The following is a 46,986-nucleotide window of genomic DNA, read 5'->3' as shown; positions in this document are numbered from 1 at the left end:
GCCGGGCCGCCCGCCGGGGGGGGGGGGGGGGGGGGGGGGGGGGGGCCGCGCCCCCCCCCCCCCCCCCCCCCCCCTGCGCCATCCTCTTTCTTCAGAGGTTCGTGTGCGGCGGAGAGGTCTGCAGGATTACTGTAGCGCAATCATTGCAATGCCCGCGGCAATCAGTGCTGCCCAGCCCAGTCGGCTGAGGCCGCGCGGCTCTTTCAGAACCAGTGCCGCCAGGATCACCGAGACCGGGATCGACACCTGTCGCACTGCGCTGACCGCAGCGGCCTCGGCGCCCAATTGGAACACCCGCAGGATCAGCAGATACGACAGGTAGGAAGACAATCCTGCAAACAGGATGCGCCAGGGGTGCTGCGTCCAGCCCCGCACCACGCCCAGCAAAGGTGCTGATTGCCCCCTGTCCTCCCAGGCCCGCAAGGCCCCCATGGCCAGCGTCACCAGAAAATAGCTCCAGAACAGGAACGGCGCGCTGCTGGTGCCTTGCATCGCAGTCGCATCTGAAATCGAATAGGCCGCCGATCCCAGCATCGCCATCCCGGCCATGGCAAAGGCGCGCGGGTCATCCAGCAGTCGCCCCTTGCCCTTTTGGATCATCAGCCCGGCCCAGATGATCAGCCCCATGCCCAAGAGGGATGCGACTGAATAACTCTGCCCCAACATCAGCCAGCTGAAGCCCGCAATGGCCAAAGGCGAAGAGCGTACAATCGGATAATAGGCCGAGACATTGCCCCGCCGCAGCGCCGACAGCGTGCCGTAGTAATACACCGTCAGCCCCAGAGCCGAGGCCAGAACCAGCGGCCAGACGTCGGCAGGAAGGGCCGGGTTCTGCCCTGTCAGCGCCATATGAAAGGAGGCAAACACGACCCAGCTGAGGCACACCCCGGTGTAACAGGACACCGGATGCGCCACGCCCTTTAGCGTCAGGTCTCGCAGCGGATGGGTGGCCGCCGACAGAAGGACCAGCAGGATCCAGGAAAACTCCACTTAACGGCCCGCGTCCCGGCCAGGGCGGTCCAGATAGGCGTCGAAATGAACAGTGAGCTGATCATCGCCCACCTGCACCACGCCATAGGCCATGGGTTCAATGCTGTATTCCGACCCAGCCCGTTCCGGCACCAGTGGGATCTGGTGGTTGGTGCTGGGCAGCGAGGTGAAACTGTAACCGCGCCAGTTCACATAGGTCATCCGGTGGATGTGGCCAAAGAAGATGTGGCGGATGTTCCGCCCCTTCCTGAGCGCCGTGTGAAACGCCTCTGGATTGCGCAGTTTGATGTCGTCCACATAGGGCAGGTCGATGTCAAACGGCGGATGATGCAGGAACAGGAACACCGGCGCATTCCCTGCGGCCTCCAGCTCCGTCTCCAGCCAGGCCAGCCGTTCTGTGCACAGTTCTCCATCATGCACATCCGGCCCGCCGGTCAGCGTATCCAGGAACAGGAACTTCGCGCCGCCCGCCGCATGACTGTGCTGCACATAGCCGCCGCTGCTGCGCGGATGATCCGAAAAGACCTGCAGGAAATTCTCCCGCACGTCGTGATTGCCCAACATCAGGAAGGTCGGCAGCGGAAAGGCTGCCAATTGCTCCTGCAGCCAGCCATAGGCTGCCGGATCGCCCTCATCTGCCAGATCGCCGGAAATCACGCAGAATTCCGCATCTTGGTGCCATGCGGCAATATCGGCCAGCACCCGCGTCAGGTTCGCCGCCGGATCGCTGCCGTTTAGTGGCACGCCCGGCGCCATCAGGTGAATATCTGTAAGGTGGATGAATTTCATGTCGCGGCCCCGCAAATCACTGCTGTTTTTGTCGGTAATCAAACCAGCAGAAGCCGCCGAGCGATAGCAGGAAAACGTCAGCCTCCGGGTCCTTGCACGGCAATTTGCAGCGCCGAAACAAGAAACGGCGGCGCCCAGGGAGGAGGAGGGGCGCCGCCGTTCTGTCAAACACCGGGACTAAGGGAGGAGGAGACCCGGTGAGTCAAACCCGGCTTTTGGCCGGTATAGGGTGCGGCGGCATCAGGGAGGAGGAGGATGCCGCCGCAGAAGACAGGCTCTTCTAAGGGAGGAGGAGAAGGAGCCTGATCTCTATTCAGTTGTTCTCATATGCCGCCTGATAGGCGACGCGCTTGATTTCGGACCGGTTCAGGCCCAGGTCGGCCAGGTCGCGGGCGGTCAGTGCAGACAGCTCGTTGACGGTCTGGCGGTACAGCCGGTAGCGGACGAATTTGACCAGCAGCGCATCCAGAAAGCCCACGGGGGATGCAATGTTCACCGCGGAGATCTGTTGTGCTGCAGCCATTTGTCTATTCCTTCGTCTTGCCGTCTCGTCCTGCGCCGCTTTGGCGCTTGCTTGAGGAGTAATTTAGGCGAATGCCGCAGCTGCACAATCCCGGTCTTTGTCATTGCCGCTATGCAGCATTTGCATGGGTGCGCATCTTGTATCTGATTGGAAAGGAGCGATATTTTCGGCGTTCTCTTAAGTATCTGTAAACCTGTTGCGGGTGCCGCTACGTCAAGTGCGCGGCGTGAGGCTTCAGGGTTGGGCGCCGGGCAAACGGTCTGACCCGCGCACCATGCGCAGCAATCGCGCTTGGCGGGTTCCAAGCCGGCGGAATGACACATATATATCGGCCGGAATTCACGCAGGAGAGCAGCCATGGGTGTCACCCCGGAACAGATACATACAGTGCTGGAGCGGCTGGCGCTGCCGGATGGCGGCACTCTGGTGTCGCGCGACATGCTGCGGGCGCTGCGCATCGAAGGCAGCAAGGTGAGCTTTGTGATCGAAGCGCCAAGCCCTGAAATTGCCAAGCTGATGGAGCCGCTGCGCAAAACCGCCGAAGCCGCCGTCCTGTCGCTGGAGGGCGTTGAAACTGTCTCTGCTGCGCTGACTGCCCATGCCGCCCAGCAGCCGGCCCCCAGCCTCAAGGTGGGCGGCCATCCGAAACCGCAGGCGGAGCCGCTGAAACCTGCAGGCGTCAAGCGCATTCTGGCCGTTGGTTCGGGCAAGGGCGGGGTGGGCAAGTCCACTGTGTCGTCAAACCTCGCAGTGGCGCTGGCGAAACAGGGGCGCAAGGTCGGCCTGCTGGACGCCGACATCTACGGCCCGTCCCAGCCTCGCATGATGGGCGCCAAGGGCCGCCCCGCCAGCCCGGACGGCAAGATCATCGAACCGCTGCATGCCCATGGTGTTACCCTGATGTCGATCGGCTTTATGGTCGATGATGCCAAGGCCGTGGTCTGGCGCGGCCCGATGCTGATGGGGGCGCTGCAGCAGATGTTGGGGCAGGTGAACTGGGGGGAGCTGGATGTGCTGATCGTCGACCTGCCGCCCGGCACCGGTGACGTGCAATTGACGCTCTGCACCAAGGCGGAGCTTTCCGGCGCTATCGTCGTCTCCACTCCGCAGGATGTGGCGCTGCTGGATGCCCGCAAGGCGCTGGACATGTTCAACACGCTGAAAACCCCGGTGCTGGGATTGATCGAGAACATGTCCTTCTTCACCTGCCCGGACTGCGGCGGGGAGCATCACATTTTCGGCCATGGCGGCGTCGCGGCTGAGGCTGAAACATTGGGCCTGCCGCTATTGGGGGCGCTGCCGATTGATCTGGACACCCGGCTGGCCGGCGACAGCGGCACACCCATTGCGGCGGGGGAGGGGCCGATGGCCCGGGCCTATGCCCGTATCGCAGAGGGGCTGATTGGCGGCGGCATGGCCTGAGGCAGTCAGCTGCCCGCCAGCCCGGATGTTTGAAAAGGCCCGCTGCCACGGCGGGCCTTTTGTTTTCGGTTTGGGCGCAGAGGGGATTGCCCGGCCGGAATGGGAACACATGGCACATGCTATGCCATATGGGAATTGGCGGGACGGCTGGGACTGCATGGGTCGGCTGGGAATTCGCGGGACCGGTGGGAAATCATGGGCGCCATGGGATTTTATGGCCTGCCTCCCGAAATTCACCCCTTGCAGTTGCGAATCGCAGTGTGCTGAAACGCTGAAGTGCGAGGTTTTTCGCATTGCCGGATGCAGTCGCGGGGGAACGTAAGGGGAACTTGGTTAAGATCTGCTGTCAGGCAGATGGAATCGCGGGAAAATATGGGAAAAAAATCTCCCCTGCAACCTGTGTCTATATCTGGTGTGTAGCTGCAGTTTCTCCGCTAATTGTTCTGATTTTGCCTTCTTTCGGTCACGAATCTCAGGCCGATCTGTGGAATCTCTGTCAAGGATTCGACTGTGTCTCGCAGAAAACTGTTGCGTGCCCATCAATTCCCATAGTATCCCTTCTACATCGAATGAGACGAGGGACGGGGCGCCAAACGACCCCAAGCCAAACTAAACGAGCAGGTTTCATACAGGCCTTCGCTTTCATCGAACAAAGAGATCCGGCGCGCGGGCGAGCAGACATCCCCCCAGGTGGCGCGCGCAGTCGGACATCCCGCAAAGCGGGTCAAGGTGGCGGGTTGATCAGTGGCAGCAGATCAGCCCGCCCCTTTACATTCTGGGGGACGGTTTAACGCGAGGGACGCGCGGAAAAGGGACGGTAACTTGGGCCGCAGGTTCAGAGGTGAAAGCCACCACAAGGTGGACAGCAAGGGGCGGGTGTCGATACCGGCCTCCTTTCGCCGTGTGCTGGAGGCCGCTGATCCCAACTGGCAGTCCGGTCAGAACCCCGAACTGGTGATCGTCTATGGCGACCAGCGCCGCAATTTCCTGGAATGCTATACGATCGAGGCGATCGAAGAGGTCGACGCCAAGATCGACCAGCTCCCGCGCGGCTCGATGCAGCGCAAGATGCTGCAGCGGATGTTCCACGGTCAGTCCTTTCCGACCAATGTCGACGAGACCGGCCGTCTGGTGCTGCCCGCCAAGCTGCGCCAGAAAATCGACCTCGATGCCGAAGCCTTCTTTATTGCCGCGGGCGACACCTTCCAGATATGGAAGCCGGAAACCTACGAGGAAGAGGAGCTGGCCAAGGCCGAAGAGTGGCTGGACGACCTGCCCGACGACTTCGATCCAATGGAATTCCTAGACGGCGCCGGGGGCGCTTAAGACATGACCCAGGACCAAACAGCTGCCAATGGTCCCCATATTCCCGTTCTTCTCCGTCCGTTGCTTGCGGCCGTGGCCCCGGTCACGGGGTGCTGGCTGGATGGCACTTTCGGCGCCGGTGGTTACACCCGCGGCTTGCTGGAAGCGGGCGCAGATCAGGTCACCGGCGTTGACCGCGATCCGCTGGCCTTTGAGCTCGCCAAACCCTGGGCAGGGGCGTTCGGCGACCGCCTGATCCTGCAGCCTGGTGTGTTTTCTCGCATGGATGAATATGCGCAAGACCTCGATGGCGTGGTTCTGGACCTTGGCGTTTCCTCGATGCAGCTGGATCTGGCCGAACGCGGCTTTTCCTTCATGAGGGATGGCCCGCTGGACATGCGGATGTCCCAGTCCGGCCCGTCGGCTGCCGACCTGATTGCTGAACTGACAGAAGCGCAGATCGCCGACATTCTGTTCCACTACGGCGAAGAACGCGCCAGCCGCCGCATTGCCAAGGCAATCGTCAAGGAACGCGCGCTGGAGCCGATCACCAGCACCCTGCGCTTGGCCAAAATCATTGAAAGCTGTCTGCCACGTCCCAAGCCCGGTCAGTCGCACCCGGCGACCCGCAGCTTTCAGGGGCTGCGCATTGCCGTAAATGCCGAATATGATGAATTGTTCGAGGGGCTCTTGGCTGCCGAGCGCGCGCTGAAACCGGGCGGTCTGCTGGCTGTTGTGACCTTCCATTCGGTCGAGGACCGCATGGTCAAACGCTTCTTCCAGCACCGTGCGGGCAAGACTGGTCGCGCCAACCGCTATGCGCCCGAACAGGTTGAAACCCCGTCGCAATTCGAACTGGTCACCCGCAAGGCTGTTGGCCCGGATGATCAGGAACTGGCTGAAAACCCGCGCTCCCGCTCCGCCCGTCTGCGGGTCGGGCGCCGCACCGATGCGGAGCCGGGGCCGATTTCAGCCAAGGACCTTGGAATGCCGCAGCTGCAAGAGGCGCGCAAGTGAAGACACTGCTGTATATCGCAACATGCCTTGCCGTCTTTGGTCTGGCGTTCTGGGCCTACCGTGAAAACTATGCCACCCAGCAGGTGCTGAAGGAAACCCGCCAGCTGCAGCGCGAAATCGGTGCTGCGCAGGTGCGACTTAGCGTGCTGCGCGCCGAATGGGCCTATCTTAACCGCCCGCAGCGCCTGCGCGAACTGGCCGAGATCAACTTTGACAGCCTGGGTCTCCTGCCGCTGCGCCCGGATCAGTTCGGGCGGGTGGATGAGGTCTCTTATCCCGCCCCCCCCGAACTGGAAATTACCAACGACGTTGAGGTTTCTGGACTGAACGTGAGGACACAGCCATGATCCGCACGCCGCTTCGCCCGCTGGCCCGTATCCTGCATGCCCGTGCTACCGGTGAAAATCCGGATGTGATCGAAGAGGAAAACATCAGCCTGCGCCATCAGGAAATGCAGGTGCAGGCCCGTCAACGCTCCGAGGGGCGGCTTTTGGTGCTGGGTGTGTTCTTTGTCTGCGCTTTTGGTGCGATTACCGCCCGAATGGGCATGACGGCGGTTTCCGAGCCTGCCGAACCCGTGGCCAGCGCTGCGGGCAGCATCATCGCCGCACAGCGTGCCGATATCGTCGACCGCAACGGCAGCCTGCTGGCAACCAACTTTGAAACCCACTCCCTTTATGCCCAGCCGCCGCAGATGATCGACCCCGTAGGGGCCGCCGGGAAGCTGGTGGAGATTTTTCCGGACCTGGAGCTTGAACAGCTCGTCAAGGATTTCACCGGCAAGCGCAAGTTTCTGTGGGTAAAGAAGAAAATCAGTCCCGAGCAGCTCCAGGCCGTGCATGACATCGGCGATCCCGGACTGTTGTTCGGCCCCCGTGAAATGCGTCTTTATCCCAATGGCAGCCTTGCGGCGCATGTGCTGGGTGGTGCCGGTTTCGGCAAAGAGGGCGTGAACGCAGCCGAAGTGATCGGCGTTGCCGGCGTTGAGCGCCAGTTCGACGATTACCTGCGCGACCCGGCCAACGCAGGCAAACCGCTGCAGTTGTCGCTGGACCTGACCGTGCAGGCCGCCGCCGAGCAGGTGCTTTACGGCGGCATGAAGCTGATGAACGCCAAGGGTGCCACCTCGATCCTGATGGATGCCCACACGGGCGAGGTGATCTCGGTGGTGTCCTTCCCGGACTTCGATCCCAACGACCGGCCGCGCCCGCCGACCTCGGGCTTTGATCCGTCGGCCAGCCCGCTGTTCAACCGCGCGGTGCAGGGGGTCTATGAGCTCGGCTCCACCTTCAAGATCTTTACCGCGGCGCAGGCCATGGATCTGGGGCTGGTCACCGCCGATACCGTGATCGACACCCGCGGGCCGTTGCGCTGGGGCCGCTTTGCGATCCGCGATTTCCGCAACTACGGCAACGAAATGTCGGTAACTAAAATTATCGTCAAATCTTCCAACATCGGCACCGCGCGGCTGGCGCAGCAGATCGGGGTGGAACGGCAGAAAAGCTTCCTGGACACCATGGGCATGCTGGAGCCGACACCGTTTGAAATCTCCGAAGCTGCGGGCGGCAAGCCGCTGCTGCCGCCGAACTGGTCAGAGTTGTCAGCGATGACCATCTCTTATGGTCACGGTATTTCCACCACGCCGATGCATCTGGCGGCAGGCTATGCTGCGGTTGCAAATGGCGGTCGCTACGTGGCGCCGACGATTCTGAAACAGAAAGGCCCGCAGCTGGGCGAGCGGGTGATGAGCGAGGCCTCTGCCGCCGCCGCGCGCACCATGCTGCGCAAGGTGGTCAGCGAAGGCACCGCGTCCTTTGCTGAGGTCGAGGGCTATCAGGTGGGCGGCAAGACCGGCACCGCAGATAAACCCAAACCCCGTGGCGGCTACTATGATGACAAGGTGATCGCCACTTTTGCCTCTATTTTCCCGGCACATGACCCGAAATACGTGCTGATTGTGACGCTGGATGAACCTTCCATCATCGCCCACGGCGAGGAACGCCGGACCGCAGGCTGGACAGCCACTCCGGTGGCGGCTGAAATGATCGGGCGCGTGGCCCCATTGCTGGGGCTGCGGCCGCAAGTTGAACCCGCAGAGGTGACTGGTATAACCCTCACCTCGAACTGACACAGGTAAAGGGCCGCCATGAGCAGCAGCAGATCAGACCAGCCCCAGAACCAATTGAGACTGGGCCAATTGGGGCTGACGGCCCGTGGCGGTGCCGACCCGCAGATCAGCGGTCTGGCGGTGGACAGCCGCGAGGTGCGCGAGGGCTTCCTGTTTGCCGCCTTGCCGGGCAGCCAGGTCCATGGCGCCAAATTCGTTCCCGGTGCGTTGGAGAAAGGCGCCTCTGCCATTCTGACAGATGCTGCCGGGGCGGACATCGCTGCAACGGTTCTTGGCGAAAGCCATGCGGCGCTGGTGGTGGTCGAGGACCCGCGCCAGGCGCTGGCCTATGCCGCTGCGCTGTGGTTTGGCGGCCAGCCGCAGACCATGGTGGCGGTCACCGGCACCAACGGCAAGACCTCGGTTGCGACCTTCGTGCGCCAGATCTGGGCTGAGCTGGGCCATGAGGCCGTGAACATGGGCACAACCGGCATCGAAGGCGCGTGGGCCTATCCGCTGGCGCATACCACGCCGGAACCCATCACCCTGCATCGCGCCCTGGCTGCTGCGGCACATGCGGGTGTCACCCATGCGGCGATGGAGGCTTCCTCGCATGGGCTGGACCAGCGCCGTCTGGACGGGGTGCAGCTGGCGGCGGCAGGCTTCACCAATTTCACTCAGGATCATCTGGATTACCACGAAACGTTTGAGGCCTATTTCGCGGCCAAGGCAGGTCTGTTCCGCCGGGTGCTGCCGGATGAAGGCGTCGCTGTCATCAACATGAACGACCCGCGCGGTGCCGAGATGCGGGCGGTCGCCGCTGCCCGCGGGCAGGAGGTGATTTCCGTGGGCCGGGGTCTTGGCGACCTGAACCTTCAGGGGATGCGTTATGATGGTACCGGTCAGGATGTGCGGTTCTCCTGGCATGACAAGCCATATCAGCTGCGTCTCAATCTGATCGGCGGCTTTCAGGCGGAAAATGTTCTGCTGGCCTGTGGGCTGGTGATTGCCGGCGGAGAGGATCCGGAACGGGTGTTTGAAACCCTGCCGCATCTGACCACCGTGCGCGGCCGGATGCAGCTGGCGGCGTCGCGTGACAATGGGTCTGCCGTATTTGTCGACTACGCGCACACCCCCGACGCCGTGGCCAGCGCCATCAAGGCACTGCGCCCGCATGTGCTGGGGCGGCTGATTGCCATTGTCGGTGCGGGCGGCGACCGCGACACTACCAAGCGGCCTCTGATGGGGCAGGCGGCGCATGACAATGCCGATGTGGTGATCGTCACCGACGACAACCCCCGTAGTGAAGACCCTGCCATCATCCGCGCGGCGGTCAAGGGTGGCGCGCCGGATTGTATCGAGATTGGCGACCGCGCCGAGGCGATCCTGCGCGGGGCTGACATGCTGCAGGCGGGCGATGCGCTGATTGTCTGCGGCAAGGGGCATGAAACCGGCCAGACCGTGGGTGATCAGATTTTGCCCTTTGATGATGTGGAACAGGCCAGCATCGCCGTGGCAGCATTGGACGGGAGGCTCGCATGACCCTTTGGACTGCGGCAGAGGCCGCCGCCGCAACTGGCGGCAGGGTGCAGGGAAACTGGGCTGTCACCGGCATGTCCATCGACACCCGCACGATTGAAACGGGTGACATGTTTGTGGCGCTGAAGGCTGCCCGCGACGGTCATGACTTTGTGGCGCAGGCCTTGGAGAAGGGCGCAGGCGCGGCGCTGGTCTCCCGCATTCCGGATGGGGTGCCTGCGGATGCGCCGCTTTTGGTCGTCGATGATGTGCAGGCGGGGCTGGAGGCTTTGGCCTGGGAATCGCGGGCACGCAGCCAGGCCAGAGTCGTTGCGGTAACCGGCTCGGTCGGCAAGACCTCGACCAAGGAAATGCTGGCGCGGATGTTGTCGGACCAGGGCCGCACCCATGCAGCTGTTGCCAGCTACAACAACCATTGGGGTGTGCCGCTGACATTGGCGCGGATGCCGCGCGATGCGGAATTTGCGGTGATCGAGATCGGCATGAACCACCCTGGCGAAATCGCCCCGCTGGCAAAACAGGCACGCCCGCATGTGGCGATGGTGACGACGGTTGCCGCGGTTCACCTGGAGGCGTTTGACAACGTCGAAGGCATTGCCCGAGAAAAAGCCGCGATCATGGAGGGGCTGGAGCCGGGCGGCGTCGCGGTGCTGAACGCCGATATTGCGGAGGCTCATGTGCTGCGGGATGTGGCTGCAGAGCTGGGCGTAACCACCCGCTGGTTTGGCGAGACCGCAGCGGATTACAAACTGCATTCTGCCGGCATCAAGGGCGAAGAAACCGTTGCCCGCGCCACCGCCAATGGCGGCGAGATAGAACTGCATATTCAATCCCTTGGCGCGCATTTTGCAATGAATGCCTTGGGCGCTCTGGCCTGTATCGAGGCCTTGGGCGCTGACCCGGTCAAGGCAGCCCAAAGCCTTGCGCTGTGGTCGCCGGTCAAGGGGCGTGGAGTGCGCGAAACGATCCGGCTGGAGAGCGGGGAGCTCACCCTGCTGGACGACAGCTACAACGCCAATCCGACCTCGATGGCTGCGGCGCTGGCAGTGCTGGCGGCAACGCCTGGGCAGGGGCGGCGGATTGCCTATGTCGGCGACATGAAGGAGCTTGGCCCGCAGGAGGTCCAGCTGCACGCCGGACTTGCGACGTTGGACGCGGTGCAGGGCATCGATAAAATCCACTGTATCGGCCCGCTGATGCAGGCGCTGCATGAGGCTTTGCCGGAGGCAAAACGCGGCGGCTGGTATGCAACCAGCGCGGAGGCAGTGCCGGGGCTGGCGGGCGAAATCTGGGGTGGCGACATCGTGCTGGCCAAGGGCTCGCTCAGCATGGCTTTGGCCAAGATCGTTGACGGCATCCGCGAAATGGGTCAATCCGGCTCCAAATCAGAAAACACCTAGAAGATCGGGGGAAGAGCAAAATGCTCTATTGGCTGACCGCTTTGTCGGACGGAGGGGACTTTTTCAACCTCTTCCGCTATATCACCTTCCGCGCAGGCGGCGCCTTCATGACCGCGCTGATCTTTGGCTTCCTGTTCGGCAGACCGCTGATCAACGTGCTGCGCAAACGCCAGGGCAAAGGCCAGCCGATCCGCGATGACGGGCCAGAGGGGCATTTCTCCAAGGCGGGCACGCCCACCATGGGGGGCTTGCTGATCGTCGGGGCGCTGCTGACCGCGACACTGATGTGGGCGCGTTGGGACAATCCCTTTGTCTGGCTGGTGCTGTTTGTGACCATGGCTTACGGGCTCATCGGTTTTGCCGATGACTATGCCAAGGTCTCCAAGCAGAACACCAAAGGCGTGCCGGGCAAGGTGCGGCTGGCGCTGGGCGTGCTGATTGCGGTCATCGCCTCGGTCTGGGCCGCAGCCTACCACCCGGAACCGCTGCAGCACCAGCTGGCGCTGCCGGTGTTCAAGGATACTCTGATCAACCTCGGCCTGTTCTACGTGCCGTTCTCGATCTGCGTCATCGTCGGTGCGGCCAATGCGGTCAACCTAACGGACGGGCTGGATGGTCTTGCCATTATGCCGTCGATGATTGCGGCCGGCACCCTGGGCGTGATTGCCTATGCGGTGGGTCGGGTCGACTTTACCGAATATCTGGATGTGCATTATGTGCCCGGCACGGGTGAGATCCTGATTTTCTGCGCCGCATTGTTCGGCGCAGGGCTGGGGTTCCTGTGGTATAACGCGCCACCCGCGGCGGTGTTCATGGGCGACACCGGCTCGCTCGCCCTTGGCGGCGCACTGGGCGCCATTGCGGTGGCCACCAAGCACGAGCTGGTGCTGGCCATTGTCGGCGGGCTTTTTGTGGTTGAGGCATTGTCGGTGATCATCCAGGTTCTATATTTCAAACGCACCGGGCGGCGGGTGTTCCTGATGGCGCCGATCCATCACCACTATGAGAAAAAAGGCTGGGCCGAGCCGCAGATCGTGATCCGGTTCTGGATCATCTCGCTGATCCTGGCGATGATTGGTCTGGCGACGTTGAAAGTGCGGTAAGACACGCCGCTGTGCCACCGCGCCGTCTCTGCGGCGGGGTGGTTTGAGGTCTTCTTTTATGGAACCGCCCGGGGCTGCAGCTGCGGGCGGTTTGTCTTTGAAAGAAGAAGGCGGCGCCGCCGGAGGGGCGGAGCGTCGGATGACCCTTGCCAAGGGGTCATGCCCGTCTGTCGGCCTATGCGGGCCCGCCCTGCACCTGCTGAAAAAGGTGGTCCGAGGGGGCCGGTCTCCTGGTATTTTCGTTGCAACGGTTGGACCGTAACCCGGCGGGATGAAGATGTGATGAGGGCGGCGTTCGCAGGGTGCGCAACAGGCGCAATGTGGGGGCGGCTCCCGCCAATTTCGGCAGGCTAAGCCTGCCTGTAAATTGTTGGGCGCGGCACGGGCCCTGCGGCCCGTGCGGGCGGCGCTTGAAGGCGGGGGGGCTCCTGTGCAAAGTGCCTCTGGAACTGGTTTTGAAAGATGAGGGCAGGCAATGATCCCGGTCAAAGGATATGAGAGCGCGAAGGTCGCTGTGCTGGGGCTGGGGCGCTCTGGCTTGACGACGGCGCGCAGCCTTCGTGAAGGCGGGGCCGAGGCCCTTTGCTGGGATGACAATCCGGCGGCGCGGGAGGCGGCAGAGGCGGAAGGCTTTGCCTGCCGCGATCTGCATAAGGGCGGCGCCTTTGACGATGTGGCTGCCCTGATCACTTCGCCCGGCATTCCGCATCTTTACCCGAAACCCAATCCGGTGATCCGGGCAGCAATGGAGGCGGGCGTGCCGGTGGACAACGACATCGGGCTGTTTTTCCGCTCCTTTGCCGATGCTGAATGGCAGATGCATGACCAACCGCCGCGGGTGGTGGCGGTGACGGGCTCCAACGGCAAATCGACCACGGTGGCGCTGCTGCACCACATCCTGCAGGAGGCAGGCCGCGAGAGCCAGCTGGCGGGCAACATCGGTCGCGGGGTGCTGGGCATTGATCCGCCGGGCAATGGCGGCGTGGTGGTGCTGGAGCTGTCGAGCTATCAGACCGAACTTGCCCGCGCGCTGACCCCGGACGTGGCGGTGTTCACCAACCTGTCGTCCGATCATTTGGACCGGCATGGCGGCATGGGCGGCTATTTTGCGGCCAAGCGGCGGCTGTTTGCCGAGGGCGGCCCGGACCGGGCGGTCATTGGCATCGACGAGGACGAGGGGCTGTTCCTGGCGGGCCAGCTGTCCGAAGGGCAGGGTGACGACCGGGTGATCCGGATTTCCGCTGCGCGTAAATTGACCGGGCCGGGCTGGCAGGTGTTTGCCAAGAAAGGGTTTCTGAGCGAGTACCGCAAGGGGCGGCAGGCGGCCTCAATCGATCTGCGCGAAATGATGGGCCTGCCCGGCGCACACAACCACCAGAACGCTTGCGCGGCCTATGCGGCGGCGCGCACGCTGGGGCTGGCGCCGCGGCTGATCGGCGAGGCGATGGCCACATTCCCCGGCCTGCCGCACCGCAGCCAGACCATCGCCGAGGCGAATGGGGTGCGCTATGTGAATGACAGCAAGGCCACCAATCTGGACAGTGCGGTGAAAGCGCTGAGCGCCTTCAAAAACATCCGCTGGATCTGCGGCGGACTGGAGAAGGACGGTGGGCTGGACGCGCTGCAGGGGCAGACTGGCAATGTCGCCAAAGCCTATGTGATTGGCCGCGAGGCAGCGGGCTTTGCGCTGCAGCTGGATGTCGAGGCAGAGGTTTGCACCACCATGGCCGCAGCGGTGGAACGGGCCATGGCAGAGGCAGGGGCTGGCGACACTGTGCTGCTGGCGCCGGCGGCGGCAAGCTTTGACCAATATGACAATTTCGAACAGCGCGGCGATGATTTCACGGCGGAGGTGAAAAAGCGGCTGGGACAGGCCGGCAGGGTGGATTGAAGCAATGAGCACGGCAGCCCAGGGAAAAAACACGGTGATGCTGGCCTTTCAGGTCATTCCACGGCTACGTGAAGGCAATAATTTCGAAGTGGTGGATCAGGCGATTGCGGTCGTGAAAGCCTCTGGCGTGCCGTTTCAGGTGGGAGCGATGGAAACCACCATGAAGGGAGAACTGGACCAGCTGCTGGAGATTGTGAAGCAGGCCGAGAAGGCCTGTTTGGACGCCGGTTCAGTGGAGGTGATCACCAATATCAAGATCCACACCACCACGCCGGACGCGCATGACACCTTCTGCACCTATACCCGTGGGATGACGCCGAACAACAAAGTCTTCGTTGAGGGTTAGGGGGAGGAGGGGCTTCTGGGCCCACCCAAGCGGAAAACCCGCCTCTGATCCGCCTGCGCATGATCCGTGCCTGCCAGAGCTGCCAGCCGCGCCCAAGTGAAACAGCGGTATCCGCCCTTGCGGGCGGAGCCTCCGCGATTTCCCTTGACCCCGCCCGCCATCCCCGGCTGTCTCTCCTCAGGCGAAGGCGGCTCCGAAGCGGAACGGTCCCGGGAAATCAGCCCGTGGCGGCGATGGCGGTGCCTGCGGCGTGGCCGGAGGCCCAGGCCCATTGGAAGTTGTAACCGCCAAGCCAGCCGGTCACGTCCACTGCTTCGCCGATGGCGTAAAGGCCGGGGGCGGCCTGGGCTTCCATGGTTTTGGAGGACAGGCTGTCAGTGCTGATGCCGCCAAGGGTGACCTCGGCGGTGCGGTAGCCCTCGGTGCCGGCGGGCAGCAGGCGCCAGGTTTGCAGAGCATCGCATAAGCCTTGCAGCGCGGCGTCGGACTGGTCGGCCAGGCGGCCCTTGAGGTCGAGCTGGGGTTTCAGGAAGTCCACCAGCTTGGCAGGCAGGTGGCGCGCCAGCTCGGTGGTCAGGTCGCGGCGGCCTTCGGCCTGGCGCTGATCCCGCAAGAGATCAAAAAGCGGCGTGTCCGGGATCAGGTTCACCGTGATCTCTTCGCCTTCCCGCCAATAGGAGGACAGCTGCAGAACGGATGGGCCGGAGAGGCCGCGATGAGTGAACAGCAGTGCCTCGTCGAATGTGGCGCGTTCGTTCCTGAGACGCGCGGGCAGAGCGGTTCCGGCCAGCGGCTGAAACCGACCATCGGGGAAGGTGAAAGGCACGAGAGCTGCGCGGGTTTCTGTTACATCCAGGCCGAACTGGCGGGCAAGGTCATAAGCGATGCCGGTGGCGCCCATCTTGGGGATGGATTTGCCGCCGGTCGCCAGCACCAGGTTGCGACAGGAGACGGTCTGCGGCTTGCCTTCTCGCAGAAGCTGGACGATGAAACCGTCGGCGGTCTGCTCAACACGTTCCAGAGAACTGTGCAGCCAGAGGTCCGCCCCGGCCTGCTGCATCTCCTGTACCAGCATGGCGATGATCTGCTTGGACGAGCCGTCGCAGAACAGCTGGCCCAGGGTTTTTTCGTGCCAGGCGATGCCGTGGCGGTCCACCAGTTCGATGAAATCCCACTGGGTGTAGCGCGCCAGCGCCGATTTGCAGAAATGCGGGTTGGCCGACAGGTAGTTCTTGGCTTCTGTATACATGTTGGTGAAGTTGCAGCGGCCGCCGCCGGAGATGCGGATTTTCTCGCCCGGCGCCTTGGCGTGGTCGATCACCAAAGTGCTGCCGCCCGCATGGCGCGCGCACATCATGCCGGCCGCGCCGGCGCCGAGAATCAGAGTGTTTACCTGCATAGGCGCATCGACCACGGAACGGATGGTGGCGCAAGAGGAAGTGCCGGTGATGGGGGCCGAAGTAACGTCTGTGGCTGCTTGGATGGGTGTGTCGGGTGGGGGCTTTGCTGGAGTGGAGGTGATGGCATGCTTTGAGGCCGACTTGTACCTTGGCTTCTTTCGCTGCCAGAGATCGCAGCCTCAGAGAGGCCGCGCGGGCATCAGCTTTGCTGCCGCGGGGCAGCGGAAAGTGCAGTTGTTCGCCGCCAGGTCAATGCGAGAATAGCGTTGCAACCCTGTCCCAATGTGCCGCGCAGGCCGCCGCCGCGCAAGCGAGGCCCAGCAGGGTGAAACCAATGTCCTGAACAGGGTCGAAGACGCTGAATTTCAGGGAAAAATATAGCCGTAGCGGATAGCTGAGCAAGGCCGCCAGACCCAAGGACAAAATGGCACCCGAGATACCCAGGGCTGGGATGCCGACAAATAGCAGGCCGGTTTGGAACAGGGCTGTTGTGCCGGCGATGAAGAACATGCCCCTTGTTTCACCTGCCCCCATAAGAGCAACGTTGATGGTGTTGAGGGTCACCAGGGGGACCAGGGACAGACTATAGAGCGTGATGATCGGTCCGGCGGCAGAATACCGAGAATCGTAGAGCAGGTCGACAAGGGTTGGGCCCGTAAAGGCAAGCAGGATCACAAGCATCAGCAGGCTTGCGGCGATAAGGCGGCGCGCGCGGAACAGGGTGATGCGATTGGCGGCGCTCTCGGTTGGGGGCTTCATTCTGTAGAGAGGGAAGACGACCTTTTGTTGCAGGGCGTTGGACAGAAGGACGGGGATGCTCCCGAGGAAGTAGCCGATACTGTAGACCCCCAGCGCTTCCAGCGGCAGAAAGATGCCAAGGATCGCGCGATCCCCCTGCAAAAGTACCGCGCCTGCGGCGGTGCTGAGGAAAATCCATTTGCCAAAATGGAAAATCTGCCAGAAGGCGTCGCGTTCCAGCAAAAACCGGTTTCTCAGGCCAGGCAAGAAGACGTGGTATGCGATGGTCTGCAGCGTGCTTGAGAACACGTTGCTGATGACCAGGGCCCAGACGGACTGCAGTTGCCAGGCCAGGAACGCGGTAAAGGTCAGTGAGATGATCTGAGAGCCGAGTGTGATCTGGGTAAACCGGCCCAGAGCGAGGTAACGGTTCGCGGTGTGGATGGCGGTTGGCTCGAAGCCCTGGATCACCAGGGTCAGGCCCACCACCGGGAGGATATCCGCAAGCAAGGGCGCATCGTACAGGGCAGCAATGGGCTGGGCCAAGGCCAGCGTCATCAGCCACAGGAGCAGTCCCCTGACCACCTGAACCGTCCATGCGGTGTTGAGGAACGCAGGATCATTGCCGCGCGGATTCTGGATGATCGACGGTCGCACACCAGTGTCGGAAAACAGCATCAGGCAGGTGGTGACAACGGTGACCAGCGCCATCAGGCCAAAGGCCTCGGGGAAGAGCAGGCGCGTCAGGACCAGATTGGACAGGAGGCGCAACGCCTGGCTGCCACCAAATTCGGCAAAGCTCCAGATTGCGCTACGGCCAGCACGAGCACCAACACCATCACCGGTCAATATCGAGCGAATTTTATTCATGCACCTCAGGGTCTCGCAGGGCTGCGCGTTAATGGCATGATCTACCAAGCAACGTCAAACGCGCACATCCCCTCGACCCGCAAAGTCAGCTTGACCGCTGCAAGTCTCACGCCAGCCGCAGTTGATGCTGCTGACCGCGCCTGACATCAGGCCGCACAGCACCGCCATCATGGCGCAAGATCCTACCGGTCTTCAGCATAGAAACCGTTACCTCCTGTCGGCTGTGAGGAGAGTGGGAATGTCATCTGCGCCTTGTGGGAAAGGGAAAGTCGCGGGTTCGTTTCTGTCTACCAGGAGAGGCGCAAAGTTCAGCCGGGACGCAGCAGAGAAGCCTGGCAATTGGCAGGGCCGACTGGGCCGTGGCTTTACTTTCAAAGGGCAAGAGTTCACAAGAAACAAGAACTTCAGGTCAAACTGCCGAGGCGTTGGTCGTGCGCAAAAATTACTTGATTATGCTGGGTGCCCCCAAATGCGGCACAAGCAGTTTGTCCGCTTGGTTGGGTCTGCAGCCCTATGCCGCCTTGGCCCGGCAAAAGGAAACACTGTACTTCACCGATTTTGCTGATCTCGATTGGAGTGGCCCAGGAGCGGATTTCCTGGAAGGTAGACCACAGAGTGTCGGGGCATTTTTTGACGAGTACAGTGAAAATCCAGAAGCTGAGTTGAGAATTGAAGCATCTACCGACAATTTGTCCTGTCCGGCTGCGGTGGAAAACATTGCCCGATTTGTTGACCGAGATGATGTGGGTGAATTTTGGTTGGTCGCGGTTTTGCGAGATCCAATTGAAAGAATAGTTTCAGAATACGAACACACCCTGCGCTTGGGGTGGCAGACCGATAGTCTGCTTGACTCATTGAAGCTTGAAAAGGAGCGGAAAGACAAAGGCTATCATCCGCTTTTTCGACATATTGAGCGGTCTCACTATTTCACGCAGATCGGAAGATACAAAGAGATATTCGGGGATCGTCTGACCGTATTGGATTTCCACCGTATCCGAGAGGATGCCGAGCGCAAAAAGCTACTGGGCTGGATGGGATATGCCGATGAGGTTGAAGGGGAATTGCAACATGACAATAAGCGGCATGTCGTGAAACGACCTCAGGCCGTACAATTTCTCAAGAATGAGCGGTTGTTGGATTTGGGGCGAAGAGTTTTTCCCAAAAGAATGCGCCCAGCTCTCAGAAATTTGTTAACGGGACGGGAAGTCGGACGATATCAGGCGCGCGAGAGCGAGATCGATTTTATCCTGGCTGCAATGAGAGATGAAATTGCCGCATGTGTCGAGGCACATGAAATACCAACTGACAATTGGACTGTACCCATGAGGTGCTCCTAGGCTTAGACCGCATAGCCCGTAAATGATGAGGGCGATCTTTAAGATTGCTGTGAAGAAGACCTATGGGCATCTGTCGTTTCGGGTGGCGACACGCTGCCAATCTTTCAATCGACCGAACATGATCTCGCGCCACTGCCTGCCAGTGCATTGCACAGCAATGTCACAAGAGGCACGGTAACGCCGTTTGTGTCTGCGCTTGTCGTATCTTGCGAAACTTTGGCGTTGTTTCCGGTCGGGTGGGCATTGTTGCAGACACCTCCCGTTAGCGCTTCAGAACAAATTTCATAGGGTTGGACAGATGGTATGGGCAAGCCAAACCTGCCCGCTCCTGCACGACAATCCGGTCCACCTACCACGTTGCGCGGGTCATTGCTGATCTGACTGGGCAAGGAGACGGCCTGGTATGCGCCGTATGTGGGCCGCCCTGGGCACCGGCCGGTGTTCTCGAATGCGGCGATCCAGTTTTACCCATCGATCAAGGTGCTGTTCAGGCTGCCGCTCAGACAGGTCGGCGGGATGCAGTGTGGCTAGAACCTGAAGGGAAAGGCGGAGTCCGCCTCAAGACGCCTTTCAGCGACAGGGGCAGGTGTGGTGCCAATCAGAGAGCTGTCTGCTGCCCGGCCAGATGTTCTGGCGGCCGCGGCGGTTTGCTGTTTGTACTGCTGGCGGGAAAGCCTGTCAGCGGGCTCCAACAGCAGCAGCTTCCTGCCTGTCAAGCCAGCCGGGTGGCCCAGCGGTGGTTTTCCGCCGAACTGTGTTCTTTTTCTGGCGCCGCAGCTCACGTTTCGTTACAGTTTCCGGGAGACCCCAAAAATGGGGCGGAGCGAGGCATATAGTGGTGGTATTCCCATGACTGAGATGGTCTATGGCGCGGTTCCCGTGCAGGCTGGTGAACCGATTCTTCCTAAGTGGTGGCGGACGCTGGATAAATGGACGATGTCCTGCATCTTGATGCTGTTCGTGATCGGGCTTTTGCTGGGGCTTGCGGCCTCGGTGCCGCTGGCGGAGAGGAACGGGTTCGGCAATTTTCACTATGTGCAGCGGCAGGCGGTTTTTGGCCTGACGGCGCTGGCGGCGATGCTGGTGACCTCTGTCATGTCGCCGACCCTGGTGCGGCGGCTGGCGGTTTTGGGCTTTGCCTTGGCCTTTGTTGCGCTGGCGTTCCTGCCGATTTTCGGCACCGATTTCGGCAAGGGGGCTGTGCGCTGGTATTCCCTGGGGTTTGCCTCGCTGCAGCCGTCTGAATTCCTGAAGCCAGGCTTTGTCATTGTGGCGGCCTGGATGATTGCCGCCAGCCAGCAGATCAATGGCCCGCCGGGCACGCTGATGTCTTTTGCGCTGTGCATGATGGTCGTGATGATGCTGGTTTTGCAGCCGGACTTCGGCCAGGCGAGCCTGATCCTGTTCGGCTGGGGGGTGATGTATTTTGTGGCCGGTGCACCGATGCTGTTGCTGGTGTGCATGGCCGCGGTGGTCGTGATGGGTGGGGTCTTTGCCTACAACAGTTCAGAACATTTTGCCCGCCGCATTGACGGTTTTCTGAGCCCGGATGTCGATCCGACCACGCAGTTGGGATATGCCACCAACGCGATCCGCGAGGGCGGATTGTTTGGCGTCGGTGTCGGTGAGGGGCAGGTGAAATGGTCGCTGCCGGATGCCCATACGGACTTTATCGTCGCTGTTGCCGCGGAGGAATACGGGCTGGTTCTGGTGGCGGTTCTGATTGCGCTTTATGCGCTGATTGTTGTGCGCTCGCTGTTCCGGCTGATGCGCGAACGAGACACTTTCATTCGCCTGGCAGGCACCGGCCTTGTGTGCATGTTTGGCGTTCAGGCGATGATCAACATGGGGGTTGCGGTGCGGCTTTTGCCGGCCAAAGGCATGACTTTGCCGTTTGTCAGCTATGGCGGATCCTCGCTGATTGCCACGGGCATCGCAGTGGGTATGCTGCTGGCCTTTACCCGGACGCGCCCGCAGGGCGGGATTGCCGATTACCTGAACGGCCGCGGCCGCTGACGAGAATAGAGAAGAGGCCAGCTGCGATGGCACAGAAAATGCTCTTGATGGCTGCCGGGGGAACCGGCGGCCATATGTTTCCTGCACAAGCCTTGGCAGAGATGATGCTGGCCCGCGGCTGGCGGGTGAAGCTGTCGACTGACGCACGCGGGGCGCGCTATACGGCGTCTTTTCCGAGCGCAGTCGAGATTTCGCAGGTTTCCTCTGCCACTTTTGCCCGCGGCGGGCTGCTGGCCAAGGCGCTGGTGGCACCGAAGATCGCAGGCGGCGTTTTGTCGATGATGATGCAGATGCGCCGTGACCGCCCCGATGCGGTGATCGGCTTTGGCGGCTACCCGTCGATCCCGGCGCTGGCGGCGGCGACGCTGCTGAAGCTGCCGCGGATGATCCATGAGCAGAACGGCGTGCTGGGCCGGGTGAACCAGATCTTTGCCGCCCGCGTCGCTGGCGTGGCCTGCGGCACTTGGCCAACCGCGCTGCCAGAAGGTGTTGCGCATGAACATGTGGGCAACCCGGTGCGCAGCGCCGTGATGGAGCGGGCCGGAGCCGGCTATATTCCGCCGGGCGATTATCCGATGTCACTGCTGGTGATGGGCGGCAGCCAGGGCGCGCGCATCCTGTCAGATGTGGTTCCCGCCGCCGTGGCTGCACTGCCGGAAGAGATCCGCAAGCATCTGCGGGTGTCGCATCAGGCACGGGCCGAGGATCTGGACCGGGTCAATGCCTTTTACGCTGAACATGGCATCAATGCAGATGTGCAGACCTTCTTTACCGACGTACCAAGCCGCATGTCGGAGGCGCAGCTGGTGATCTCCCGGTCCGGGGCCTCGTCGGTGGCAGATATCTCGGTGATCGGGCGGCCGTCGATCCTGATCCCCTATGCTGCTGCGGCGGGTGATCATCAGACCGCCAACGCCCGCGGGCTGGTTGATGCCAATGCCACTGTGATGATCCCGGAAAGCGCCCTTGATATCCCGGCGCTGACAGAGCATATGGGCGCAATTCTGAGTAACCCGCAGGCTGCCACGCAGATGTCAGCTGCTGCGCTGAGCGCCGGGGTTCCCGATGCTGCCGAACGTCTGGCAGCACTGGTGGAACAGCTGGCCGAGGAAGGATAACGTCATGAACCCTGCAACCAAACTGCCCGGTGATGTCGGCCCGATCCATTTTGTGGGTATCGGAGGCATCGGCATGTCGGGCATCGCCGAGGTGCTTTTGAACCTTGGCTATGTGGTGCAGGGATCAGACCTGAAATCGTCAAAGATCACCCAGCGTCTGGAAGAGCTGGGCGCGCGTATCTTTGTGGGTCAGAAGGCGGAAAACCTGGAAGAGGCCGCGGTTGTGGTGATCTCCTCGGCGATCAAACCGGGCAATCCGGAACTGGATGAGGCCCGTTTACGTGGCCTGCCGGTGGTACGCCGCGCTGATATGCTGGCTGAACTCATGCGGCTGAAATCCAACGTCGCCATTGCCGGCACCCACGGCAAGACCACCACCACCACCATGATGGCAGAGCTGATGGTGGCCGGCGGCTTTGACCCGACCATCATCAATGGCGGTATCATTCACGCCTATGGCTCCAATGCGCGGATGGGGCAGGGCGAATGGATGGTGGTCGAGGCGGACGAAAGCGACGGCTCCTTCAACCGGCTGCCCGCGACCATTGCCGTTGTCACCAATATTGACCCTGAGCATATGGAACACTGGGGCGACTTCGACACGCTGCGCGACGGTTTTTTGGAGTTTGTCTCTAATATCCCCTTCTATGGCATCGCGGTCTGCTGCACTGATCACCCCGAGGTTCAGGCGCTGATCGGGCGGATCTCTGACCGCCGTGTCGTGACCTATGGGTTCAACGCCCAGGCTGACGTGCGGGCGGTGAACCTGACATACAAAGCGGGCGTTGCCCATTTCGATGTACATCTACAGGCCGAGGACCGGGTGATCGAGGGGTGCACCCTGCCGATGCCGGGGGATCACAATGTTTCAAACGCGCTGTCGGCAGTCGCTGTGGCGCGGCATCTGGGCATGAACAGCACAGAAATTCGCACCGCCCTGGCGGCCTTCGGCGGGGTGAACCGCCGCTTCACCAAAGTGGGCGAAGTGGACGGCATCACCATCATTGACGACTACGGCCACCATCCGGTGGAAATTGCTGCGGTGCTTAAGGCAGCCCGCCAGGCCAGCGAAGGCCGGGTCATTGCGGTGCATCAGCCGCACCGATACTCGCGCCTGTCAAATCTGTTCGAGGATTTCTGCGCCTGTTTCAACGAGGCCGACGTGGTGGCAATTGCCGAGGTTTTTGCCGCCGGCGAAGACCCGATTGAGGGCGCCAGCCGTGATGATCTGGTCGAGGGGCTCATCCGCCACGGCCACCGCCACGCCCGCGCCATCCTGAATGAAGATGACCTGGAGCGCCTGGTGCGCGAGCAGGCGCGCCCCGACGACATGGTGGTCTGCCTTGGTGCCGGCACCATCAGCACCTGGGCCAACGGCCTGCCGGACCGGCTGCGTGGCTAGATGTTGATCCTCGCGCCAGTTGACTTGCTATTTGTTGGCGCCTGTTTCGGCGTTTTGCCGGGGTGGCTGTCGGCTGTGTTGCTGCTGTTTTCTGGCAGTCTGATGTGCCGATACCGGGGTTCAAATTCGGTGGATTGGGCGACCTTCCGGTCTTCTGTGGTCTTTGGGGCGCCTCTGGGCATGCTGACACGGTTGGCTGATTGCTTTCCTGGGGCTTGGGCCAAGGGCGGAAAGGTGGAGCAATGACGCTGTCGCTGACCCTTGCGGCTGTCTGGGCGCTGGCAGCCAATATGTTGGCGATCATACCCAGCCGCGACAATCACTGGCGGCGGGCCTATGTGCTGATTGCGCTGGGTATTCCGCTCTTGGGATATGTCACCTATGAGAACGGGCCGTGGTGGGGGCTGGCGGTGCTGTTGGCGGGCCTGTCGGTGCTGCGCTGGCCGGTCATATATCTGGGCCGCTGGATCCGCCGCAGCGTCCGGCGGTGAAAGCAACAATTGCAGCTAAAGTGTTAACGGGATGTTCCGAAAGGCAGGCTATGGTGGCTGCCTGACTTTTGTGTAACCTGTTTGATGTCGGTAAGTTTTCCCGACAGTGGAGGTCGGCAATGTTCGCCGTTTCTGCAGTATGGCTGGCCTTTGGCCTTTGGCCTGATGTGGCTGTTTGGCTTTTACGCTCTCGCCCGTTTCCGTCGGCATAGGCTGGCGGCGGTGGCGGCAGCGGGATGGCTGGCCGCGATGATCTGGCTAGAGCAGAAGCAATGCTATGCGGGGCATATGCATGATTTCCGGGAGGTCGCGTTGTCCCTTTATTTCCGCGGCCATCTTGTTTACGGACTATTCGCGTTCATTGGATGGAACTTGGGGCGGAAGCGGCGATGGCGGCGCAAGATCAAGCTATACTTCCGGCGGTGCGTGGCCGCCTTGTCAGGCAGAAGCCGCTTGCGGAACTGACCTGGCTGCGGGTCGGCGGCCCGGCTGACTATCTGTTCCAGCCGGCGGATATTCATGACTTGGCAGATTTCCTGCGCCAGTTGGACCCGGCTGTGCCGGTGTTCCCGATGGGGGTTGGTTCCAATCTGATCGTGCGCGATGGTGGCATGCGGGCCGTGGTGATCCGCCTGGGCCGTGGGTTCAACAGCATCGAAACAGATGGCGAAACTGTCACTGCCGGCGCTGCGGCGCTGGATGCGCATGTGGCAAGGAAAGCAGCAGATGCGGGGATCGACCTCACGTTTCTGCGCACCATTCCCGGCTCCATCGGCGGTGCCGTGCGGATGAACGCGGGCTGCTATGGCAGCTACACTGCCGATGTGTTCGTGTCGGCCACGATCGTCACCCGCGATGGCAAGATCCGGGAGATCACCGCAGAAGAGCTTCAGTTCCAGTATCGTCAGACCGCGTTTCCCGCAGGGGCAGTGCTGGTTTCTGCCACTCTGCGAGGGCCCAAGGGCGATCCGGCAGAGCTGCACGCGCGGATGGAGGCGCAGCTGAAAAAGCGGGATGAAACCCAGCCGGTGCGCGACCGCTCAGCCGGATCCACGTTCCGAAACCCGGCCGGGTTCTCTTCGACGGGGCGCGCCGATGATGTGCATGATCTCAAGGCTTGGAAAGTGATCGACAACGCCGGCATGCGCGGCGCACAGCGCGGCGGCGCCCAGATGAGCGGAAAACATTCCAACTTCCTGATCAATACGGGTGGCGCAACTGCCGCAGATTTGGAGGGGCTGGGTGAAGACGTGCGGAAAAAGGTTTACGAAGATTCCGGCATAACGCTAGAGTGGGAAATCATGCGGATAGGTGATCCGCTTCCCGAATAGCTGGAAAATCTGAATGCTGACAATGGCTTTTGTGCCGCAGCCTGAGGTGATTCCATGGCCTTTTCGAGAGGCGGGCAGCGGCTCTAGGTAAACATGGTAAAGGCATCATTAACGGCCCGGTAAGAATTTGGGCGTTAGGGTGCCGAAGAGGCGGCAAGGATTTGCCGATGCAAAGGGCGCAAAGCCTGCAGTAACAAGCCAGGGCAGCCTGGCACATATAGATAAAGCGGGTCTGTTGCAGGCTCCAAGAATCAGGGGCGCAAAGCCCCGTGCATATTGAGGCGTTTTGTGGTGAGTAAGTCGAGCAGGGCACTCCCGAAAGTCGCGGTGCTGATGGGCGGACCGTCAGCCGAACGCGAAGTATCGCTGTCCAGCGGCCGTGAATGCGCGGCGGCGCTGCGCGGTGAGGGGTTTGAAGTCGTTGAGGTGGATGCGGGCGCTGACCTGCACGCACGGCTTTTGGACATCAAGCCGGATGTGGCGTTCAACGCGCTGCATGGGCGCTGGGGTGAGGATGGCTGCGTTCAGGGCGTGCTGGAATGGCTGCAGCTTCCCTATACCCATTCCGGCGTTCTGGCCTCGGCGCTGGCAATGGACAAACAACGCTCCAAGGAGGTTTACCGCTCTGCTGGGCTGCCGGTGGCCAAGAGCGGCCTGTTTGCCAGGGACGACGTAAGTACAGGCCACGTGATGGCGCCGCCCTATGTGGTGAAGCCCAACAACGAAGGCTCCAGCGTTGGTATCTACATCGTGCAGGAGGCGGCCAACGGTCCACCGCAGTTGGCAAAGGAAATGCCTGCGGAAGTGATGGTCGAGGCCTATGCGCCGGGCCGCGAACTGACCACCACGGTTGTTGGGGACAAGGCGCTGACGGTGACAGAAATCCTGACTGACGGCTGGTATGACTATGATGCAAAATACAAACCCGGCGGTTCGCGACATGTGCTGCCCGCGGATCTGCCGCAAGAGATCTTCAACCTGTGTCTGGAGTATGCGCTGACGGCGCATGACGCGCTTGGCTGCCGCGGTGTCAGCCGCACAGATTTCCGCTGGGACGAGGCGCGCGGCGCCCACGGGCTGGTGCTGCTGGAGACCAACACCCAGCCTGGCATGACGCCGACATCGCTGGTGCCGGAGCAGGCTGAATACTGCGGCATGTCGTTTGGGCAGCTCTGTGCCTGGATGGTGGAGGACGCGTCATGCATCCGCTGACGGGCTGGTTTCGCAAGCCACAGGAGGAGCGCTTTGACCCTGCGCCCTCGCGGCTGAAGTACAGGTTGCAGCGCTGGATGCTGACGCCGGGCATTCGTTTCGGCCTGCGTTTTGGGGTACCGTTCTGTCTGGTCTTTGCAGTCGGCAGCGCCTATTTGGCCGATGAGGCGCGGCGCGGCGCACTGGTGGGGCTGTATTTGGAGGCCCGAGCGGCGATCCAGGAACGGCCGGAGTTCATGGTCAAGGTGATGGCAGTGGACGGCGCTGGCACCAGCGTGGCGCAGGATATCCGCGAAGTGGTGCCGCTGGAATTTCCGGTCAGCTCTTTTGATCTGGATCTGGAGCAGATCCGGGATGTGATCACCGGATTGGATCCGGTCAAGACCGCCAGCGTCAGAATTCGTCCCGGCGGTATCCTGCAGGTGGACGTCGAAGAGCGCCAGCCGGCGTTGATATGGCGCAGCCGCGAAGGTTTGGCGCTGCTGGACGAAAATGGCATTCACGTTGCCGAACTGGGGCGTCGCAGCCTGCACCCGGACCTGCCACTGATCGCCGGCAAGGGAGCAGAGGCACATGCGGCTGAAGCACTGCGGCTGTTTGCGGCGGCCAAGCCGCTGGGGCCGCGGCTGCGCGGGCTGGTTCGGATCGGCGAACGGCGCTGGGACGTGGTGCTGGACCGCGAGCAGCGGATCCTGCTGCCTGTAGGTCATCCGGTGCGGGCACTGGAGCGTGTTCTGGCGGTCAGTGAAGTGCAGGATTTGCTGGAACGTGATGTGACGGCGGTGGATATGCGCCTGGCTGGGCGCCCCACCGTTCGGATGACCGAAAACTCAGTGGAAAACTGGTGGCGGATCCGGCAGTTGAACGGGGGCGGGCAGTAAAATGACAGATCTTTATCAATCGCAACGGGCGATGCGGCAGATGCGGCGTCAGGCAATGCAGCGCGGCGTGGTCGCCATTCTGGACGTGGGCAGTTCCAAGATTGCCTGCCTTGTGCTGCGGTTCGACGGCACCGGGCGTCTCAGCGAGGATGGCTCCATCGGCGCACTTGCAGGCCAGTCGGGTTTTCGGGTGATCGGTGCCGCCACCACCCGTTCGCGCGGGGTGCAGTTCGGCGAAATCAACGCCATGCAGGAGACTGAGCGCGCCATCCGTACTGCGGTGCAGGCGGCGCAAAAGATGGCAGAGGTGCGGGTGGACCATGTGATCGCCTGTTTCTCCGGTGCCAATCCGCGTTCTTATGGGCTGGATGCAAAGCTGGACCTTGAGGGGCAGGTGGTCTCCGAGCATGAGGTGGCGCAGGTGTTGGCCTCCTGCGAAGTGCCGGAATATGGCGCGGGGCGCGAGGTGCTGCATGCGCAGCCGGTGAATTTTGCACTCGACAACCGTTCCGGCCTGGGCGATCCGCGTGGCCAGATGGGGCAGACGCTGGCGGTGGATATGCACATGCTGACAGTGGATGCCATCGCGGTGCAAAACCTGGTGCGTTGCATACAGCGCTGCGACCTGGAGCTGGCTGGGATTGCGTCTTCGGCCTATGCGTCCGGCTTCTCGGCGCTGGTTGAAGATGAACAGGAACTGGGCGCGGCCTGTATCGACATGGGCGGTGGCTCCACCTCTATCTCGGTCTTCATGAAGAAACACATGATCTATGCTGACGCGGTGCGTCTGGGCGGCGATCACATCACCAGCGACATTTCGATGGGGCTGGGCATTCCCATGGCCAACGCTGAGCGGATCAAGACATTTAATGGCGGGGTGCATGCCACTGGCGCCGATGACCGCGAGATCATCGATATTGGCGGCGATACCGGCGACTGGGAGCATGACCGGCGCACTGTCAGCCGGGCTGAGCTGATCGGTATCATGCGCCCCCGGGTCGAGGAGATTCTGGAAGAGGTGCGGGCGCGGCTGGATGCGGCCGGGTTCGAATATCTGCCAAGTCAGCAGATCGTGCTGACCGGCGGGTCGAGCCAGATCATGGGGCTGGACGGGCTGGCAAGCCGCATCCTGGGGCAGCAGGTGCGCCTGGGCCGCCCGTTGCGGGTCCATGGCCTGCCGCAGTCGGCAACTGGGCCGGGCTTTGCGTCGGCTGTCGGGCTGTGCCTGTTTGCCGCCCATCCGCAGGATGAGTGGTGGGATTTTGAGATGCCTGCAGGCCGCCATCCAGCTGGCACGCTGGGTCGTGCCGTGCGCTGGTTCCGCGACAACTGGTAGGCGCCCGTACCCCTGCAGATCGGTTCAGCCGGAACGGGCAAAGAAGGCGTGACAGTGCCCCTTTGACCCGTTAGGTTGTCATTAACGTCCGCGGCAAACGCGGCGATTCAGCAGGCCGAGCAGTGGCCAGCCAGACCTTGGAAACGACCTTCTCCGCAAAGCGTTTTTGCGGCTGGAGAGGTTTTGTTGTGTGTGGCTTGTGCTCTTTCCCCAATATCTGCTAGGGACGGCGAAATACCGCGGTTTTAGCCTTAGAATGAGGCCTTATTTTGTGGAGCCTCGTGCTTTTTAGGATGACGGAGCCCACACTGCGCGGTAGATTATGGTGAATAGGACAGGAAAAAGCCCTTTGCGGGAAGGGCCGGTAACACAGGCGGTATGAGCATGACGTTGAACCTTTCAATGCCCGGTAATGAAGAGTTGAAACCAAAGATCACCGTGTTTGGTGTCGGCGGTGCCGGCGGCAATGCCGTCAACAACATGATCGCCAAGGAACTGGATGGCGTCGAGTTTGTCGTGGCCAATACCGACGCGCAGGCGCTGCAGCAGAGCGCTGCCAAAAGCCGGGTTCAGCTGGGCATCAAAGTGACCGAAGGCCTGGGCGCCGGCGCTCGCCCGCAGGTGGGTTCCGCTGCCGCTGAGGAAAGCATCGAGCAGATTGTCGATCACCTGGCGGGCGCGCATATGTGCTTTATCACTGCAGGCATGGGCGGTGGCACCGGCACCGGCGCCGCGCCGATCATCGCGCAGGCAGCACGTGAACTTGGCGTGCTGACCGTTGGTGTTGTTACCAAGCCGTTCCAGTTTGAAGGTCTGAAGCGGATGCGTCAGGCTGAGGCTGGTGTCGAAAGCCTGCAAAAGGTGGTCGACACGCTGATCATCATTCCGAACCAGAACCTGTTCCGCCTCGCCAATGAGAAAACCACCTTCTCCGAGGCGTTCTCGATGGCGGATGACGTGCTGTATCAGGGTGTCAAAGGTGTGACCGACCTGATGGTCCGCCCCGGCCTGATCAACCTCGACTTTGCCGACGTCCGTGCCGTTATGGACGAGATGGGCAAGGCGATGATGGGGACTGGTGAGGGTGAAGGCGAGGACCGCGCGGTCCAGGCTGCCGAGAAGGCGATCGCCAACCCGCTGCTGGACGAAATCAGCCTCAAGGGTGCCAAAGGTGTGCTGATCAACATCACCGGCAGCCACGATCTGACATTGTTCGAACTGGACGAGGCCGCCAACCGCATCCGCGAGGAAGTGGACCCGGATGCGAATATCATTGTCGGCTCGACCCTGGATACCGGCATGGAAGGCAAGATGCGCGTGTCTGTCGTGGCCACCGGTATCGACGCAACCGATGTGAACACCGATATGCCGGTGCCGCGCCGCCCGATGTCCGCCCCGCTGCGCCAGACCGTCAGTGTTGAGGAAAGCCGTGCGGTGCCGCTGGAGCTGAATACTCCTGTTCAGCAGCCCGCAGCGGCTGAAGCGGCCCCGGCCCCGACGCCAGCTCTGGCCGAAGAAGCACCGGCTGCATTGGAAGAGCCGTCGCTGTTTGCTGAAATGAATGTGCAGCAGGTCGCTGAGCAGGATCTGATGGAAGATGTTGTCGAAGCCGTGGAGCCAGCGGCCGACGACGGCTTGCCGCCCCCTGCCTATCAGCCGCAAGTGCCGGAATTCCGCCCGCAAATGGATGCCGAAGAGACCCCGCAAGCGGCTTTTGTTGCACCCAAGGCTCCGGCGCCGGGCACGCCGTCACCGCAGGCCTTGGAGCGTCTGCAAGCTGCGGCCCAGCGGGTGCAGCAGCCACAGCAGCAGGCCTCGCATGCCGTGCGCCCGGCAGCCTCGGCCACACAGGCGCAACAGCAGCAGCAGGCACAGCAGCAACCCGAAGGGCAGCGCCGTTTCGGTCTTAACTCGCTGATCCACCGGATGACCGGCAGCAATGACGCCCCGGCCGCTCGTCAGCAGCCGCAGGCAGTTCGCCAGCAGCCCGCGATGCAGGCTCAGGCGCCCGCGGCCCAGCCGCAGCAAGCAGAACAGCAGGCGGATCCGGATCAGGAACGTATCGAAATTCCGGCATTTCTGCGCCGCCAGGCCAACTGACGCTTCACATCTAACCTTTCAAAAGCCGCCCTTGGGGCGGCTTTTTCTATTTCAAAATCAGTTTGTTACCTGCATCTGAGCGGTGATTTGCCGACTTGTTACATCCATGTTTCAATCCGTTACAAAGATTGAGTTGTGCCTTTTTCAGCAAAACCTTAACTCTCGTCCACAACACGGCCCCGAGTAGCCGGAAACAGTGGAATGAGGCGCAACGTGCAGAATACGCTCAAGGCATCGGTGGCTTTCGAAGGGGTAGGCCTGCATTCCGGCAAGCCCGCACGCATGGTTCTGCTTCCGGCACCAGCCGGGCATGGCATTGTGTTCAAGCGCACCGATATCGCCCTGGGCAACACTCTGGTTCCGGCGCAGTGGGATCTGGTCGACCGCAGCCCGCTTTGCACCCGCCTGTTCAACGCCTCTGGCGTGAGCGTTTCTACAGTTGAACACATCATGGCAGCCCTGGCAGGCTGCGGCGTTCATAATGCACTGATCGAGATTGACGGCCCGGAAGTGCCGATTGTGGACGGTTCCTCGGCGCCGTTCGTGCGCGGCATCATGCAACATGGCGTGCAGCGTCAGGGCGTGCCGATCACGGCGTTCCAAGTGCTGAAGCCTGTCACGGTAGAACGGGACGGCGCCCGCGCTACCCTGCTGCCCAGCGACCGGCTGACCATCGAATTCCATATCGACTTTGCCGAGGCCGCCATTGGCCGCCAGAGCAAGGTTCTGGACATGCGCAATGGCAGCTTCGCGCGTGAATTGTGCGACAGTCGCACCTTCTGCCGTCAGGCGGATGTCGAAACCATGCAGGCCAACGGCCTCGCACTGGGTGGCAAACCCGGCGAGAACGCTGTTGTGTTTGACGGGGAACGGGTGGAGAGCGGCGCTGGACTGCGCCACTCGGATGAGCCTGTGCGTCACAAGATGTTGGATGCGCTGGGGGATCTGGCGCTGGCCGGGGGGCCGGTCTTGGGGCGTTATGTTGGCGAGCGCGCGGGGCATGCGCTGACCAACACACTGCTGCGCGCCCTGTTTGCGCAGCCGGATGCGGTCCGGGCCGTTGCCTGCGATGCAGCGATGACCGCACAGCTGCCGGGGCAAGGGCTGATCTGGTCGGAGATCCCGGCCGAGCAGCGCCGCGTGGCATAAGGCAGAAGACCTGAAACGAGGGGCAGACCGGCCCGGGGCGCGACTATGCCCCGGGTCTTTTCACATGGCCGCGCGTCCAGAAGCAAAGGGCGGACTTGACCACCGCCGGCTTTCTCTGCCATGTGAACGGTGAAGTGGCAAAAGGCGTTTTATGCGCCATTTTAATATGCTAGAGACGGCATAACCGGGGCGCACACCCGTAAGGCAATGACGGTGAGGTTAGGCATTATGAACGGCATCAGGGCGGGAGCCAAAACCCTCGGCGCAGTTCTTTTGATGGCGGCTCTTGCGGGCTGCGGCGGCGACGGCGGCGCGGTAAAGCGCGGCGAGTCGGTTGAGGCCTTTTCCCCGGATCATATCTATGAGCGCGGTGAGTTCGAACTGGCCAACCGGCGCCCCAAGGACGCAATTTACTATTTCTCTGAAATCGAACGTCTGTACCCATATTCCGAATGGGCCAAACAGTCGGTGATTATGCAGGCCTTTGCCTACCACCAGTCCAAAGACTACGAAAACAGCCGGGCGGCGGCGCAGCGGTTCATCGATTTCTATCCGGCGGATGAAGATGCCGCCTATGCCCAGTATCTGCTGGCGCTGAGCTATTACGATCAGATCGACGAAGTGGGCCGCGACCAGGGGCTGACCTTCCAGGCGCTGCAGGCGCTGCGCACCGTGATCGAGGTCTACCCGGACAGCGAATACGCCAACTCTGCGATCCTGAAGTTCGACCTGGCCTTTAACCATCTGGCTGGCAAAGAGATGGAGATCGGCCGCTACTATCTGCGCCGTGGCCATTATACGTCAGCGATCAACCGGTTCCGGGTGGTGGTGGAGGATTTCCAGACCACCAGCCACACGCCAGAGGCGCTGCATCGTCTGGTCGAGTCTTATCTGTCACTGGGTCTGTCAGCTGAGGCGCAAACTGCTGCAGCCATTCTGGGCCACAACTTCCAATCCACCGAATGGTATGAAGACAGCTACAAGCTTCTGACCGCAAACGGGCTCAAACCCAAGGACCGCGGCAATAACTGGCTGAGCCAAATCTACCGCCAGACCATCAAAGGGCGGTGGCTGTAAGGGCCGCCGCAGCACGGGGGCGGGGCAATGCTGCGCGCGCTTGATATCCGGGATATCCTGATCATTGATCATCTGGAGCTGAATTTTCAGCCCGGACTGAATGTGCTGACTGGTGAAACCGGGGCTGGTAAATCCATTCTGCTGGACTCTCTGGGATTTGTTCTGGGCTGGCGCGGACGTGCGGAACTGGTGCGTCAGGGGGCCAAACAGGGCGAGGTTCTGGCGGAGTTCGAACTGGATGCAGATCACCCCGCCCATGCAGTTCTGGAAGAGGCCGGCCTGCCAGGCGGCGCGGAGTTGATCCTGCGGCGGGTGAACACCGCCGAGGGGCGCAAGACCGCCTGGGTCAATGACCGACGCTGTTCGGGCGAGGTATTGCGGGCGCTTTCGGAAACGCTGGTGGAACTGCATGGGCAGCATGACGACCGTGGGCTGCTTAACCCGCGGGGCCACATGGCGCTGCTGGATCAATATGCCGGTGTCCAGGGCTTGCAGACAGAGGTGCGCGCGGCCTGGGCTGCCACTGCCAAGGCCTGCAAGCAGGTTCAAGCCACCCGGTTAGCGCTTGATGCTGTCCGGGCCGAGGAGGAATTCCTGCGCCACGCCGTGGGCGAGCTGGACAAGCTGGACCCGCAGCCGGGTGAGGATGAGGCGCTGGACACCCGCCGTCGCCAGATGCAGGCGGCTGAGCGTATTCGCGGGGATGTTGCCCGTGCTCTGGCCCTGCTGAGCGAAGGTGCCGAAGGTGCCATGGGAGAGGCGCAGCGCTGGCTGGAGGGCGTTGCGGGCCAGGAGGACGATACCGGGCTGGACGAGCCGCTGGCGGCCTTGTCCCGCGCGATGATTGAACTGGGAGATGCCCAGGACGGTGTCGAGCGGGTGCTGGGCACATTGGAATTCAACCCGGGCGAGCTGGAAGACTGCGAGGAGCGCCTCTTTGCCATCCGTGCCCTGGCGCGCAAGCACGATGTCCTGCCGGATGAGCTGGGAGAGTATGCCGAAACCCTGCGCAGCAAGCTAGCTGACCTGGATGCAGGGGACAAGAACCTTGCGGAGCAGGAGGCGGTGCTGAAAGCGGCCGAGGCTGCCTATTCCCAGGCCGCCAAGCAGCTGGGAGCTGTGCGGCGGCAGGCAGCGGCAGCACTGGACAAGGCCGTGATGGCAGAGCTTGCGCCGCTCAAGATGGAGCGGGCGGTGTTTGAAACCCGCATCACCACAGCCGAGCCGGGGCCAGACGGCACCGATGCGGTCGCCTTTACGGTGGCCACAAACCCCGGAGCACCTGCGGGTGCGCTGAACAAGATTGCTTCGGGCGGCGAGCTGAGCCGGTTCCTGCTGGCGCTCAAGGTTTGTTTGCGGGGCGAGGATTCCAGCAAGACGCTGATATTCGATGAGATTGACCGTGGGGTTGGCGGTGCAACAGCGGACGCTGTTGGACGCCGGCTGCGTAGCCTTGCGGGCAGCGGCCAGGTGCTGGTGGTGACCCATTCGCCGCAGGTGGCAGCCCTTGGCGGTCACCACTGGCAGGTGCGCAAGCAAGTTGTTGATGGTATGACACTGTCGCAGGTGGTGCCGTTGGCCGCGTCCGAGAGGGTGGACGAGCTTGCCCGGATGGTTTCGGGTGATACGATCACGGAAGAGGCCCGGGCTGCTGCCCGTGCGCTGCTGGCTGGCTGACCTGCTGGACATTTAGTCAGGGTGCGGGTGAGGGTTCTTTAACCAGGCTGTGGCAGCAAGGGGTTGCAGAAAAAAGAAAGACCCGCTGACAGGTTATGGTGCAAGAAATACGTTCGTCCCTTTCCACAATGCTCCTGCAATGGCTGGCTGGCCTGAAAGATATCTGGCGGGTACTGCGTCATCGTGGCCCCAGCCAGTTTCAATTCTGGCTGATTGCGCTGCTGATCGGTATCGCCGCGGGCTTTGCCGCATTGTTTTTCCGCAAGGGGATTGCCGCACTGCAGGCCTGGATCTATGGCACGCCGGACCTCGATTACCTGCACTCCCACGTGCAAGCGTTGCCATGGTACGTGCTGGTGGCCATTGCGGCTGGGGGCGGTCTGGTGGTGGGGCTGATCCTTGACCGGTTTACTTCCGACGCCCGTGTGCGTTCTGTTGCCGATGTGATCGAAGGTGCTGCGCTGCATGACGGCAGGGTCGAGCACAAGGAAGGGCTGGCCTCGGCACTGGCATCATTTATCACCCTGTCCACTGGCGGCTCTACCGGGCGGGAGGGGCCTGTGGTGCATCTGGCAGGGGTGATTTCAACCTGGGTCAGCAACCGGATCAATGCCGATGGCATAACCGGGCGTGACCTGCTGGGCTGCGCTGTGGCAGCCGGCGTTTCAGCCAGCTTTAACGCGCCGATCGCAGGCGCGCTGTTTGCGATGGAAGTGGTGCTGCGGCACTTCTCGGTCAATGCCTTTGCGCCGATTGTAGTGGCCTCAGTTGCGGGTACGGTGATCAACCGGCTGGAATATGGTGACGTGACAGAATTTACTCTGAACACGCCCGGCGCGCTGCAATTTTATGTGGAACTGCCGGCATTCCTGATCCTCGGCCTGATTTGCGGGCTGGTGGCGGTGGCGCAGATGCGGGCAATCTTTTTGGCCGACAAGATTGGCAACGCTGTGCAGCAGCGCCTGTCCCTGCCGCGCTGGCTACGTCCGGCGGTGTCCGGGGCCATGCTGGGTGTGATCGCCGTTTGGTTCCCGCATATAATCGGTGTGGGCTATGAAACCACTGTACTGGCGCTCACGGGAGGGCTGCTGCTGGGGCAAGCGGTGGTGTTCACTGCCGTCAAGACGGCTGCTGTCGCCATCACCATGGGCGGCCGTATGGGGGGCGGGGTGTTCTCGCCTTCGCTGATGATCGGTGCGCTGACCGGTCTGGCGTTCGGGCTGATAGCCACATCGGTGCTGCCGGATGTGTCAGGCACCCATACGCTTTATGCCTTTGCGGGTATGGGCGCAGTCGCTGCGGCGGTGCTTGGGGCGCCGATCTCAACCACGTTGATCGTGTTTGAACTGACCGGCGATTGGCAGATTGGTCTGGCGGTGATGGTGTCGGTCTCCATGTCCACTGCACTGGCGTCGCGGCTGGTGGACCGGTCTTTTTTCCTGACCCAGCTGGAAAACCGCGGCATTCATTGCGCGGCAGGCCCGCAGGCCTATCTGCTGGGAATGATCCGGGCAGGTGCGGTTATGCGGCCGATGGGCGACAGCCGCTGCGCCAGTCTGAAAGACTGCGAAGCACTGGTGGAAGAGGGGCTATGCATCCGTGCCGCCGCCTCTCTGGAGGCTGCAATGCCGGTGTTTGACCGGGCGGATGCCGCCTTTTTGCCTGTGCTGATGGAAGAGGGCGGCAAGGAGCAGGTCATTGGTGCATTGTATCATGTGGATGCGTTGAAGGCCTACAATCGCGCGCTGGCAGCCACCGCAGCAGAAGAGCACAGGTAAGGCATAACCGCCGTATACGGCTGCCCCTTTTGGAACCGGAGCGTGCCTAGGGGAAAAATCCGCAAACTTTCCCCGGATATGTGAGATTTTGGATACAGGTTAAGGTTTATTTAATCTGTGGATTGTTCTGCAGTAAAGTCTGACTCACCATGGCGTGAGGGTAGCGCAAAAAACTCTCACTCGGCAGGCAGCAACGATAGGCGGCAAAATGCGAAACTTCGAAACTGGTCCGAAAGAGGCTGGTACGAAACATACGGCGGACGAGCAGGAAAACGAACGGGCAGCGCTGGAAGCGGCAATCAATTACGCAATCCAATGTGCTCGTGAAGCGGACTTTCTGGGCGCAGGTGACTCTCTGGAGCAGGCCAGGCTGAATCTCAGCCGGGTCGTACTACCCTGAAGTCCCCGGTTCTTGTCCTTGGCCAGAAACGGATAGAAGTCAGTTGCAAAACCACGCTGCTGTTCTGAGCCTGCTCTGCAGAAACACCGGCGCCTGGGCGCCGATGGGTATAATTTCGGTTTAACTTCAGCCCGGCTAGGCGTTCATGCACTTGCAGGCATTGATCTTTGTCAGCGCGCAGCTTTGGGTCAGACCTGTTCCACTTTGACTGAATCGCTCAGCACAAAGGCCAAATGCCCTTTGATCTCGGCAACTGCATCTATCGGGGCCTCATAGCTCCAGGCGGCATTTTCAGTCACCGAGGATTTATTGGCGATCGAATAATAGGTGGCGTCGCCCTTGTGGGGGCAATGGCTGGTCTTGTCGGTTTTGTCAAAGAACGCCATGGCCAGATCTGCGCGCGGGAAATAGATAACCGGATCAAGATCACCCTCCGACAGCTCCAATGCATTGGCGGTTTCTCCCAATACAGCGCCGCCCGAGCGGACGGTCCAGGTTCCTTCGGCTTTGCGGATACGGATCGTGGTCATGCGTGTTTTTCCCATTCTCTTCGTTCGTGTCGTCTTTGCTTCTGTCTATGTACCAGCCTAAGTAACAGTGGCGTGTCACAAGGGGGTGGTTGCGGCATCAAGCCACGCTTTTGCGGCGGGGCTGAGCAGCGGAGCGATCTTGTCGGATACTTCCTGATGATAGCTGTTGAGCCAGTCTCTCTCATCAGCTGTCAGCATGGAGGTTTTCACCAGCCGCCGGTCAACCGGGGCAAAGGTGAGCGTGCGCCAGCACAACATGTCGCGCTCCGGGTCGCTGCTGTCAAGGGCAGGGGCTGGTTCAACAACCAGCAGGTTCTCGATCCGGATACCGAATGCGCCTTCGCGGTAGTATCCGGGTTCATTGGACAGGATCATGCCGGGTTCCAGCGGCACATGGCTGGTGCGGGCCAGCCGCTGCGGACCTTCATGCACGCTGAGATAGGCACCGACGCCGTGACCCAGGCCGTGGTTGAAGTCCTGACCTGCCAGCCACAGGGGCATGCGGCCGATGCATTCGATGTCGCGGCCTGCCAACCCCTTGGGCCAGCGCAGGTGGGACATGGCGATCATACCCTGCAGCACGCGGGTAAAAGCGGCGCGCTCCTCTTCGCCGGGGGTGCCGATGGCAATGGTGCGGGTGATGTCGGTGGTGCCATCCAGATATTGGCCGCCGCTGTCCATCACCAGAAGATGGCCGTCGTCCAGCTGGGTGTCTGTTTCTTCGGTCACACGGTAGTGCATGACCGCGCCGTTTTCGCCGGTGCCCGCAATGGTTTCAAAGCTGATGTCGCGCAGAGCGGGATCGGCGCGGCGCAAGGCCTCCAGCTTCTTCACCACATCGATCTCTGAAATGGTGCCGGGCGCCTGGGCATCCAGCCATGCCAGCATTTCCACAATGGCGGCACCGTCGCGCAGGTGTGCAGCAGCGCTGCCTTTGATCTCGGCTGGGTTCTTGCGGGCCTTGGGAAGGGCGCAGGGGTCGCCTGCAGGCACCATCCGCTCTCCCAGCCTGTCCGCGACGATCTGCGGCACGGTGCCGGAATCCGCTGCAACAGAACCGTTCAGGGCTGCGGTGGCCTGGAGAAAGTCGCCGGGCGCATGGACAGTGACAGAGGCGTCAAAGTGATCCTGCAGCCCTGCAAGCTTTTCCGCTGCCATGAACAGGTCCACCCGCGCATCGTCGTGCAGGATGGCAAACCCATGCGCCACCGGGTTACGGGCGACGTCGCTGCCGCGAATATTCAGCAGCCACATGATGCTGTCGGGCAGGGTGATGACGGCTGCGGCCTGGCCTGCATCGCGCAGGCCTTTGGCCAGCCGCGCGCATTTGTCTGCAGCACTTTCGCCAGCGTAGTCCAGCGGATGTGCGGCAACAGGCTGCATCGGCGGTGCGGGCTGGTCCTGCCAGATCCGGTCCACCAGGTTTTCGCATTGCACCAAGGTGATGCCGCTGCCCTCAAGTGCCCGGTTCAGGGAGGCGATCTGTCCGGCCGCATGCAGCCAGGGATCAAACCCCACCTTGCCGCCGTTCGGGAGCTGTTCTTTCAGCCAATCTGCCAGCTGGACTTCAGGCCAGGGGACTGGTGTGAAGTCTGGGGCAACCTGGCGCTTTACCTGGGTGCGATAGCGACCATCGATGAAGACGCCGGCAATATCTTGCAAAACCGCACAGAAACCGGCTGAACCGGTAAAGCCGGTCAGCCAGCTGAGGCGCTCGTCATGCGGCGCCACATATTCGCCCTGATGGGCATCGGCGCGCGGCACCAGGAAGCCGTCGAGAGAGACTGCCGCCAGTTCCTTGCGCAGAGCCGCCAGCCGGGGCGGCCCCTGTTCCGGGCGGGCAGTCACATCGAAGGTCTGATACATCGGCGTCTCTCCAGCTGAAAGGCAGGGCGGCGGCAGGGAAATCCCATAGGCCACGGCAAGGAAAAGGCGCAGCCCGGGGCGCGCGCCCCTTCTTGTCCCAAATCACCCTGCCGCTGGCAAGGGCGGGGGCTGCGGAAACTGCTGGACCTGACGGAACAAGCGGGAAGGCGTGAAGCGGGGAGGCTCCCGCCCGGCCTTGCCGCATCCAGGATGCGTCAAGCCCCGTTGGGCCTAGCGCCGGATGCAAGGCATCCGGCGCCGCCCCGCCCCCCCCCGCCCCGCCGCCCCCCCCCCCCCCCCCCCCCGCCGCCGCGCGCATCAGCGCGCGGCCATGCCCAAGGCAGAGGGCGGCATCTTTGATGCAGGCCGAAGGCGCGGGAGCCTTCCTCTGGTGTGGTGGGCGGCAGCAGCCTGTCAGTTGGCGCGTTTTATGCCCATGACGCGGGCGCGGGCACGGGGATCGCTGTCAAACAGCGCGGCCAGTTGCTCGGTCATTGCGCCGGCCAGCTGTTCCACATCCGTGATTGTCACGGCGCGCTCGTAGTAGCGGGTCACATCGTGGCCGATGCCGATCGCCAGCAGCTCCACCTGCTTGCGCTTTTCGACCATGGCAATCACATCGCGCAGGTGTTTCTCCAGGTAGTTCGCCGGGTTTACCGACAGCGTGGAATCATCCACTGGCGCGCCATCAGAGATCACCATCAGGATCTTGCGGGCCTCGCGCCGTGCCACCATCCGGCGGTGCGCCCATTCCAGCGCCTCGCCGTCGATGTTCTCTTTTAGCAGGCCCTCTTTCATCATCAGGCCAAGGTTGGCACGGGTGCGGCGCATCGGGGCATCGGCACCTTTGTAGATGATGTGGCGCAGGTCGTTGAGTCGGCCGGGCTGCTGCGGGCGGCCCTCGTTCAGCCAGGCTTCACGTGCGATGCCGCCTTTCCAGGCGCGGGTGGTGAAGCCGAGGATTTCGACCTTCACGTTGCAGCGCTCCAGCGTGCGGGCCAGAACATCGGCGCAGATTGCGGCGATGGAAATCGGACGGCCGCGCATCGAGCCGGAGTTGTCCAAGAGCAGCGTCACCACGGTGTCGCGAAATTCGGTGTCCTTCTCGACTTTGAACGACAGCGGTGTGGTCGGATTGGCGACAACACGGGCGAGGCGGCCAGCGTCCAGAATGCCTTCCTCGCGGTCGAACTCCCAGGACCGGTTCTGCTGCGCCTGCAGGCGGCGCTGCAGTTTGTTGGCCAGCCGCGATACTGCGCCTTTCAACGGCTCCAGCTGCTGATCAAGATAGGCGCGCAAGCGCTCCAGCTCGGCAGGTTCGGCCAGCTCCTCGGCGTTGATTTCTTCGTCATGGGAATCCTGGAACACCTTGTAGTCCGGATCGGCGTCCGAGACCGGCGGCGGCGCGGGGGGCTCCTGCGGCGCCTCGCCGTCGGGCATTTCCATGTCTTCGGACAGCTCATCATCGGCCATCTCGTCCATCGAGACCTGGGCCTGGCTTTCGTCCTGCTGCTGTTCCTGGCTCTGCTCAGGCGAGGCGTCGGCTTGTTCCTCTTCGCTATCGTCCTGGCCGGTGCTGTCCGGATCGTCCTGTTCTTCGGCGTTGTCTTCGGCCTCATCGCCCGCATCGTCGTCCAGATCGTCCGGGTCATCACCCAGCTGGTCGCCGTAGCCAAGGTCGGAGATCACCTGCCGTGCCAGTTTGGCAAAAGCGGCCTGATCGGCAATCGTCTCGTCCAGATTTTCCAGCGTGCCGCCGGCCTGGGATTCGATAAAACCGCGCCACAGCTCCATGATATTGCCTGCACCTTCGGGCAGCTCGCGCCCGGTCGCCAGATGGCGCACCAGGAAGCCCGCGGCAGCGGCCAGCGGCGCCTCGGAGGAGGATTTCATCTGGTCATAGCCGCGGCGGATCGACTCGTTGCGGATCTTCACGTCGATGTTCGAGGCCGTGCCGGGCATTTGGCGTGCGCCCATCGCCTCGCAGCGGGCGGATTCCATCGCCTCATAAAGATCGCGGGCCATCTCACCCTGCGGAACATATTTCGCGTGGGTGGCGTCATCGTGGAACTTGTGGCGCAGCGCCAGCGCATCCGCGGTGCCACGGGCCAGCAGCACTTCGTCGCGGGTCATCCGTCGGGAGACCTGCGGCAGTCGCATGGTGTCGCCCGACAGGCCGGAGGGGTCGACCGTGTAGCTGACCGTCAGCTCCGGGTCGTTGGCCATCACCTTGGTGGCCTCAGAGAGGGCCTTTTTGAACGGATCGGCTGGGTTGTCGTTCTGCTTTTTCATGATCGCACCTGGTCCCTTGTGAGCATCCCCCCTCGGTTCGGGAAAGTCCAGTGGGACAGCTGCGGATAGGGCAGCGCCCGGCCCGGCGGGGTGGGAAGCGAAGCGCCCGCCCCGTGGGGGGCGGGACGGGCGCTGCCCGGCCTTCCGGCCGGGCGGCACGTCTCAGATTAGCCCAGCGAAACGCTTGCAGCGCTTTCTGGCAGCTCTTCGTCAAAGCAGCGCTGGTAGAACTCGGCCACGGTCTGGCGCTCCAGCTCGTCGCATTTGTTCAGGAACGACAGGCGGAAGGCATAGCCGACGTTGCGGAAGATCTCGGCGTTCTGGGCCCAGTTGATCACGGTCCGCGGCGACATCACGGTCGACAGATCGCCGTTCATAAACGCGGTGCGCGTCAGGTCGGCAACGGTGACCATCTGGCTGATGGTCTTGCGGCCCTCGGCGGTGTTATAATGCGGCGCCTTGGACAGGACAATCGCGGCCTCAGCGTCGTGGCTCAGGTAGTTCAGGGTCGAGACCAGCGACCAGCGGTCCATCTGGGCCTGGTTGATCTGCTGGGTGCCATGATAAAGGCCGGTGGTGTCGCCGAGGCCCACGGTGTTGGCGGTGGCAAACAGGCGGAAGAACGGGTTCGGCGTGATGATCTCATTCTGGTCCAGAAGGGTCAGCTTGCCGTCATGCTCCAGCACCCGCTGGATCACGAACATCACATCGGCGCGGCCCGCGTCGTATTCGTCGAACACAATCGCAACCGGGTTGCGCAGCGCCCAGGGCAGGATGCCTTCGTGGAATTCGGTGACCTGCTTGCCGTCGCGCAGTTTGATCGCGTCTTTGCCAATGAGGTCGATCCGGGAAATGTGGCTGTCGAGGTTCACCCGCACCGAAGGCCAGTTCAGACGCGCCGCGACCTGTTCGATATGGGTCGATTTGCCGGTGCCGTGGTAGCCCTGGATCATCACCCGGCGGTTGTGGCTGAAGCCTGCCAGAATGGCCAGCGTGGTTTCCGGATCGAACTTGTAGGTCGGGTCCGTGGCGGGCACCCGGTCAGAGCTCTCAGCGAAGCCCTTGACCGTCATATCGGTGTCGATCCCGAACACATCGCGCACCGAAATCGTTTCGGTCGGTTTCGCATTCATGTCTACAAAGCCGTCGGTCATCGCAGTCGATCCTTATCCCTCATTCCCTGCTGTCAGGGGTCAATTCGCGGGATTGGTGCCTGATCTGGCGGCCAAGGGCAAGGGAAAGTCGCGCCGGAATCCAGCTGAAGGGGTGAATGATCTGCAACTGGACGGGCGAGAGCCTGCCTGTCGGGCAGTTCAGTGCTGTGGGGAGAATTCAAAGCGCCCCCAGCCGGGCAGCAGGGGGCGCGTTTTGCCGGTGATGTCTAGCTTTTGGGGGGACAGCTGCATCCGGCATGTCTTTGCGTAACCGGTCAGAGCGGCGCCCGTCAAAGAAATAAAAATTCTATCATAAGCATTCGGCAAAAGACCGCTTAGAGAGATTTGATGCCTGACTGGCGCATCCAGAAGCCTGTTCCTGTTTCCCAGATCCTGCCTGATGGGCTTTCAGCCTGTCTTTGCAGGAGATGAGGGCGTTGGGTCATGTATAGATGTCGCGCAGGATTTCAGACAGATGCGGATGCTGAACGAAAGAAGGCAGCAGGCTTGTCTTCAGGAGCCACTTGCGCGGCTGGTGCCTTAGTTATGGTTGTACCGGCTACGTCATGATTTGCCGTCATGCGGTCGGCTGACCCGCAGGTCTGGCCAAAATGACTGTTCCCTGTTGAACCTGGGCCGGTGCCTGTCCATGGGGCTGCAGGCGCATCCTTCGTTGGTCTTCAAGGGCAAAATAGCCGTGCAATCCTGGGGCGATCCTGATGAACAGCAACTTCACAGGTAACAGTCAGGAGCAAGACCGATAGCCGGTGCCGCAAAGAAAAAGGGCGGCCATTGCCGCCCATCCTTCCGAAAATCCGCGCTTGGATCACTTGAAGCTGCGGCTGTCCTTGATCTGATCCCAGGCCCAGCGGACCTCTTGCAGCTGTTCTTCCTGGCTTCGGTCGCCGCCGTTCATGTCCGGGTGCAGCACCTTGATCAGCTTTTTGTAGGACTTGCGGATATCCGCCTTGGACCAATCGTCCTTGGCCTCCAGGATCTCGATGGCGCGGCGTTCGGTGGGCGGCAGGCGGCGGCCTGTCTTGGCAGCACGGCCCGGATTCTGGGTGGCATTGGCGCCCAGAACCTGATGCGGGTCCTCGATGCCCAGCCGGGCCCATGCGCGCGCCTCAGGGTCGCCCATCGGCTTGGTCTCGCGCTCCCACACTTTGTCCTTGGAGCGCTGCGCGTTCAGTTCGGCCTCGGTTGTGCCTTCGAAGAAATTCCACTGGTTGTTGTACTCGCGCACATGCTCCTGGCAGAACCAGTAGAAATCATCCAGCACATCCGGCGCCTTGGGGGCACGGAATTTGCCGGCTTCCTCGCAGCCGTCCTTGTCGCACACGCGTTGGGACGTCTCGGAGGCTCCGCTGGCGGCGCGCCGCCCGCGCGGATTCTTCTTTTTGGCAGAGCGGATAGACATATCGAAGCCAAAGGGATCGGATTTGCTCATGGGGCGCACCTTCTAGACGCATCTGTTCGACTCGGAGGCAGCAGTTTAGTCTAAGGGGCGCCAGATTGAAGGGGGCGCAGATAAAAAATATAGGGATGAGCGGAAAATGAGCGTGAAGCAGGAAATGGAAGCAGCGTTGCAGGCGGCCTTTGCCCCCTCGGCGCTGGAGGTGGTGAACGAAAGCTACAAACACGCAGGCCATGCCGGCGATGACGGCTCGGGAGAGAGCCATTTTGCGGTGATGATCCGTGCAGGCGCCTTTCAGGGCATGAACCGGGTGCAGCAGCACCGTGCCGTTCACAAGGCGCTGGGGGACATCGTGCCGCGAATCCATGCACTGGCGCTGGATATCGGCGCCTGAAATTGATTGGGGAGGCTCAGTCCCCCCCGTCACCTTTTTGCGCAGCCCGCTGTTTCAGTGCAGCCGTAATGCCGGAAACCGGGCTCAGTTCCTCGACCCCGTCATCGGCCTGCATCTTGGCTGCGCCGGGGCCGGGCACCTGCTCCGCTTCCGGCGGCGCTTCCGGATCGCCAGCCGCTGCCGTCAGCCGCGGTGTTTGCTGTTCGCTGTGGCGGAAATCGGGGGACGGCGCGGCAGGCTCTTTGCGGCTGGTTTCGGGTTCCGAGACGGGCTGGTCCTCGGCAAGCAAACGGCGGAACACCATCACGTTGCGCCAGTTGGTGGCAGATCCCATCATGCCAGAGCGTTCCTCGCTCGGCAGCAGCTCAGCGCGCTGAAACTCCCAGCCCTCTGCGGCCATCTCATTGAGCAGGATCTCAATTGAATTGGCAAAGCGCGCTTCGGGCGTCTTCACCCCTTTGGCCTTGGTGCCTTTGGCCGGGGCGGGGACAACTTTGTATTCATAGGCTGGCATGCGGCTCTCCTGTCTCGTTGCGCAGGTTTAGCGGAATAGGGGTGACGGTCAAGGCTGGGGTTCCTGCGAACAGATCCGCGAGTTGCAGGAGATGGGCGGGCGACCGCCTAATGTCCGCAACAAACCAGTCGAGCAGGTCTTGTGCGGGTCATCGCAATCTGACGGTATCTTGTGGCGGGTCCTGGTGTTGGCCTTGCGCAACGTATTGAAATCTATTGCGGGTTGCCCGGCAGGCCATATGCTTTTTGACAAAGTCACATGGCGCTGGCAGCGCAATCACCTGTCTTGTGCCAACAAGAACGCAGACCGCGAGGGGGGGGATTTTGATCCCATGTGTTGGATAGCGTGCAACCACGCCGGTCAGTGCCTACATTGATTTGCAAGACGCCAGAGGCATTCTTGGTCCAAGCTCTTGGCATGTATCGCCAAGCGGCGTCCCGCAGGGGATTTCCATCCCGGCGGTTTCCGTGTGGCCGGAAGATATGGCTAAAGACGCATAGTGAACCAGCAGGCTCAAGGCGGGCAATGCCGGTGCGTGCATCGCCTTCCGAGACTGGTCATGAATAAAGGGCGCCCGGGTTCTTCCCTTGAGGCGCCCTTTCAAATTCCATTTCCAGGCAGATCAGTCGCCCAGTTTCTTGGCGACCAGCTCGTTCACCGCCTTGGGGTTGGCCTTGCCGCCGGTGGCCTTCATCACCTGGCCGACAAACCAGCCTGCCAGCTTCGGGTTCACTTTGGCCTTTTCCACCTGTGCCGGGTTGGCGGCGATGATCTCGTCCAGGGCGATTTCAATCGCGCCGGTATCCGTCACCTGCTTCATGCCGCGCTCTTCGACGATCTGGGCCGGGTCGCCGCCTGTCGTGTAGACGATTTCAAACAGGTCCTTGGCGATCTTGCCGGAAATCGCGTCGGATCTAATTAGCTTAATGATGCCAGCGAGTTGTTTAGGCGTCACTGAGCTGTCGGAAATACCTTTGTCATCTTTCTTGAGACGGCCGAACAGTTCGTTGATGACCCAGTTTGCGGCGGTTTTCCCAACATCTCTGGATTGGACTTTGTCGAACGAACCAACAGGTTTGGATGAGGATGTGGCGTAAACAATAAACTCACCGCTGTCATCAAGCGCGTCAATTGCGTTCATTACGACGGTCTCGAAATAGCTCGCGGCTTCCACTTCAGCGGTAAGCACCGATGCGTCATAGTCGCTGAGACCGAAGTCGCTGATAAAGCGCGCTTTTTTCTGGTCCGGAAGTTCCGGCAGATTGGCGGCGATATCGTCCACCCAGGCCTGCTCGATTTCCAGCGGCAGCAGATCGGGGTCGGGGAAATAGCGGTAGTCATGCGCTTCTTCCTTGGAGCGCATGGAGCGGGTTTCGCCCTTGTCCGGATCATACAGACGGGTTTCCTGATCAATCTTGCCGCCAGCTTCGATGATAGCGATCTGGCGGCGGGCCTCGACCTCGATGGCCTGCTGGATGAAGCGCATGGAGTTCATGTTCTTGATCTCGCAGCGGGTGCCCAAGTGGGAGAAGTCCTGGGTTTCCTGGTATTTCTCATATTGGCCCGGCAGGCAGACCGAGACATTGACGTCGGCGCGCAGGTTGCCGTTTTGCATGTTGCCGTCGCAGGTGCCCAGATACTGCATGATCTGGCGCAGCTTGGCGATATAGGCTGCCGCTTCTTCTGGTCCACGGATATCGGGGCGCGAGACGATCTCCATCAGGCAGACGCCGGTGCGGTTCAGGTCGACAAAAGACATGTTTGGGTCCATGTCGTGGATCGATTTGCCTGCGTCCTGCTCCATGTGGATGCGTTCCACGCGCACGTTGCGCGCAGTGCCGTCGCCCAGCTCCACCAGCACTTCGCCTTCGCCCACGATAGGGTGGTACAGCTGGGAAATCTGGTAACCCTGCGGCAGGTCGGGGTAGAAGTAATTCTTACGGTCAAAGGCAGACCACAGGTTGATATCAGCCTTCAGGCCCAGGCCAGTGCGCACAGCCTGCTCAACGCAGTATTCGTTGATCACCGGCAGCATGCCGGGCATCGCCGCATCGACAAAAGCCACGTTGGAGTT

38 protein-coding genes and 2 pseudogenes (1 of these 40 only partly in view) are annotated in these 46,986 nt (G+C 61.8%); 27 read left to right on the top strand and 13 right to left on the bottom strand.

The window, feature by feature from the left end; genetic code table 11:
• Nucleotides 1–126: 126 nt before the first annotated feature.
• The 3 genes from ACP151_RS01290 to ACP151_RS01280 form a co-directional block, all read right to left on the bottom strand.
• Entirely contained in the window at nucleotides 127–990 is an 864-nt protein-coding gene (locus ACP151_RS01290) for an EamA family transporter (RefSeq protein WP_424977014.1), read from the bottom strand.
• Entirely contained in the window at nucleotides 991–1,779 is a 789-nt protein-coding gene (locus ACP151_RS01285) for a phosphodiesterase (RefSeq protein WP_424977013.1), read from the bottom strand.
• Nucleotides 1,780–2,092: 313 nt separating this feature from the next.
• Complete coding sequence (locus ACP151_RS01280; RefSeq protein ID WP_424977012.1) at nucleotides 2,093–2,302, bottom strand: DUF1127 domain-containing protein; 210 nt, start codon at nucleotides 2,300–2,302, stop codon at nucleotides 2,093–2,095.
• Between the two features lie 357 nt (nucleotides 2,303–2,659).
• Between ACP151_RS01280 and ACP151_RS01275 the strand changes: the two genes are divergently transcribed.
• The 10 genes from ACP151_RS01275 to ACP151_RS01230 all read left to right on the top strand — a co-directional run bounded on the left by ACP151_RS01275 (nucleotide 2,660) and on the right by ACP151_RS01230 (nucleotide 14,432).
• Nucleotides 2,660–3,724: an Mrp/NBP35 family ATP-binding protein gene (locus ACP151_RS01275; protein ID WP_424977011.1), complete on the top strand. Its 1,065-nt coding sequence runs from the start codon at nucleotides 2,660–2,662 to the stop codon at nucleotides 3,722–3,724.
• 822 nt (nucleotides 3,725–4,546) lie between these two features.
• A complete protein-coding gene (mraZ, locus tag ACP151_RS01270) occupies nucleotides 4,547–5,050 on the top strand; it encodes a division/cell wall cluster transcriptional repressor MraZ (protein WP_424977010.1) in 504 nt (167 codons plus the stop codon).
• A 3-nt stretch (nucleotides 5,051–5,053) separates the two neighbouring features.
• Nucleotides 5,054–6,046 (top strand): 16S rRNA (cytosine(1402)-N(4))-methyltransferase RsmH, encoded by a 993-nt coding sequence (rsmH, locus tag ACP151_RS01265; RefSeq protein ID WP_424977009.1) that lies wholly within the window; start codon nucleotides 5,054–5,056, stop codon nucleotides 6,044–6,046.
• Entirely contained in the window at nucleotides 6,043–6,393 is a 351-nt protein-coding gene (gene ftsL / locus ACP151_RS01260; protein WP_424977008.1) for a cell division protein FtsL, read from the top strand. Before rsmH ends, ftsL begins: the two co-directional genes overlap by 4 nt.
• Nucleotides 6,390–8,174: a peptidoglycan D,D-transpeptidase FtsI family protein gene (locus ACP151_RS01255; protein ID WP_424977007.1), complete on the top strand. Its 1,785-nt coding sequence runs from the start codon at nucleotides 6,390–6,392 to the stop codon at nucleotides 8,172–8,174. The genes ftsL and ACP151_RS01255 overlap by 4 nt, the downstream gene beginning before the upstream one ends.
• 18 nt (nucleotides 8,175–8,192) lie before the next feature.
• Nucleotides 8,193–9,695 carry a UDP-N-acetylmuramoyl-L-alanyl-D-glutamate--2,6-diaminopimelate ligase gene (locus tag ACP151_RS01250; RefSeq protein WP_424977006.1) on the top strand — a complete coding sequence of 501 codons (1,503 nt, stop codon included), beginning with the start codon at nucleotides 8,193–8,195 and terminating at the stop codon, nucleotides 9,693–9,695.
• Entirely contained in the window at nucleotides 9,692–11,092 is a 1,401-nt protein-coding gene (locus tag ACP151_RS01245; protein WP_424977005.1) for a UDP-N-acetylmuramoyl-tripeptide--D-alanyl-D-alanine ligase, read from the top strand. Before ACP151_RS01250 ends, ACP151_RS01245 begins: the two co-directional genes overlap by 4 nt.
• Nucleotides 11,093–11,112: 20 nt before the next feature.
• Nucleotides 11,113–12,195: a phospho-N-acetylmuramoyl-pentapeptide-transferase gene (gene mraY / locus ACP151_RS01240; protein ID WP_424977004.1), complete on the top strand. Its 1,083-nt coding sequence runs from the start codon at nucleotides 11,113–11,115 to the stop codon at nucleotides 12,193–12,195.
• A gap of 475 nt (nucleotides 12,196–12,670) precedes the next feature.
• Nucleotides 12,671–14,086 carry a UDP-N-acetylmuramoyl-L-alanine--D-glutamate ligase gene (murD, locus tag ACP151_RS01235; protein WP_424977003.1) on the top strand — a complete coding sequence of 472 codons (1,416 nt, stop codon included), beginning with the start codon at nucleotides 12,671–12,673 and terminating at the stop codon, nucleotides 14,084–14,086.
• Between the two features lie 4 nt (nucleotides 14,087–14,090).
• Nucleotides 14,091–14,432, top strand: a complete 342-nt coding sequence (locus ACP151_RS01230) for a thiamine-binding protein (RefSeq protein ID WP_424977002.1) — start codon at nucleotides 14,091–14,093, stop codon at nucleotides 14,430–14,432.
• A 217-nt stretch (nucleotides 14,433–14,649) separates the two neighbouring features.
• Here ACP151_RS01230 and ACP151_RS01225 read toward each other — a convergent pair whose 3' ends face one another.
• Together ACP151_RS01225 and ACP151_RS01220 are read right to left on the bottom strand one after the other, a co-directional pair.
• On the bottom strand, nucleotides 14,650–15,831 hold the full coding sequence (locus tag ACP151_RS01225; protein WP_424977001.1) for an NAD(P)/FAD-dependent oxidoreductase: 1,182 nt from the start codon (nucleotides 15,829–15,831) through the stop codon (nucleotides 14,650–14,652).
• Between the two features lie 250 nt (nucleotides 15,832–16,081).
• Nucleotides 16,082–17,440 carry an oligosaccharide flippase family protein gene (locus ACP151_RS01220; RefSeq protein ID WP_424977000.1) on the bottom strand — a complete coding sequence of 453 codons (1,359 nt, stop codon included), beginning with the start codon at nucleotides 17,438–17,440 and terminating at the stop codon, nucleotides 16,082–16,084.
• Nucleotides 17,441–17,799: 359 nt separating this feature from the next.
• Between ACP151_RS01220 and ACP151_RS01215 the strand changes: the two genes are divergently transcribed.
• The gene (locus tag ACP151_RS01215) at nucleotides 17,800–18,777 is read left to right on the top strand and encodes a hypothetical protein (protein WP_424976999.1); all 978 of its coding nucleotides are present in this window, start codon (nucleotides 17,800–17,802) and stop codon (nucleotides 18,775–18,777) included.
• Between the two features lie 60 nt (nucleotides 18,778–18,837).
• On the opposite strand, the pseudogene ACP151_RS01210 reads toward ACP151_RS01215, so the two are convergent.
• Nucleotides 18,838–19,029: pseudogene (locus ACP151_RS01210) on the bottom strand (hypothetical protein); the annotation flags it as partial.
• An 86-nt stretch (nucleotides 19,030–19,115) separates the two neighbouring features.
• On the opposite strand from ACP151_RS01210, the pseudogene ACP151_RS01205 reads away from it, so the two are divergent.
• The 15 genes and pseudogenes from ACP151_RS01205 to ACP151_RS01135 all read left to right on the top strand — a co-directional run.
• A pseudogene (locus tag ACP151_RS01205) lies at nucleotides 19,116–19,296 on the top strand (transposase); the annotation flags it as partial.
• A 330-nt stretch (nucleotides 19,297–19,626) separates the two neighbouring features.
• Nucleotides 19,627–20,793 carry a putative lipid II flippase FtsW gene (gene ftsW / locus ACP151_RS01200; RefSeq protein ID WP_424976997.1) on the top strand — a complete coding sequence of 389 codons (1,167 nt, stop codon included), beginning with the start codon at nucleotides 19,627–19,629 and terminating at the stop codon, nucleotides 20,791–20,793.
• A gap of 26 nt (nucleotides 20,794–20,819) precedes the next feature.
• The gene (locus ACP151_RS01195; protein WP_424976996.1) at nucleotides 20,820–21,911 is read left to right on the top strand and encodes a UDP-N-acetylglucosamine--N-acetylmuramyl-(pentapeptide) pyrophosphoryl-undecaprenol N-acetylglucosamine transferase; all 1,092 of its coding nucleotides are present in this window, start codon (nucleotides 20,820–20,822) and stop codon (nucleotides 21,909–21,911) included.
• A 4-nt stretch (nucleotides 21,912–21,915) separates the two neighbouring features.
• Complete coding sequence (gene murC, locus ACP151_RS01190; protein WP_424976995.1) at nucleotides 21,916–23,313, top strand: UDP-N-acetylmuramate--L-alanine ligase; 1,398 nt, start codon at nucleotides 21,916–21,918, stop codon at nucleotides 23,311–23,313.
• 242 nt (nucleotides 23,314–23,555) lie between these two features.
• The gene (locus tag ACP151_RS01185; RefSeq protein WP_424976994.1) at nucleotides 23,556–23,804 is read left to right on the top strand and encodes a DUF2484 family protein; all 249 of its coding nucleotides are present in this window, start codon (nucleotides 23,556–23,558) and stop codon (nucleotides 23,802–23,804) included.
• 389 nt (nucleotides 23,805–24,193) lie between these two features.
• The gene (murB, locus tag ACP151_RS01180; protein ID WP_424976993.1) at nucleotides 24,194–25,135 is read left to right on the top strand and encodes a UDP-N-acetylmuramate dehydrogenase; all 942 of its coding nucleotides are present in this window, start codon (nucleotides 24,194–24,196) and stop codon (nucleotides 25,133–25,135) included.
• A 333-nt stretch (nucleotides 25,136–25,468) separates the two neighbouring features.
• Nucleotides 25,469–26,347 carry a D-alanine--D-alanine ligase gene (locus ACP151_RS01175; protein WP_424977071.1) on the top strand — a complete coding sequence of 293 codons (879 nt, stop codon included), beginning with the start codon at nucleotides 25,469–25,471 and terminating at the stop codon, nucleotides 26,345–26,347.
• Nucleotides 26,335–27,228, top strand: coding sequence for a cell division protein FtsQ/DivIB (locus ACP151_RS01170; protein ID WP_424976992.1), 894 nt, complete (start codon nucleotides 26,335–26,337; stop codon nucleotides 27,226–27,228). Before ACP151_RS01175 ends, ACP151_RS01170 begins: the two co-directional genes overlap by 13 nt.
• A 1-nt stretch (nucleotide 27,229) precedes the next feature.
• On the top strand, nucleotides 27,230–28,564 hold the full coding sequence (gene ftsA / locus ACP151_RS01165; protein ID WP_424976991.1) for a cell division protein FtsA: 1,335 nt from the start codon (nucleotides 27,230–27,232) through the stop codon (nucleotides 28,562–28,564).
• A 384-nt stretch (nucleotides 28,565–28,948) separates the two neighbouring features.
• The gene (ftsZ, locus tag ACP151_RS01160; RefSeq protein WP_424976990.1) at nucleotides 28,949–30,664 is read left to right on the top strand and encodes a cell division protein FtsZ; all 1,716 of its coding nucleotides are present in this window, start codon (nucleotides 28,949–28,951) and stop codon (nucleotides 30,662–30,664) included.
• A gap of 201 nt (nucleotides 30,665–30,865) precedes the next feature.
• Nucleotides 30,866–31,813, top strand: coding sequence for a UDP-3-O-acyl-N-acetylglucosamine deacetylase (gene lpxC / locus ACP151_RS01155; RefSeq protein WP_424976989.1), 948 nt, complete (start codon nucleotides 30,866–30,868; stop codon nucleotides 31,811–31,813).
• A 228-nt stretch (nucleotides 31,814–32,041) separates the two neighbouring features.
• Nucleotides 32,042–32,890 (top strand): outer membrane protein assembly factor BamD, encoded by an 849-nt coding sequence (locus tag ACP151_RS01150; protein WP_424976988.1) that lies wholly within the window; start codon nucleotides 32,042–32,044, stop codon nucleotides 32,888–32,890.
• A gap of 27 nt (nucleotides 32,891–32,917) precedes the next feature.
• Nucleotides 32,918–34,567: a DNA repair protein RecN gene (gene recN / locus ACP151_RS01145; protein ID WP_424976987.1), complete on the top strand. Its 1,650-nt coding sequence runs from the start codon at nucleotides 32,918–32,920 to the stop codon at nucleotides 34,565–34,567.
• Between the two features lie 95 nt (nucleotides 34,568–34,662).
• Nucleotides 34,663–36,345, top strand: coding sequence for a chloride channel protein (locus ACP151_RS01140; protein ID WP_424976986.1), 1,683 nt, complete (start codon nucleotides 34,663–34,665; stop codon nucleotides 36,343–36,345).
• Between the two features lie 208 nt (nucleotides 36,346–36,553).
• Nucleotides 36,554–36,745: a hypothetical protein gene (locus tag ACP151_RS01135; RefSeq protein WP_424976985.1), complete on the top strand. Its 192-nt coding sequence runs from the start codon at nucleotides 36,554–36,556 to the stop codon at nucleotides 36,743–36,745.
• A 188-nt stretch (nucleotides 36,746–36,933) separates the two neighbouring features.
• On the opposite strand, the gene ACP151_RS01130 is transcribed toward ACP151_RS01135, so the two are convergent.
• The 5 genes from ACP151_RS01130 to ACP151_RS01110 all read right to left on the bottom strand — a co-directional run bounded on the left by ACP151_RS01130 (nucleotide 36,934) and on the right by ACP151_RS01110 (nucleotide 44,037).
• On the bottom strand, nucleotides 36,934–37,275 hold the full coding sequence (locus tag ACP151_RS01130; protein ID WP_424976984.1) for a DUF427 domain-containing protein: 342 nt from the start codon (nucleotides 37,273–37,275) through the stop codon (nucleotides 36,934–36,936).
• Between the two features lie 75 nt (nucleotides 37,276–37,350).
• On the bottom strand, nucleotides 37,351–39,141 hold the full coding sequence (locus tag ACP151_RS01125; RefSeq protein ID WP_424976983.1) for an aminopeptidase P family protein: 1,791 nt from the start codon (nucleotides 39,139–39,141) through the stop codon (nucleotides 37,351–37,353).
• A gap of 414 nt (nucleotides 39,142–39,555) precedes the next feature.
• Complete coding sequence (gene cobT / locus ACP151_RS01120; protein ID WP_424976982.1) at nucleotides 39,556–41,433, bottom strand: cobaltochelatase subunit CobT; 1,878 nt, start codon at nucleotides 41,431–41,433, stop codon at nucleotides 39,556–39,558.
• Nucleotides 41,434–41,600: 167 nt separating this feature from the next.
• A complete protein-coding gene (gene cobS, locus ACP151_RS01115) occupies nucleotides 41,601–42,587 on the bottom strand; it encodes a cobaltochelatase subunit CobS (RefSeq protein ID WP_424976981.1) in 987 nt (328 codons plus the stop codon).
• 826 nt (nucleotides 42,588–43,413) lie between these two features.
• Complete coding sequence (locus tag ACP151_RS01110) at nucleotides 43,414–44,037, bottom strand: DnaJ domain-containing protein (RefSeq protein WP_424976979.1); 624 nt, start codon at nucleotides 44,035–44,037, stop codon at nucleotides 43,414–43,416.
• Between the two features lie 106 nt (nucleotides 44,038–44,143).
• Here ACP151_RS01110 and ACP151_RS01105 point away from each other — a divergent pair, with 106 nt between their 5' ends.
• Complete coding sequence (locus tag ACP151_RS01105; RefSeq protein ID WP_424976978.1) at nucleotides 44,144–44,398, top strand: BolA family protein; 255 nt, start codon at nucleotides 44,144–44,146, stop codon at nucleotides 44,396–44,398.
• Between the two features lie 16 nt (nucleotides 44,399–44,414).
• Here ACP151_RS01105 and ACP151_RS01100 read toward each other — a convergent pair whose 3' ends face one another.
• Both ACP151_RS01100 and gatB read right to left on the bottom strand, forming a co-directional pair.
• The gene (locus ACP151_RS01100; protein WP_424976977.1) at nucleotides 44,415–44,912 is read right to left on the bottom strand and encodes a DUF4177 domain-containing protein; all 498 of its coding nucleotides are present in this window, start codon (nucleotides 44,910–44,912) and stop codon (nucleotides 44,415–44,417) included.
• A 622-nt stretch (nucleotides 44,913–45,534) separates the two neighbouring features.
• A protein-coding gene (gene gatB, locus ACP151_RS01095) for an Asp-tRNA(Asn)/Glu-tRNA(Gln) amidotransferase subunit GatB (protein ID WP_424976976.1) crosses the window boundary here: on the bottom strand, nucleotides 45,535–46,986 show its 3' portion. Its footprint extends 153 nt past the window's final position; the window shows 1,452 of its 1,605 coding nt (coding positions 154–1,605); its start codon lies beyond the right edge, outside the window — the gene reads right to left on this strand; it ends in the stop codon at nucleotides 45,535–45,537.

The organism is Leisingera sp. S232, from assembly GCF_049800895.1.
In the GTDB taxonomy this organism is placed as follows: Bacteria; Pseudomonadota; Alphaproteobacteria; order Rhodobacterales; family Rhodobacteraceae; genus Leisingera.
Note: the sequence above shows the minus strand (reverse complement) of the source record. Positions and strands in the feature narration are given on the sequence as shown.

Excerpts from the sequence above, each read along its gene's own strand:
- ftsZ (WP_424976990.1), top strand. The coding sequence starts at position 28,949 with ATGACGTTGAACCTTTCAATGCCCGGTAATGAAGAGTTGAAACCAAAG.
- ACP151_RS01105 (WP_424976978.1), top strand. The coding sequence starts at position 44,144 with ATGAGCGTGAAGCAGGAAATGGAAGCAGCGTTGCAGGCGGCCTTTGCC.
- ACP151_RS01245 (WP_424977005.1), top strand. The coding sequence starts at position 9,692 with ATGACCCTTTGGACTGCGGCAGAGGCCGCCGCCGCAACTGGCGGCAGG.
- ACP151_RS01185 (WP_424976994.1), top strand. The coding sequence starts at position 23,556 with ATGACGCTGTCGCTGACCCTTGCGGCTGTCTGGGCGCTGGCAGCCAAT.
- ACP151_RS01125 (WP_424976983.1), bottom strand. The coding sequence starts at position 39,141 with ATGTATCAGACCTTCGATGTGACTGCCCGCCCGGAACAGGGGCCGCCC.
- ACP151_RS01100 (WP_424976977.1), bottom strand. The coding sequence starts at position 44,912 with ATGCCAGCCTATGAATACAAAGTTGTCCCCGCCCCGGCCAAAGGCACC.
- ftsW (WP_424976997.1), top strand. The coding sequence starts at position 19,627 with ATGACTGAGATGGTCTATGGCGCGGTTCCCGTGCAGGCTGGTGAACCG.
- lpxC (WP_424976989.1), top strand. The coding sequence starts at position 30,866 with ATGAGGCGCAACGTGCAGAATACGCTCAAGGCATCGGTGGCTTTCGAA.
- ACP151_RS01170 (WP_424976992.1), top strand. The coding sequence starts at position 26,335 with ATGCATCCGCTGACGGGCTGGTTTCGCAAGCCACAGGAGGAGCGCTTT.
- recN (WP_424976987.1), top strand. The coding sequence starts at position 32,918 with ATGCTGCGCGCGCTTGATATCCGGGATATCCTGATCATTGATCATCTG.
- ACP151_RS01280 (WP_424977012.1), bottom strand. The coding sequence starts at position 2,302 with ATGGCTGCAGCACAACAGATCTCCGCGGTGAACATTGCATCCCCCGTG.
- ACP151_RS01230 (WP_424977002.1), top strand. The coding sequence starts at position 14,091 with ATGAGCACGGCAGCCCAGGGAAAAAACACGGTGATGCTGGCCTTTCAG.
- mraY (WP_424977004.1), top strand. The coding sequence starts at position 11,113 with ATGCTCTATTGGCTGACCGCTTTGTCGGACGGAGGGGACTTTTTCAAC.
- ftsA (WP_424976991.1), top strand. The coding sequence starts at position 27,230 with ATGACAGATCTTTATCAATCGCAACGGGCGATGCGGCAGATGCGGCGT.
- ACP151_RS01195 (WP_424976996.1), top strand. The coding sequence starts at position 20,820 with ATGGCACAGAAAATGCTCTTGATGGCTGCCGGGGGAACCGGCGGCCAT.
- ACP151_RS01175 (WP_424977071.1), top strand. The coding sequence starts at position 25,469 with ATGGGCGGACCGTCAGCCGAACGCGAAGTATCGCTGTCCAGCGGCCGT.
- ACP151_RS01225 (WP_424977001.1), bottom strand. The coding sequence starts at position 15,831 with ATGCAGGTAAACACTCTGATTCTCGGCGCCGGCGCGGCCGGCATGATG.
- cobS (WP_424976981.1), bottom strand. The coding sequence starts at position 42,587 with ATGACCGACGGCTTTGTAGACATGAATGCGAAACCGACCGAAACGATT.
- ACP151_RS01150 (WP_424976988.1), top strand. The coding sequence starts at position 32,042 with ATGAACGGCATCAGGGCGGGAGCCAAAACCCTCGGCGCAGTTCTTTTG.
- ACP151_RS01275 (WP_424977011.1), top strand. The coding sequence starts at position 2,660 with ATGGGTGTCACCCCGGAACAGATACATACAGTGCTGGAGCGGCTGGCG.
- ACP151_RS01140 (WP_424976986.1), top strand. The coding sequence starts at position 34,663 with ATGGTGCAAGAAATACGTTCGTCCCTTTCCACAATGCTCCTGCAATGG.
- cobT (WP_424976982.1), bottom strand. The coding sequence starts at position 41,433 with ATGAAAAAGCAGAACGACAACCCAGCCGATCCGTTCAAAAAGGCCCTC.
- ACP151_RS01285 (WP_424977013.1), bottom strand. The coding sequence starts at position 1,779 with ATGAAATTCATCCACCTTACAGATATTCACCTGATGGCGCCGGGCGTG.
- murB (WP_424976993.1), top strand. The coding sequence starts at position 24,194 with ATGGCGGCGCAAGATCAAGCTATACTTCCGGCGGTGCGTGGCCGCCTT.
- murC (WP_424976995.1), top strand. The coding sequence starts at position 21,916 with ATGAACCCTGCAACCAAACTGCCCGGTGATGTCGGCCCGATCCATTTT.
- ACP151_RS01250 (WP_424977006.1), top strand. The coding sequence starts at position 8,193 with ATGAGCAGCAGCAGATCAGACCAGCCCCAGAACCAATTGAGACTGGGC.
- murD (WP_424977003.1), top strand. The coding sequence starts at position 12,671 with ATGATCCCGGTCAAAGGATATGAGAGCGCGAAGGTCGCTGTGCTGGGG.
- ACP151_RS01220 (WP_424977000.1), bottom strand. The coding sequence starts at position 17,440 with ATGAATAAAATTCGCTCGATATTGACCGGTGATGGTGTTGGTGCTCGT.
- ACP151_RS01135 (WP_424976985.1), top strand. The coding sequence starts at position 36,554 with ATGCGAAACTTCGAAACTGGTCCGAAAGAGGCTGGTACGAAACATACG.
- rsmH (WP_424977009.1), top strand. The coding sequence starts at position 5,054 with ATGACCCAGGACCAAACAGCTGCCAATGGTCCCCATATTCCCGTTCTT.
- ACP151_RS01110 (WP_424976979.1), bottom strand. The coding sequence starts at position 44,037 with ATGAGCAAATCCGATCCCTTTGGCTTCGATATGTCTATCCGCTCTGCC.
- ACP151_RS01255 (WP_424977007.1), top strand. The coding sequence starts at position 6,390 with ATGATCCGCACGCCGCTTCGCCCGCTGGCCCGTATCCTGCATGCCCGT.
- ACP151_RS01130 (WP_424976984.1), bottom strand. The coding sequence starts at position 37,275 with ATGACCACGATCCGTATCCGCAAAGCCGAAGGAACCTGGACCGTCCGC.